The organism is Streptomyces sp. NPDC050617, assembly GCF_040654795.1.
Taxonomy (GTDB): Bacteria; Actinomycetota; Actinomycetes; order Streptomycetales; family Streptomycetaceae; genus Streptomyces.
Genome location: NZ_JBFAIS010000010.1, coordinates 1 through 57,122 on the forward strand (window position 1 = coordinate 1; position 57,122 = coordinate 57,122).

Here is a 57,122-nt window from a genome sequence, read left to right on the forward strand (position 1 = left end):
AGTTCGCTGGGAGGCATACGACGAGATGCACGACGCCTTCCTCCAGCTCGCCGCCTGCATGAACCTCGCCCGCAAAGCATTCTGAAAGGACCCCTTAGCGAAGAGCAGGTCGGTGCCGTGGACCAGGGCGATTCTGGGGTGGGCGGGGAGGGCTCGGAGCAGGGCGGCCGTGGCGCCGAAGGTGAGGTGCTGGAGGTGCAGGACGTCGATTTGGGACGGGTCGATCGCGGTAGTGAGGGCTCTGCGGAGGGCGGTGACGTAGCGGCCGAAGGCGGGGCCGTCCAGGCACTTGCCCGGTACGGACGGCAGGTTCAGGCCGGACGGAAGGCGGGGGCGGGGGCCTGGTGGCGTGAGCATAAAGGCTCGTGCGGGGATGAGCCGCTTGTCGCCGGTGTAGAGGTCGAGGAAGAGTTCGACGCTGCCGCCGGGGCTCCCGGCGGGCAGGTCCAGGGCGGTGGCGACGACCTGGCTCACGGTCGGCCTCCCGGCAGCTCCTCGTACAGGCGGGAAGTCTCGATCCCTTGGCTGGCCCGGTACTTGAGGCCGTGCCGTTGGTAGCTGGCGGGAGTGCCGAAGGTGTGGAGGAAGGTCACCTTCCCGAAGGTCATCAGGGGATAGATGCGTACGGGGCGTGCGGCCCGGATCTCCAGGGTCCAGCGGATGGCGTGGCCCTGGTGGCCGAGCGGTGTGGAGACGTGGACCCAGATGCCGAGGGCGCCGGTCGTGCGATTGCCGTTGAGGAACTGCGCGTACGTCTCGGAACCGGTTCTCTCGTGGGTGACGCCGAGGTACAGGATGCCGGGACGGAGCACGAACCCCGTTGCAGGGATGGGGCCTTCGGTAGTGGTCGTACGGGCTGCTGCGTCGAGGTGGCCTTTGCAGGCGTGCAGGGTCTGGCCGAGTCGCCAGTCGTAGGCGTTGGGGGAGATGCGGGCGGGGTCGTACGGATCAATGGTGATCTCGCCCGAGGCGTGGGCGGCGGCGATGGCCGGGCCGGTGAGGATCACGAGGTCACCGCCGGGAGAGGTGCGAGGTCGCGCCAGTAGGCGGACGGGCGTGGGCCGGCGGCGGCCTGGTACTTGCCTGCATAGAGCGCGACGGGGCCGGCCGCGACGAAGAACATGATCTGGCCGATCTTCATGCCCGTGTAGATGCGCAGCGGGCGGACCGGCGAGAGCATCAGTGTCCACTGTCCGTGGAAGCCGAGGTCGCCGATCGGCGCGGTGATCTCGACGAAGAGCCCGAGCCGCCCGACGGAGGAACGGCCGAACAGTAAGGGGACGAAGGGGACGAAGGTGTCGGAGCCGACTTCTTCGAGGGTGTGCCCGAGGTAGAGCTCGCCCGGCTGGAGGACATGGCCGTGGGGGCCGATCGCGATCTCGTGGGTGGGGTTCGGGGTGTGTGCGTCGATCACGGGCGCGGTGTACGTGAGGAGGGTCGGTCCGAGGCAGACGTTGTAGCTGTTGGGGTTCACCTGGGTCGGGTCGAAGGGCGTGATGCGCAGTCGGCCGTCCGCGACGGCTGAGGTGATCTCGGGGCCGGTCAGGATCATTGCCGTTCTCCTCCGGTGAGGACGTGCTGGACGGCTTGGGCGAGGGGGAAGGCGGCCTGGTGGGTGTGTCCGCCGAGGAAGGTGTCGGCCAGGTAGTCGGTGGTCAGGACGCGGTGCAGGGGTGGGTGGGGAAGGTGTCCGGTGCCGTCACCAACGGGCCTGTTGCGTACGTCATTTCAGCGAGTTGGGTGCCGTCGGCGAGGTGGGCGTGGACGAGGTGGTTGCCGAAGGGCTCGATGGTCAGAAGGTCGCCTCGGGTGAGGGTGTCGCCGAGTGGCGTGGTGCGGAGGGCCGTCTCGTTCAGGAGGACGGCTTCCGCGCCGAGGCCGGTGTGCAGGCGGGAGGCGATCTCTTGGAGCAGGGCCCGGCGGTCGAGCGGGCGGTTGCGGTACGGCGCGGCGATGGGGCCCAGCGGCTCGGCGAGCCTCCGTCGGTAGGTCTCGATCTCCTCGTGCAGGGCGCTCAGTTCGGTGGGCGGCCGGGAGGTCGTGGCGGGAAAGGATGCCGTACGTGCAGCCCACCCCGCGCCGACCGGCTTCGCGAAGGCGTGGCCGGCGGCCAGCTCGGGGCCCTTGAGGACGAGCGTGTCGCCGACGTGCTCGGGGCCGTAGCGCTCGCTGTGACAGTGGCCGGAGAAGATCACGTCGAGGAAGGGGCAGGAGGCGGCGATCTTCAGGTCCTCGGTGAAGCCGGAGTGGCTGAGGAGGATCCAGGAGTCGGCTTTGTGGTGGTGGGCGAGCATGAGTTCGCGCAGGGCCTGGAGAGGGTCGGTTATGCGGTGGCCGGCGCGTTGTGCGTACGGGATGGCGTTGAAGGCTTGGACTCCGATGATCCCCGTGACGGCGGCGCGCCGACCGCAGATCTCGGCGAGGTGGAGGCGGCGGAACAGGGCGTTACCGGTCGTGTCGTCGATGGCGTTCGCGCACACCGTGAGGGGGTGCAGGTCAGGGTCGAAGTGGTGCGCCCAGCCGTGGTTTCCGGGCGCGATCACGTCGTACAGGGTGGTCAGGAGCTGGCGCTCGATCCTGCCGTTGCCCAGCCGGTAGTAACCGCTGCCCTCGAAGAAGTCGCCGCAGTCGACGACGAGCGAGTCCTGGCGGGCGGCGTGCAGGTGGGTGAGCAGGGGCAGTGCGTTGGCGAAGGAGGAGTGGACGTCGGTGGTGGCGACGATGCGCTGGAGTCGGCGGGTCATGGCGTGACCTCGCAGATGTCGGCGCCGAGCGCGCGCAGTTTGGTGGGGAGGTCGGCGTGGCCGCGGCGGAGCTGGTCGAGGCCGCCGAGGGTGGTGACACCGCGTGCGGTGAGGCCGGCGACGAGGAGGGCTGAGCCAGTGCGGATGTCGGTGGCTTCTACGCCTGCGCCGGTCAGGCGTTGCGGGCCGGTGAGGCGGCACTGGGTGGGGGAGATCTCGTGGATGTCCGCGCCGAGGCGGGCGAGCTGGGGGAGCAGGTTGTTGTGGCGGCCCGGGTTGATGGAGTCGGCGAAGAGGTGGGTGCCGGGGAGGCCCAGGGCCAGGGCCATCAGCGGGGGTTCGAAGTCGGCGTCCAGGCCGCCGGGGGAGAGGGACGCGACGGCCCGGAGCGGGCGCTCGGTGGGATGGTAGTTCTCGGCGTGGACGGTGAGCGTGGTGCCGTGGGCGGTGACGGGGATGCCGAGCCAGCGCAGAGCGGCGGTCATCATTGCGATGTCCGTGCTCCTCACGCCCTCGATACGAGCGTTTCCGCCGGTGGACGCGACGGCACAGGCCAGGGTGCCCGCCTCGACCTTGTCGCCGGGCACGGTCCAGGAGTAGGAGTCCTGAGAGGGGTACGAGGGCGGGGTCAGTGTGAGGAGGCGTTCGGCGGCGCGGGTCTCCCAGCAGGCTTCCCGGAGGGCGTCCAGGACGCTGAGGACCTCGGGGGAGAGGTTCGGCCGGCCCAGGCGCAGGGGGGCGGTTCGCGACGACCGCCCGGAGGAGGGCGGCGATGGTGGTGCCCCGGGAGCGGAACGGGAGCGTCAGCGACACCGTGCCCGCAGGGGTGCGTCCGGCCGTGACGGTATAGCCGTGATCGTCGACCGCGGTCCGGTCGCCGAACGCCTCGTACACCTTGAAGTGCTGTTCCATGCCGCGCCCGCCGATCTGGCAGCCACCGGGCCAGGGGAGCGATGCGCGGCCGTGGGCGGCGAGCAGGGCGGGCACGAGGTAGTACGAGGCGCGGATACGGGCAGCGGTCGCGTGCATGTCGGGAGAGGGGTGCGTGCTCTCGCCCGGCGTGGCCACGACCGTGGTCGGCTCGGCCACCGGATGCGCGACCCGGTGGCCGGTGTGCTGGAGGAGCGTGAGCATCGTCCGGACGTCGGCGTTGGCGGGGACGTTGGACAGCTGGACGGGCTGGCGCAGGGCGGCTGCCGCTGCCAACAGGGGAAGGGCGGCGTTCTTGGAGCCGTCGACGGTCACGGTGCCGGTGAGCGGCGGGCCGGGGCGGACGGCGATTACGTCGGAGGCTTCGGAGGTCAGGGCGGGGAGTTGGGCGGTGGTCACGGTCGGCTCCTTGGGAGGGGAACGCGTAAGGGCGTGGAGGCGGTCGGCCGTGCGGGCAGGGAGATCTCGGCCCAGCAGCACTTGCCGGATGTGGTCGTCTCGACGTCGTGCCGGGCCGCGAGGGCAGCCACGAGGAACAGGCCCCGGCCGTGCTCGCTGTCTGAGTCGGGCAGCTCCATGTGGGGCAGGGCGGAGCTGGTGTCGGTGACCTCGATCCGTACGGTTTCGTCGCCGGTCAGGCGGGCGGTCACCGAGATGAGGCCGGGGCCGGCGTGCTGGACGGAGTTCGCGAGCAGTTCGGTCGCCACCAACCCGACGGCGTCGAGGAGGCCGCCCTCGCCTTCGTCGGACGTGCTGGCCTGAAGCTCCCAGCCGCGTATCCCGGCGAGGAGCCGGTGCCGTGCGTCGGTGACGGCGCGAGCCGTGCTGGGTACGGAGAAGCTGAGGTGTCGCTGTTCCACAGGGTTGCCTCCCGGACGGGTACGGCTTCCACGTCACCCGTGGCGGGAGCGGCCGGACCAGGGCCGGTGCTCGTGCGGCATCACTTATGCAGGACCTGCATGCGTACCAAGTGCGACTGAATTAGCCTCGGTTGAGCAGGCAGGATCGGCGACGGCGGAAGGGGCCGTGGCGCAGATGGCCGATGTGTACGACGCGCAGGGCGAGGCGAGACGGATCGGCGAAGAGATCCGCCGGGCCCGCGTGCTCTCGAAACGCACCCAGGCGGGCGTTGCCGCCGCGCTGGGCTACCACCAGTCGAAGCTGAGCCGCCTGGAACAGGGACGCGGAACCGCCGACTCCCAGGTGGTGCGCTCGGTCGCCCAGGAACTGGGCATCCCGCTCGCCGCACTCGGCCTTACCGGACGCCACCGCCACCACCAGCGATCCCGAAACCGAGGACATGCACCGCCGTACCTTCCTGGCCGCGAGCGTCGCCGCTCTCGCGACCCCCGCCCAGCCGATGCTCGGCCACCACACACTTGTACAGGCGCTGTTGCCCGGCCCAACACCGGCCACGGGCATGGACGTCGATGTTGTTGATGTCCTCGCCGATCGCATCTCCGCCGTACGCCGCCTCTTCTCCACCTGCGACTACGCCGAGCTGCAACAGGTCCTGCCCACCCTGATCCTCGACCTCCGGCAGGCCGCGCCCGCCTCCACCGAGGCCACCGGCCTGCTCGCCACCGCGTACCAGACCGCCGTCAGTCTGCTCCTCAAGCTCGGCGACCACGGCCACGCCTGGCTCGCCGTGGGCCGCGCCATGGCCGAGGCCGAACGCTGCGGCGACCCGATCATCCTGGCCTCCAGCGTCCGCGTACACGCCCACCTCCTGGCCCGCGAACGGCACACCAGCCAGGCCGTCACCCTGGTCCGGCACACCGCCGACCAGCTCACCGGCGCGTACGACCAGCGCTCCCCGCGCTACCTGGCGGCCCTCGGCCTGCTCCTCCTGCGCGGCGTCACCGCAGCCAGCAGTGGCGGCGACCGCTCCGCCACCAAGGACTTCCTGACCGAGGCCCACGACGTCGCCCGCTACGTCTCTCTCGACCGCCCCGACGCCTGGGCCAACTTCAGCCCCACCAACGTCTCCCTCCACGCGGTCAGCGCCGCCAACGCCTTCGGCGACGCGGGCATCGCTCTGGAAACCGCCGGCCCCCTCATGCGCCGCCACATTCCGGCCCCCGAGCGCCGCACCGCCCTCTGGATCGAAACGGCCCGCGCCTACAGTCAGCAGGGCCGCCTCGCCGACGGCTACCAGGCCCTGCGCATCGCCGAAAGCTGCGCTTCCCAGGACATCCGCCGCCCCCCCGTACGCGAACTCGTCGCCGACATGGCCGCCCGCGACCGTCACCACGCCCTGCCCGAACTCCACCACTTCAGCCGTCAATTGGGAGCCCCCGCGTGACCGACCACCACCACACCGATGAGCCGAAGAAGCCCTTCCTGTACGTCGTGGTCTGCGCGGCCGGGGTCGCCCCGGACGTCCACCGGCTGATCACCGCCGCACAGCAGAAGGGCTGGGACGTCGGCGTGGTTGCCACGCCCCAAGGACTCGGCTTCCTCGACACCGAGGCGATCGAGGCCCAGACCGGCTACCCGATCCGTTCTGCCTGGCGCTCGCCCAGCGACCCGCGCCCGCTGCCGCCCGCCGACGCCATCGCGGTCGCGCCGGCCACCTTCAACACCATCAACAAGTGGGCCGCGGGAATCTCCGACACCCTTGCCGTCGGCATCCTCTGCGAGGCGTACGGCTTCGGCATCCCGACCGCCGCCCTCCCGTACTTGAACTCGGCGCAGGCCGCCCATCCCGCGTACCGGCAGAGCCTGGACCGGTTGCGCGAGATGGGCGTGCTGATCGGGTCGTACGAACCGCACAAGCCGAAGGCGGGCGGGGGTGCGGAGAACTACCGGTGGGAGGAAGCGCTGGAACTGCTCACGCCCAGGTTGTCTACGAGGATCTGACTACCGATATCGATCTTGTGGGAGCCCGGCTCCCGTGCGTTTCAGTGGACTGGAACCACACATGCCGAAGCCGGGCCTCCCACTGGGAGGCCCGGCTTCGCGCTGTTCCGGTACCACTTGGCCGCTACGGGTGGTGGCGCGCCGGGGCTTTACGCTGCCCTACTCCTGGGCCCTGCGACCGTGTGGGCGGCGGCCTGCGTGGGGCTGCTTGTTCGCCGTTTTCAGCGGGGCGATGTGGCGTTCGAGCTCGGTACGTGGTGCTCGGAGGACGTCGTCTTGCTGTGCGTTCAGTCTTCGCGCGGGGCGTATCTGTCGGCGTTCGCGCCGATAGTGAAGCCCAATCGGTCGTACTCCATCAGGTCCTCGTGGGTCATGAAGGGGACGAGAGCTTCGTGGTGATCGACGGCGTACTTGATCAGGAGGTCGACCATCTCGCGCACGGCTGCTTCCACGTCGACTTCGGGGTCGTCAACGTGGATGCCGACGGCTTTAAACTCTTCGGTGGTGGCGTCACGGAGCAGGGAGTGTTCCTCCTCGGTGAAGAGGCGTCCTTCGAGGTGGCGATAGACGAGGGAGTCGGCGGGGCGGTTGAAATCCGTGTCGAACAGCAGGGCCATGACGTGGGGACGGGGGGAGTGTGCGGTCATACGGGTGTGGTGCTCCGGGTGGTTGGGGAGTCTCAATCGTCTGGAGAATCCCTGACTTCGGAAAACGGGGATCGTCGGCTATATTCCGCCGCCTCCCTGGGGCAACGGCGGCGGCTGGAGTGCTTTGAGGTCTGGGCGCCCGGTGGCGTGACCGAGGTGTACATACCGCCCGAAGGCGGTGTGGCCTGAGGGTTTGCGGATGTAGTGGGCGGGTGGGTGTTGTGGCGTATTCGCCAGACGAGGACGTCGCTGATCGAGGTGGCGATGTCGAGTTCTCGCCGGCGGGTGGCTTCGGCTAGCAGGACGGCCGGGTCGTGTCCGGCCTTTTGGGCTTCGGCGAGGGTGGTGGCCAGGGCGGGCCAACTGGGCTCGGTGAGGATCTGTTCGGCGAGGTCAGGTAGCGCTCGGCGGACGTGGGCGGTCTGCCGCTGCTGTACCGCAACGCCCAGACGGAGGCCGCGCTGGTGGATCACCGCAAGGGGCTGAACGGTAGCGGCTTGGTAGGCGGCGCGCAGGTGCTCGGCCGCTTGGCGGGCGGCTTCGGCCTGCTGGCCGTGGTGGCGGGTGCGGTGCCTGTGCTGGGCGGCGACGACCGCTAGGAGGAGGGCGTCGAGGAGGATCGCGAAGAGCGCTCCGTCCTTGGGCGCGGGTTCGCGCAGGATTGCTTTGATCGCCCGGCGGGTGGCCTTGGCCTGTTGGTGTCGGGCGCGGATGCGGGAGCGGCTTGCCCGCTCGAAGGCCGTTGCCGCCTGGGCCAGTTGGTGCCTGTAGGTGGCGGGGGCGATGAGGGGGAGGGCATCGAGGGCTTCGGCGAGCACGGTGATGTGGGCTTGCCCGACAGCGTCGTCGGCCTCGTCGAGGACGTCAGGGAGCTGACCGGCCGCGTCGGTGACCTGCTGCCAGGCTGAACGTCGACGGTCAGAAGGGCGGCTCGTAGGGGCGGCCCCAGTGGCCATAAGGCGCTCGCTGATCTTGGGGTAGGACAGGTCGGGGGCGAGGGCGGAGCCGGAGAACCAGACCGGTTCCCCGGCGGCGTTGGTGTCGTCGGCGAAGGCGACCTTGTATCCGCGGATGTCGCCGGAGGGGAAGCGCTGGATGTCCACCAGTACACCCGCTCCTTCGAGGACGGCGAAGAACTCCTCGGTGCTGGTGGCGGCCGTCACCGCCGTGCGGACGGTGGTCCGCAGGCGTTCGCGTGCGGTCTTCGTGTGTCCGGTGCGGCGGGCCTTCTCCTGCTCGGGGCGGGTGGGCCGTTTCGCGGCGGTGCGGTCGCCGCGCAGGACCTGACGCAGGCCGTACTCCTTCTCGATGGCGGCGAGTTCGGCAGCGGCGTGCAGGTAGTCGTCCCAGTTCCGGGGTGGCCGGAGGTCGCCTCGGACTTTGGTGGCGACGATGTGGATGTGGTCGTCGGCGTGGCGTACGGCGACCCAGCGGCAGGCGTCAGGGTCGCCCGCTGGCGCGATGCCGGTGGCGTTCAGGACCCGGCGGGCGATGGTGGCCCACTGCTCGTCCGTGAGGTGCGGGTCTTCGGGGGCGGCCCGGATCGAGCAGTGTCACACGTGGCCCTTCGGTGCCTTGTCACCGGCCTGCTTCACGCGCAGGTCGAGGGCGGCGGTGAGCTGGGCCAGGGTGGCGTCGGGGTCACGGCCGGGGTCGGGGGCGAAGCCGTCCCAGGACGCGGCGAGGTGGGGGTCGGTGTGCTCGTTGGCGCGACCGGGCCCGTACAGGTAGTTCAGGACGCCCCTCGTTTTGTGGCCGGGCTTGCCGATCTTGGCTATCAATCAGGCCGCCCGGTGCTGCGTGGCGGCCACATCGGCGGCGGCGTCGATCGCGGTGACCGCCTGTTTCACCAGGGCCACGACCCGCCCTGCTTCGGCGAGCACGGCGGTGTCCACAGGGTGTGGGTCGCCGCCGCTGTTGAGGCGGTGGGCGATCTGGTTCACGTTCGTACCGATGCGCGCCACCTGCATGCGCAGGGAGGCGAGTTCATCGATCAGGTCGTCGGTGGCTGTGCGCTGGCCGGGCAAGGTGAGGTCACCGTCCAGGTGAGCCAGGACGATCGCACCGACAAGGTGGGCGCCGGCCAGGCCGAGCCGACGGGCCTCGGCGCGGATGGCGGTCTTCTCGTCGGAGCTGTAGCGGACGTCGACACGCTCTTTGCGTTGTACGTCTTGGCGGGCGCGGCGGCGGGCGACGCGGTACAGGGCGGCTTCGTCGGCAGCACGTACGACCCCGCCTTCTGTCCCTGGTGCGCCCTCGCTCCAGGGAACCTCCGCCACCCCCGGGGCGGAGGCTGCGTTGGGCCGGCCCTTGGACGGTCCAACGTCATACCTTGCTCCGTCTGGGGCCAGGACGGCGGGCATCTCCGGCGGTGCGGTGGTGAGTTCGAGGTGGGGTTCGTGCACGGTTTCTCCAGGATCGGTGGGGGCGAGATGGAGCGCCCGCCCCAGGGCCCGCCCTCGTGTCGAGTGATGAGGGCGGGGCGCAGCAGAGGGGAAGGGTCAGGCGGCGTTGCCGAGGGGCGCGGCTTCGTCGTGTCCTTCGAGTGGCCCGCCCTTGAAGCCATCCTTCGTGGTGGGCTTGGCCCGACCGTTCCGCTCGGCTCGCAGCTCGCCGCGCACGGTGCGGGCTCGGACCAGGCCGATGCGTAGTTCTTTGCGCAGACGCTCGGCGGTCAGTTGGTCCTCGCTCCAGTCGGCGGTGAGGAGCCGCGCCTCGTCGAGAACTTCGGCATCTGTGCGGGTCCGGTCGGCAGTCGGCTTGGCGGCAGCGGGGACTTGACCGGTCGCCCGGCGCGGGGCGGCTCCAGTCGACGTCGCCACGGCGGCCGACTTGAGCGATCGGGCAGTGGGGGCCGATTCGGTCCCCGTGGCCGGCCCCGTCCCGGGCGCCTCGGCGTCCTCCACAGAGGTCGACTCGGTCGGGTCCGCCGGAATGGGTTTGGGCTGGTCAGGCATCGACTGTGGGGCCTGCTCGTTGGCCGACCGGTCAACTTGCTGGCCAACCGCCTGGGCGGAGGCACCTTCGAGGGAGTCGGCCGACTGGGGGGTGTGGTGCAGCACCTTCGCCACGAGGTCCGACCCGAAGTAGATCGACCCGACCGGAAGCGAGGTTGCCAGCAGGACAAGGGCCCAGTTCGCTGGGTCCCAGTCGGCCAGTCGGCCCCACCGGATCGACTCCGTGTGTAGGGCCGGTACGAGGCCGTGCACGTAGTTCAGCAGGAGGCTGGCGATCGTGTAGGTCGCCAGGACCCGCAGCGCGAACTTCCGATCGGTGCCGGTCAGTACGAGCGTGGCGATCAGTGCGAGGGCCATCAGCCCGTCGACCACGATCGGGTAGAGCAGGGCGGCGGTGGAGTCGGCGCCGATGGCGCGGGCCACGTCGGACAGCGCGTTCCAGGAGACCCGGAAGGCCATGAGGACGACGGCCACCAGGCCGAGGACGAGGGTGATGTGGCCCTTGCGATTCATATGGCCGTTCCCAGCAGGTGCGGGGACTCGGCGAGCATCGCCACTTCGTTTGAGGGTCTCGTCTTCAGCGGCCGAGGCGAGCGGTGCGATGCCAGTACGGATGCCGCGTATGGCTGACGGGGCACTTGGGGCAGGGGAGTGCAAGGGGGCGGCCTCCAAGGCGGGGCGAGGATCTCGTGTGGTGGGAGTGCACGGCGTTCACGGAGGGGGCGTACACGCAGGCCCCCTTCTAAAAGGGGGCCTGCGCGTGATCGCCTGGGCGCGTGTACGGCGTGGACGCAGGCGTGATCGCTCTACCTGCGGTTTCGCGATGAGCGTGTGCGGTGGGAGCGCTTCGTGGCGGTGTGCAGGCACAGAGCCCGCGTGTACGGTCGCGTGATCGTGCCGTGGGGTCCGGCGGAGCTCAGCCGATGGCGGTGAGATGACGGGCGGTCGCGTAGTAGCGCGCCTGCTGTCCGCCGCCCGCTCCACCCGCGATCCCGTCCTCCTTGGTTGCCAGGCCGCTCTCGACGAGGCGGGCAAGGTGACGGCGGACCTTCTCCGCGTCGGCGCGTTCGGGGTCGCCTCCGCCGATGAGGACGATGGCCAGGTCGCGGGCGGTCAGCCCGTTCGGGGCGTTACGGATGAGGACGGCGGGGTCCCTGGCCGGGTCGACCGTGGTGGTGCCGTGCTTGTGGTCGTGCGTGACGTCCAGCGGACCGACCTCGCCGGTGGGCGTCTTCAGGTGGTGCAGGGTGACGGCCGGGTCGCCGGCCCGTCCTCTGATGAACAGAACGCTGCCCGCGCCTGCGGTGATCCAGGTGGAGCCGTAGACCTGGTCCAGGCTCGGGCGTTGGCCGCGCGGCGCGTCGGCAGCGGTCTTGCGCTGGTGATGCAGCTCAAGGACCTCCACGCCGCTGCGCAGGGCGCGATTACGGGCGTTGTTGAAGGAGACGGCGAGGCTGTCGTCGACCATCGTGCTGACCGCGTCCTTGAGGCTGTCGATCACGATCGTGTCGGCCTGGTGAGCGGCGGCGAGGTCGGCGAGGAGATCGGGTTCCTTGTCGAGGGTGGCGGGCAGCGGGCCCTGCCAGACGATGAGCGGGTCGCGCAGGATCGCCTCGTCGGTGGCGAAGACGCGACGGGCCATCGCCTTGGCGATCTGCTTGGGCCGGTCCATGGCCAGGTACAGCACCCTCCTGCTCGGTGCGACCGGCATTTCAAGGGCGGTCTCCTGGAGGCCGAGGCGGGCAAAGATCACCTGGTGGGCCAGGGTGGTCTCGCCGACGCTTGGTGCGCCGACGATCATCAGGCTCTCGCCGGGGGCCCAGAGGGTCTTCTCTCGGGTTCCCCACAGGGGTTCGGCGTCCGCGCCCGACTCTTTGACGAAGCGCCACCCGTCGACGGCGAAGCGGGACAGACGACCCTGGCCCGAGGTGAGTGCTCGCTCGCGTTCGGCACGTACCTCGGTCTCGACCTCGCTGCGAATGGCCTCGGGGTCGGCACCCGGCTCCTGGGCCCTCTGGAGGGTGTGGACGGCAGATGCGATCAAGCGCCGCAGGTCGGCCTTCTTGCGGATGATCTCCGCGTGGTGTTCCGCGCTGCCTGTGCCGTAGAGCACGTCGGCGAGCTGGAAAACGTAGGTGCGGCCACCGACACGCTCAAGGTCGCCCTGCGCTTGGAGCACCTCGGTGAGGGCGATCGGGTCCGTCGGCTTGTCCTCGCGGTGCTGGTCGAGCAGTGCTCGCCAGACGGTTTCGTGCGCGGGCCGGTAGAAGGCTTCGTCCCCGAGGATCGGGCGGACCACGTCGATGACGTCGGCCTTGTGCATGCAGGCGCCGAGCACGGCGCGTTCGGCCTCCACGTTGAAAGGAGGCTCTGCTGCCCCGGTGGTGTCTTCGTCGTGGAATGGCATACGGGCAGGCGGGGTCGTACGCTGGGACATAGAACTCCTCACCCGGCAGGCCATATGGGGCGGCAACCCCGGCCGGGCCGGTCGAATCGTTAGGTATGGCGGTTGTGGGGTTTCTGCTTTGCCCCCGGCGTTCGCAGCGCCGGGGGCTTCTTCATGTCCACCCCCGTTCGTTCGGGAGCAGTGCAAGCCTACCAGCAATAATTCAAATGGGAATGCCTTGCGATGCAGATAGGATTGGTGTTAGCTGTTTGTCATCGGTCACGGCTGTGCGGCCGTGGCCCAGAGCGAGAGGAGGTGGGAACGATGAGTGGCGAAGATGGTGCGACCCGCGCCGGAACCGACCGGCCAGAGCCGGAGAACCACGTGGCTGAGCGCATCCGCATGGAGCGTGAGGCACGCGATTGGAGCACGGCGCGACTCGCCGAGGAGATGACCAAGGCCGGCCACCCGATCAACCAGTCTGCGATCTGGCGGATCGAGAGCGGCAAGCCCCGCCGCAGGGTCAACCTCGACGAGGCGCTCGGCTTCTGCAAGGTCTTCGACCTGCCCCTCGACGACCTGACCAGCCCTCCCGGCCAGCTGATGAACCCGCTGGTGAGACGACTTGTCGGCGAGTACGTCGAGAAGTGGAAGGAATGGCGGGCCCTGGCCAAGGCCAAAGACCGGATCATGGCCGAACTCGACGACTACGCCAAGGCTCATCCCGAGCACAAGGACATGGTCAAGGTCATGCTCACGCACGAGCTTGAGGTCGCCTCCGGAGACGACTTCCGACGCCACCGCGGCTCGACCCACAGGCTTCAGAGCTGGCTCGGTCCCGACCGGATGGCCATCTCGGACGAGACCGACGAGCCCCCTGCCTCATAGCCGCTCCGCACGGTCATCTCGGCGCTGCGAACGCCGACGACCCCTGTTCAGCCCCTTGCAGTCCCACAACCGCCATACCCAAATCGATCGACCGGCACCGCTGCCCGGGTTGCCGCCCGCGCCCGCCGGTCAAGGAGCTTCCTTGCCCCAGAGCACTTCCCTGCCCCTTGCCCAGATCGCCCAGCTCCTCGACGTCTCCGAGGACTCGCTCCGCGCGCTCATAGCCGCGCGGGGTGGCCGCCAGGGTGACGGCACCCTCGTCGGCCTCACGGTCGCCGAGGCCGCCCGCCGCATGGGCGTCGGCCGCACCACGCTGTACAAGTTCATCTCCTCCGGCGAGATCCCCTCCGCGAAAGTCGGGCGGCTGCGCCGTGTCCCGGTCGAGGCGGTGAACGAGTTCCTCCAACGCCGCCTCGGCCGAGAAGACTTCGGCACTGCGGCTTGAGAGGGGCGTACATGAACAAGCCCACCAAGTCCCGCCAGCCCAACGGTGCCTCGTCGATCTTCCAGGGCAAGGATGGCCGTTGGCACGGCTACGTCACCGTCGGCGTCAAGGACGACGGCACTCCCGACCGACGCCACGTCGGCCGCAAGACGCGCCCCGAGATCACCAAGGCCGTACGCGAGCTGGAGAAGCAGCGCGACTCCACCGGCGTCACCAAGGCCGGTCAGACCTGGACGGTCAAGACTTGGCTGACCCACTGGGTGGAGAACATCGCCGCGCCGAGCGTCTCGGAGAACACCATCGACGGCTACCGCGTCGCGGTGTACCACCACCTCATACCCGGCCTCGGCGCCCACCGCCTGGAGAAGCTGGAGCCCGAGCACCTGGAGCGCTTCTACAAGAAGATGCGGGAGAACGGCAGCTCCGCCGGCACCGCCCACCAGGCCCACCGCACCATCCGCACCGCCCTCAACGAGGCCACGCGTCGCCGGCACCTCGCCACCAGCCCGGCCGCGATCGCCAAGGCGCCGAAGGTGGAGGAGGAAGAGGTCGAGCCGTACACCCTGGAGGAGATCCAGCGCCTCCTGCTCGAAGCGGGCAAGCACCGCAACACCGCTCGCTGGGTCATCGCGCTCGCCCTCGGCCTACGCCAGGGCGAAGTCCTCGGTCTTCAGTGGACGGACGTCAACTTCGAGGACGGCGTTCTCGACGTACGACGCGGTCGCCTGCGCCCTCGCTACCAGCACGGCTGCGGCGGCAAGTGCGGCCGGAAGCCCGGCTATTGCCCACAGAAAGCCAACATCCGGCGCGAGACGAAGGACACCAAGACCCGCGCGGGCAAGCGCTCCATCGGCCTCCCCGAGGAACTGGCACGCCTGCTGCGCCAGCACCAGGACCAGCAGGCACGCGAGCGCCTTCTGGCCCGTGACCTCTGGACGGAGAAGGGGTACGTCTTCACCTCACCGACCGGCGAACCCCTCAACCCCAACACCGACTTCCACCGGTGGAAGGACCTCCTGAAGTCGGCCAAGGTCCGCGACGGCCGCCTCCACGACGCCCGCCACACCGCCGTGACGGTCCTGCTCATCCTCGGCGTCTCCGACTCGATCGTCGACCGCATCATGGGCTGGGAATCCGGCAAGTCCGCCCGCATGCGCCGCCGCTACCAGCACGTCACGAGCCCGGTGCTCCAGCAGACGGCGGCGAAGGTCGGGGGCCTGTTGTGGGGGACGCCCACCCCGCTTCAACCGGCCACGGCCGGTGCCTCCGCGCTTGTCCCGAGCCCGACTTCCACGGAGACAACGGTGTACGTCGCTCGTCTCGGCGAGCGGTACATCGCCTTCCGGCACCGCGAGCACGCCGAGGCGGTCGTCTCTCAGTGGAGTGCTGAGCACCCGGACGACCCGGCGGAGACTGAGGAATGGGACCACCAGAAATGGGAGCAGGAGGGCCCTGGCGGCACACGGGCTGTCCGCTCCGCGTTGCCCGACCGCCATACTGTCCACCACGCACACGCCGCATTCCTGCCGGGCGGAGAGCGACTCAATCTCGGTCGGCCCGAGCAATGGTCCGTGATGGCATGGGAGTTTGAGGCCGACCTCTACACGGACCTGCCCGTGCGTTGGCACACCACACGCCGTCCGGGCCAGGAAGTCGAGGCCCAGATACGGGGGGTGGACCGGTGTGCCGTAGCTGTGGTCTTCGCTGAGGCTTGTGCGCAGGCTGTGGACCGAACGAAGAATCCGGGCGAGTACGGCGACGCTGACGGGGAGTGATCCACGTATGGCCCGAACCAGAGGCTGGTTCGGGCCATACGTGCTGTTACGGGACTGGGCCGGGACGCAAGTTGTAGCTTGGGACGATATAGGGCTTCTGGGTTAGAAGTGCTTCGAGGTCGCTCTCAGCCCACAGCGTTATGCGAGGAGTGGCGCCCTTGTTATTGCGTTGTTCGGCCCATCCGATGGCATCGGATGAGAAGCGTCCGCTTGTAGCCACGATCAGGTTGTGAACCACCGGTGGTTCCCACGCCTCCACGGCTGCTATCGCCTCAGCGAGCGCAGATACGTTCACGGACTTCGTGCGCCAGTGTTTGGCCTGAATGATGACGCGTTCGATTCGGCTGTCGCCGGTGGGTTCGCGCACAACACGATCCATAGAGAGGTCACGCCCGCGGTCTGGCGCATTCGTATGAGAGAGCCACTTCACGTTCTCGTGTTCAGGGAAGCTGCGAAGCAGGTCGAAGAGGAGCCGCTCGAACTCTTCGGGGGGCAACCTGTCCCAGGTCAGTGCCGTGGTCGCCTGCCCCGAGGGGCGTTCAGATGCTGCACGGCCGAGGTCAATGTCCGGTACGGGCATCGGCTCCGTCTCGGAGAACGCCGCAGCGACGATGTCCGTGCGCACGCTGGGCCAGTCCACCGCGGCGATGTCGTGCCAGTCGCATCCTTGCCCCCAGGCTAGGTGGCGGTGGAGGTAGCTCCATCGACCGAGGCGTTGAACTGTATCCCCGAGCAGTCGCTCGATCTCGGCGACTGACGAGGTGATCAGCTCCACCGCTGATGCTGTCAGCCGCTCCGAAGAGTCGCGAGGTACGTCGTGGAGAAGCTGTGGGAGAAGGGTATCGACCAGAGCCAGAAGCTCCTGGAGCCGATCGCGGCTGGCCCGCCGGCGGGCGCGGTTGAGCCGGTGTCGGTACTCGGCAAGGTCCCTTTCCGGCTGCTCTGCTTCCTTCTCCACCCAGCGAGAGGACACCCCAGCCTCGAACGCTTGAAACATCGAGCTCCCAAGCTCCTCGATGTCGGGTAGCGGACTAACAATCTTCCAACCATCGATCGGGGGGAGGCCAGTCAGGAGGTCAGCCCAAGCCCTGGAAAGATCTTCGTACTCAGGTGTCGATGCCTGGCTCGAATGCCTGGTCGGCATGTAGCGAGCAGCTCGCTTCCACACGTCTTCCAGCTTGGCCAAGTTGGCTGCGGCCCGGTCCATGATGTTCAGCAGCTCTTCCAAGTCCACAGGTACAGCTTGTCACGGAGCACTCGCGCCCAGAGGTCGAATGCGATGCGTAGGCGAGGCTGACTGCAACCAAAACTGCAACCACGGCACGACGAAGGCCCCGACCGGAAACCGGTCGGGGCCTTCGTCTGCCCTGATGGGCGGGTGCGGAGGATACGAGATTCGAACTCGTGAGGGGTTGCCCCCAACACGCTTTCCAAGCGTGCGCCCTAGGCCACTAGGCGAATCCTCCGCCGCAAACAATACAAGACCGGAGAGGGTGCTCGCGAACATGGTGCGGAGGGGGGTCCGGGGAGGGGGTGAGGGTGGTCCTCGTGGGGGCTGGGATCGGTTAGAGTGGGGGCAGCCCCTCACGTGGCGCTATCTCACCGAACTCCCCCAGGGCCGGAAGGCAGCAAGGGTAAGTGGGCTCTGGCGGGTGCGTGGGGGGTCCTTGCGTTTCCGAGGGGTGCCGGGAGGGGCCTCCGGGGGCCTGGGTTTTGTGAGCGAGGCCACTTGTCAGTGGGGCCCGATATCGTCGTATGCGTGTCGTCCCTCGCGCTCTACCGCCGCTACCGCCCCGAGTCCTTCGCAGAGGTCATCGGGCAGTCGCATGTCACCGATCCCCTGCAGCAAGCGCTGCGCAACAACCGGGTCAACCACGCCTATCTGTTCAGCGGGCCGCGCGGCTGTGGCAAGACGACCAGCGCGCGCATCCTGGCCCGCTGTCTGAACTGTGAGCAGGGGCCCACGCCCGACCCCTGCGGCGAGTGCCAGTCCTGCCAGGACCTGGCGCGCAACGGGCGCGGTTCCATCGACGTCATCGAGATCGACGCCGCCTCGCACGGTGGCGTGGACGACGCCCGTGAGCTGCGGGAGAAGGCGTTCTTCGGGCCCGCGTCGAGCCGGTACAAGATCTACATCATCGACGAGGCGCACATGGTCACCTCGGCGGGGTTCAACGCCCTGCTGAAGGTGGTCGAGGAGCCGCCCGAGCACCTCAAGTTCATCTTCGCGACCACCGAGCCCGAGAAGGTCATCGGCACCATCCGGTCGCGTACGCACCACTACCCCTTCCGTCTCGTCCCGCCGGGCACCCTGCGCGACTATCTCGGCGAGGTCTGCGGGCGCGAGGAGATCCCCGTCGAGGAAGGGGTGCTGCCCCTGGTCGTACGGGCCGGGGCCGGGTCCGTCCGTGACTCGATGTCCGTCATGGACCAGCTTCTCGCCGGCGCCGCCGCCGACGGTGTGACATACGCCATGGCCACCGCCCTTCTCGGGTACACCGACGGCAGCCTCCTGGACGCCGTCGTCGAGGCATTCGCCTCCGGGGACGGCGCGGCGGCCTTCGAGGTCGTCGACCAGGTCGTCGAGGGCGGCAACGACCCGCGGCGCTTCGTCGCGGACCTCCTGGAGCGGCTGCGCGACCTGGTGATCCTCGCCGCCGTCCCGGACGCCGCCGAGAAGGGGCTCATAGACGCCCCGGCCGACGTCGTCGAGCGGATGCAGGCCCAGGCGTCGGTCTTCGGCGGCGCCGAGCTGAGCCGCGCCGCCGACCTGGTCAACACGGGTCTCACGGAGATGCGCGGCGCCACCTCGCCCCGGCTCCAGCTGGAGCTCATCTGCGCCCGCGTGCTGCTCCCCGCCGCCTTCGACGACGAGCGCTCCTTCCAGGCCCGGCTGGACAAGCTGGAGCGCGGCGCGATGGCCGGGGCCTTCATGGGGTCCGGTCCCGCTTCCGCGCCGCCCATGGGGTACGTCCCCGGGCCGGACGCGCACGCCCCCGACGGCGGGCCCGGGGTTGAGGGTGGGCTTTCCGGGCCCGCTGCCGCTCGTGCCGCCGTTACGGGCGGGGGAGCCGTTCCCGAGGCCGGTCCCGCCCCTTCGGTCCCGCCAGGCCCCTCGGCCCCGTCAGGCCCTTCGGCCGCATCCGCGCCGTCCGCTCCTCAGCAAGCACCCCAGCAAGTGCCGCCGCCTCCGGCCGCCCCGCCCGCCCAGCCCGGCGCCTGGCCCACCGGTGCCGCGGCCCCCGCGCCGTCCGCACGCCGCCCCGGCGGCTGGCCCTCGGCGACCGCCCCCGGGCAGGGCGCCCCCCAGGCTCCAGCGCCCGCCGCCGCCCCGGCAGCGGCGCCTCAGCAGCCTCAGCAGCCCCAGGCCGCGCCCCAGCCGGGGCAGGGCGTCGCGCAGGTCCAGCGCATGTGGCCCGAGATCCTGGAAGCGGTCAAGAACCGCCGCCGCTTCACCTGGATTCTGCTCAGCCAGAACGCGCAGATCGCCGGGTTCGACGGCAGCACCCTCCAGATCGGCTTCTCCAACGCCGGGGCCCGCGACAGCTTCGCGGGCGGCGGCAGCGAAGAGGTGCTGAAGCAGGCGCTCGCCGACGCCCTCAACGTGCAATGGAAGATCGACCTGGTCGTCGACCCCTCGGGCGGCACGAACCCGCCCGGCGGCGGGGGAGGCAGTAGCGCCTTCGGCAACGTCGGCTACGTCAACCCCGGCCACGCCCCCGCCGCCGCGCCCCGGCCGGCGGCGGCTCCGGGGCCGGCCCCGGCCGAGAGCGCCCCGGCCCCGGGCTCGTACAGCGGTCCGAACAATGGCTCGTACAGCGGCTCGTACAGCGGCTCGTACAGCGGCTCGTACAGCGGTGGGGGAGACGGCGGAGGCGGCGCCCAGGCGGCGCGCCAAGCCGTGCACACGCCCCCCGCCGCGCCCCAGGCCCAGCAGTCCCCGGCCCCGGCTTCCGCGGAGCCCTCGGGCGGCTATCGGGCCCCGGAGCCGCCGTCGCCTGTCTCCATCGAGGACGACATGCCGGAAGAGGACGATCCGGATCTCGTCGACTCCGCGCTGACCGGCCACGACCTGATCGTCCGGGAGCTGGGCGCGACGGTGATCGAGGAGATTCCCAACGAGTGAGCCGGGGAGGGAGAGGGCGGCACGCACGGTAGTCGAACGGGCTTGCGGGCTTGCGGGCTTGCGGGCGTACGGGGGCCGTTCTCGGGGTGCGCGAGCGCCTTCCCTGCTCGTCACCAGCCGCTTCCCGGCCGTACCCGCCTTCCTGCCCCCAGGGGAGGGCGCGTCGCTCCGGGACCACGTAGGCTCGGGCTACTGAACCGTCGTTGTCGACTAACCAGGAGCAACCCGTGATCCCCGGTGGTGGCCAGCCCAACATGCAGCAGCTGCTCCAGCAGGCTCAGAAGATGCAGCAGGACCTCGCGACGGCCCAGGAAGACCTGGCCAAGACCCCCGTGGAAGGCACGGCGGGCGGCGGCCTGGTCAAGGCCACGGTGACCGGTTCGGGCGAGCTGCAGGCCCTGGTCATCGACCCCAAGGCCGTGGATCCCGAGGACACCGAGACCCTCGCGGACCTGGTGCTGGCCGCCGTGCGCGACGCCAACGCCATGGCGCAGCAGCTTCAGCAGGAGAAGCTCGGCCCGCTGGCCCAGGGCCTCGGCGGCATGCCGGGCCTGCCCTTCTGACCCCTTCCAGTCGCGCGTTCCCGCTGACTGGCAGAACCTGACAACCGGACAAGGAGAAGGCGTCCCGTGTACGAAGGCGTGGTCCAGGACCTCATCGACGAATTGGGCAGGCTGCCCGGCGTCGGTCCCAAGAGCGCGCAGCGGATCGCCTTCCACATCCTCCAGTCGGAGCCGGCGGACGTCCGCCGGCTCGCGCACGCGCTGACCGAGGTGAAGGCGAAGGTCCGGTTCTGCGGCGTCTGCGGCAATGTCGCGCAGGAGGAGCAGTGCCGGGTCTGTCTGGACCCGCGCCGCGACCTGTCCGTCATCTGCGTCGTCGAGGAGCCCAAGGACGTCGTCGCCATCGAGCGGACGCGTGAGTTCCGCGGCCGGTACCACGTGCTCGGCGGGGCCATCTCGCCCATCGAGGGCGTGGGCCCGGACGATCTGCGCATCCGGGAGCTGCTCGCCCGGCTCGCGGACGGCGTCGTGGGCGAGCTGATCCTCGCCACGGACCCCAACCTGGAGGGCGAGGCCACGGCCACGTACCTCGCCCGCATGATCAAGCCCATGGGGCTGAAGGTCACCCGGCTCGCCAGCGGTCTGCCGGTCGGGGGTGACCTCGAGTACGCGGACGAGGTCACCCTCGGCCGGGCCTTCGAGGGAAGGCGGCTGCTGGATGTCTGACCCCACGACCGGGTATAGGCGTCGGACGGGGGCCGATGCAGAACACCGATCCGCCGCCTACGAGGCCATGCCGGAGCGTGTCTTCGAAGGGAGTCGACTTCTCGATGTCTGACGCAACGCTTCACGACGCCAAACGCGATCCCGACGACTTCTCGGTCCAGATCGCCGACTCGGTCGAGAGCTTCATCGTCGCGGTCACCGAGGTGGCCAAGGGCGACGAGCCCGACAGCGCGGTTCCCTTCCTGCTGCTGGAGGTCTCGCAGCTGCTGCTGACCGGCGGCAGGCTCGGAGCGCACGAGGACTTCGTACCGGACGAGCGGTACGAGCCGGACGTCGGCCCCGAGCCGGACGTGGACGACCTGCGCGAGCGGTTCGCCGCCCTGCTGGACCCGATAGACGTCTACTCGGAGGTCTTCGACCCGTACGTGCCGCGCACCGCGCCCGTCGCGTGCCGGATCTCCGACGACCTCGCCGATGTCGTCACCGACCTCCGGCACGGCCTCGCGCACTACCGCGACGGGCGGGTCAGCGAGGCCCTGTGGTGGTGGCAGTTCTCCTACCTCTCCAACTGGGGCCCGACCGCCAGCGCCGCGCTGCGCGCGCTCCAGTCGCTCGTGGCGCACGTACGCCTGGACTCCCCGCTGGACGAGCTCGACGGCCTCGACACGGACGCCGCGGCGGGCGAGGAGCAGCTGGCCGAGGAGGCCGGGAAGGTGATGGAGGCCGAGATCGCCGGGCCGCTGGGGCTGCGGTCCGTCTGAGAACGCTGGGCCGCTGGGGCTGCGATCCGGCTGAGATCGCCGGGCCGCTGGGGCGGCGATCCGGCTGAGGTTGCCGACCGTGGTCCGGCTGAGATCGCCGGGTCGCGGTCCGGCTGAGCTCCTCTCTCACAGCCGTGGAGGCCGGCACCTCGTCATGAGGTGCCGGCCTCCACGGCTAGGACGTGCGTTCGTCCGTCGCGGCGGATGTGAACTTGTGAGCTGGGTTACGTTCTCGTGTGCTCGTGCCGGATGCGGGCAGGGTTCGTCGCGGAGCGGGCTCGATGGGGAGCCTCGCCGATCATGATCATCCTGTGAGCGGTATGTCTCATAGTGTGATATCGGCGGGGCGGATTCCGCCTGCTCGATAGACTGAGCCGACCGCATCACCCCCTGAGGGGGTCTGGGGGTCACCCCCAGGAGACACAGAGCGAGGAGCGCACGTGGGCCTTGTCGTGCAGAAGTACGGAGGCTCCTCCGTAGCCGATGCCGAGGGCATCAAGCGGGTCGCCAAGCGAATCGTCGAAGCCAAGAAGAACGGCCACCAGGTGGTCGTCGTGGTTTCCGCGATGGGCGACACGACGGACGAGTTGATCGATCTGGCGGGGCAGGTCTCGCCCATCCCGGCCGGGCGCGAGTTCGACATGCTGCTGACCGCCGGAGAGCGGATCTCCATGGCGCTGCTGGCGATGGCGATCAAAAACCTCGGTCACGAGGCGCAGTCGTTCACCGGCAGCCAGGCCGGGGTCATCACCGACTCGGTCCACAACAAGGCGCGCATCATCGATGTCACGCCGGGCCGTATCCAGCAGTCCGTGGACGCGGGGAACATCGCGATCGTCGCCGGGTTCCAGGGGGTGTCCCAGGACAAGAAGGACATCACCACCCTCGGCCGCGGCGGGTCCGACACCACCGCCGTGGCGCTGGCCGCCGCGCTCGATGCCGAGGTCTGCGAGATCTACACGGACGTCGACGGCGTCTTCACCGCCGACCCGCGGGTCGTGAAGAAGGCCCGGAAGATCGACTGGATCTCGTTCGAGGACATGCTGGAGCTGGCGAGCTCCGGCTCCAAGGTGCTGCTGCACCGCTGTGTCGAGTACGCACGCCGTTACAACATTCCGATCCACGTCCGGTCGTCCTTCTCGGGGCTGCGGGGCACGTGGGTCAGCAACGAACCGCAAGGGGACCAGCCGATGGAGCAGGCGATCATCTCGGGTGTCGCCCACGACACGTCCGAGGCGAAGGTCACGGTCGTCGGGGTGCCGGACAAGCCGGGCGAGGCCGCGACGATCTTCCGCGCTATCGCGGACGCGCAGATCAACATCGACATGGTGGTGCAGAACGTCTCCGCGGCGTCCACCGGCCTGACCGATATCTCCTTCACCCTCCCGAAGACCGAGGGCCGCCGGGCGATCGAGGCGCTGGAGCGCACCCGCCCGTCCGTCGGCTTCGACTCGCTGCGCTACGACGACCAGATCGCCAAGATCTCGCTGGTCGGCGCGGGTATGAAGACCAACCCGGGCGTCACCGCGACGTTCTTCGAGGCGCTGTCGAACGCCGGCGTGAACATCGAGCTCATCTCGACATCCGAGATCCGCATCTCGGTCGTCACCCGCGCCGACGATGTGAACGAGGCCGTACGGGCCGTGCACAGCGCGTTCGGCCTGGACTCCGAGTCGGACGAGGCAGTGGTCTACGGAGGCACCGGCCGATGAGCACCGGGCCCTCGGGCCGTAAGCCGAACCTGGCCGTCGTCGGCGCCACCGGCGCCGTCGGCACGGTCATGCTCGGCATCCTGTCCGAACGGGCGGACGTCTGGGGCGAGATCCGGCTCGTCGCGTCCGCCCGCTCGGCCGGGCGGAAGCTGATCGTCCGGGGCGAGGAGACCGAGGTCGTCGCGCTCGACGAAGAGGTCTTCGACGGCATCGACGTCGCGATGTTCGACGTGCCGGACGAGGTGGCCGCGCGGTGGGCGCCCATCGCCGCCGCCAAGGGCGTGGTCGTGGTCGACAACTCGGGCGCCTTCCGGATGGACGCGGATGTGCCGCTGGTCGTACCCGAGGTCAATCCGCACGGCGTACGGGTCCGTCCGCGCGGCATCATCTCCAACCCGAACTGCACGACGCTCTCGATGATCGTCGCGATCGGCGCGCTGCACGCCGAGTTCGGGCTGAGCGAACTGATCGTCTCCTCCTACCAGGCCGTCTCCGGCGCGGGCAAGGAGGGCGTCGACACGCTCCGCTCCCAGCTCGCGGCCGTGGCCGGTACGGAGCTGGGCACCGCCCCCGGGGACGTACGGCGCGCGGTGGGCGACACCGGCCCGTTCCCGGCCCCGATGGCGCTGAACGTGGTGCCGTTCGCCGGGTCGCTGCGGGAGGACGGCTGGACCTCCGAGGAGCTGAAGGTCCGCGACGAGTCCCGCAAGATCCTCGGGCTGCCGGAGCTGCCGGTCACCGCCACGTGCGTACGGGTCCCGGTGATCACCACGCACTCGCTGACCGTGCACGCGCGGTTCGAGAAGGAGGTGACGGTCGGGCGGGCCCACGACATCCTGCGGAGCGCGCCGGGCGTGGTGCTGTGCGACAACCCGGCCGAGGGCGAGTTCCCCACCCCGGCCGACGCGGTGGGCACGGACCCGACCTGGGTGGGGCGCGTACGGCGGTCGATGGACGACCCGAGGGCGCTGGAACTCTTCGTGTGCGGCGACAACCTGCGCAAGGGGGCGGCGCTCAATACCGCTCAGATCGCGGAAGTCGTGGCGGCGGAGCTGACCAGTTCGTAATAATGCGAGGGGGTCTGTGAAGGCCTTGTGATGAACTTGTGGTCACACGCCACTTGAACTGGGCCGACGCGAACTGTTCGACTAAACGCTCCCCGCTCTGCAACCGGCAGCAGGGCGGGGAGCGTCTTTGTGGCCGCTCCCGATGAGCGGCTCGAAAAATGGGGCATTGGGGAAAACTGGTGCGCACTAGGGCATTTAACTCATCGTCAAATGCGGTGCCTTACGCGTACAACCCTGAGGGGGGTAAGCGTGTCCAACTTGCGTGGCAGACGTCATCAGCATCGCAACCGCCCCGGGCCGCGGCAGCGCTTCGGCGCGCCCGCGTTCCCGCACGTCAGGCGGTATGCCGGTGATCGCGCCATGGCCTGCCGCCCGCCCTGCTCAGATACCGCCCCAACGCGGGGACACTGACGAGGCGATGGCAGCGGGCACCACAGTCGACCATCTCACCGAGACCTACCGCGCCCACTACAGGTCGTTGCTCGGTCTGGCCGCCCTGCTCCTGGACGACACGGCGTCGTGCGAGGACGTCGTGCAGGAGGCGTTCATCCGCGTGCACTCCGCGCGCAACCGGGTCCGTGATCCGGAGAAGACCCTCGCCTATCTGCGGCAGACCGTCGTCAACCTCTCCCGCTCCGCGCTGCGCCGGCGCATCCTCGGCCTCAAGCTGCTCTCGAAGCCGATGCCGGACATGGCGAGCGCGGAGGAGGGCGCGTACGACCTGCTGGAGCGCGATCAGCTGATCACGGCCATGCGCGGACTGCAGCGCCGCCAGCGCGAGGTGCTCGTACTCCGCTACTTCGCCGACATGACCGAGGCGCAAGTGGCCCAGACCCTCGGCATCTCGCTCGGCTCGGTCAAGGCGTACGGCTCGCGGGGCATCGCGGCACTCCGCGTCGCCATGGAGGCCCCCGCATGAACGAAAAGAACCACGGCCCGGAGGATCCCGAGGGTCCGCAAGGGCCCCGGAGCGGCGATCCCGGATCTTCCTCCGACACGTTTCCCGGCGGGCCTCCTGAAGGCTCCTCCGGCGGTTCCCGCGGGGACTCCTCCGGTGGTTCCTCCGGGAACTCCTCCGGCGGTTCCCGCGGGGACTTCCCCGGCGGTTCCCGCGGGGGCTTCCCCGGGGATTCGCTCGACGGTTCGCTCGACGAGGAGGCGTTGCGCAGCCTGCTGCGCGACGCCGTCTCCGACCTGGAGCCCGACCCCGATTCGCTGGAGCACATCCGGCGGGCCGTGCCCGCGCGCCGTTCCCGCCGCAGGCAGGCCCTCGTCGGCGCCGCGGCCGCGGTGATCCTCGGCGGCACGGCCGTACCGGCGCTCTACCACGCCGCCACGACCGGCGGCGCCGCCGACGACCACTCCGCGAACACCGCCAGCAGCCAGCGCGCCCACCAGACCGCCCGCGAGCAGCACACCGGCGGCGGCAGCGGCACCGGCGGGGGTACGGGCCAGGAGAGCTCCTCCGAGGAGGAGCAGAAGGACAGCGGGACGCCGGGCGACAAGAAGAGCGACGAGCACACCGGCAGCCCTTCCGGGGCCACCGGCACGCCGGCCCCGGACAATACGAACACGATGGCGGCGACGTCGCCGACCTGCGACCGCGAACAGCTCGGCCAGGGCACCGCGAAGGTCGGCCAGCCCGACAAGGACGGCCGCGTCTACGGCAGCTTCCGGGTCGTGAACACCTCCGCCGCCGCCTGTACGGTCGACGGCGGGGGAGTCGTCTCGGCCGCCGCCCAGGGCTCCGCGCAGAGCTCCCACATCTCCGTCGTCGACCACACCAAGGGCGACGCCGCCTCCGGGCTGCCCGACCCGGCCACCGCGCCCCGCGAGGTCATCCTCAAGCCCGGGCAGGCGTACGCGGTGGAGTTCGCCTGGATCCCCGCCTCGGGCGGCACGGGCGGCTGCCCGACCGGCGGAGGCGGCACACCGACCCCCGGCGACGGTGGCGGCGGCTCGCCCTCCCCGGGCACCAGCACCAGCGCCGGCACCTCCTCCAAAGCGGCGTCCACCGCCTCCACGGAGCTGCTCGGGGTCGGCAGCTCCAAGCCGACCGGGGAGGACCCCGGCAGCCCGCAGCCCACGGGCAGCGTGCAGCTCACCCACGTACCGGAGGTCGGCGAGCCCGAGGCGGCCAGCGCGACGATCCCGGGGGCCTGCGCGGGGACGATCTACCGCACGGGGGCTCTCGCCGGGGACGCCTAGACCCGCCTGGGCGGGCGGGCTGACTGGGCGACGGGTCGGCTGAGTAACGAGCCGCCTGGGCAGGACGCCCCCGGCCCGTCGCGCCCCGGCCGCCGCTGCGAGGGGGCGGGAGAGGCCCCGTTGCGGAGGGCCCGTACCGTGGGGGTGTGTATCGGTTCCTGCTGACTCCCCGCTGGTGGGGGATCAACCTCTTCGCCGTACTGGCCATTCCCTTCTGCCTGTTCATGGGCAGCTGGCAGCTCGGCCGCTTCGAATCGCGCGTCGACACCCACCGCGAGCAGCAGGTACAGGCGGACGACGCCAAGGCCGCGAAGGCCGAGCCGCTGGCCGATCTGCTCCCCGTCAGCACCAAGACCTCCGGGCGGCAGGCCAGCGCCACCGGGCGGTACGACACCGCGCACCAACTGCTCGTACCGGACCGCGAGCTGGACGACCGCACCGGCTTCTACGTCCTCACCCTGCTGCGGACCGACGGCGGCAAGGCGCTGCCCGTCGTACGGGGCTGGCTGCCCGGCGACGCGGGCTCCAAGGCCGACGTGGCCAAGGTGCCCGCACCGCCGGCCGGCGAGGTCACCGTCACCGGGGCGCTCCAGTCCTCGGAGGGCCCCAGCACCCGCGGCGTGCACAGCGACACCGGGCTGCCCGCGGGACAGCTCGGGATGATCAGCGCGGCATCGCTGGTCAACATCGTGCCGTACGGGGTGTACGACGCCTGGATCACCACGGACAAGGGCGGGGCCGGCCTGACGCCGGTCCCGGCCGCCGCCCCTCCCAACAGCGGCCTCGACCTCAAGGCGTTCCAGAACCTCGGTTACACCGGTGAGTGGTTCGTCTTCGCGGGCTTCGTCGTCTTCATGTGGTTCCGGCTGCTGCGCCGTGAGATCGAGGCGGAGCGGGATCTCGCGCTCGGCATCACCCCCGAGGAGCCCGGTCCGGGCGGCCCTCGGGGTCCGGGCGGTCCCGCGGCGCCGAAGGATCCCGCGGGTCCGGGCGATCCCGCGCAGTCGAGCGGCCCAGATGGCGCTGAGCGAACTCGATCTCCAGCCGGAGCTGCTTGATCCGCTCCTCGACCACCAGCGAGCCGTGCCCCGCGTCGTAGCGGTACACCTCGTGCGGGTGGTCGCGCCGCTCCAGGCGCTGCACGTAGTTCTCCACCTGGCGGATGGGGCAGCGCGGGTCGTTGACCCCCGCGGAGATGTAGACCGGGGCCCGTACGGCGTCCACGTAGGTCAGCGGGGAGGACGCCGCATAGCGCTCGGGCACCTCCTCGGGGGAGCCGCCCAGCAGCGTGCGGTCCATCGACTTCAGGGCCTCCATCTCGTCGTGGTACGCCGTCACGTAGTCGGCGACCGGGACCGCCGCGAGGCCCACCGCCCACGCCTCGGGCTGGGTGCCGAGACCGAGGAGCGTCAGATAGCCGCCCCACGAGCCGCCCGCCAGCACCAGCCGCTCGGGGTCGGCGAGCCCGGAGCCGACCGCCCACTCGCGGACCGCGGCGATGTCCTCCAGCTCGATCAGGCCGACGCGGTGCTTGAGCGCGTCCGTCCACTCCCGGCCGTAGCCGGTCGAGCCCCGGTAGTTGACCCGGATCACCGCGAAGCCGTGGTCGACCCAGGCGGCGGGGCCCGAGGCGAAGGCGTCGCTGTCGTGCCAGGTCGGCCCGCCGTGGATCTCGAAGACGGTGGGGAACGGGCCCTCGCCCGCCGGCCGCTGCACCAGCGCGTGCACCGTGCCACCGGGGCCCTCCACCCACGCGTCCGTGACGGGCACCGAGTCCGGGGCCTTGCTGAGCCCGTCCGGCAGGGCCGGGGGGTCGAGGACGACGCGGCCGCTCGTGGACCGTACGACCGGGGGCTGCGCCGCCGAGGACCACAGGAACTCGACCGTGCCGTCGGGCCGGGCGGTGGCGCCGGAGACCGTGCCGGAGGGGATCTCGACCCGCACGAGCTCGCCGGTGGCCAGCTCGTAGCGCCACAGCTCGCTGCGGGCCTGGTAGCTGTGGGAGACCAGGAGGGCGCCCGCGCTCGATTCGGTGCCCGCGTCCGAGGGGGCGGCGTCTTGGGGCTCCGGATACCACTCGGCGCCGATGTCGCCGGGGAGGTCGATGGCCAGCGCGGTCTCCTCGCCCGTCACCGCGTCCCAGATCATCGGCTCCCAGCGGCCGCGGCGCTGGTGCCCGACCAGCATCCGGGTGTCGCCCGCGCGGGGCGCGAACCCCATGACGGTCAGGCCCAGCTCCTCGGCGCCGTTCTTCGTGTCGTCCAGCTCGGAGACGACCGTTCCGTCCAGGCGCGTGACGCGGATCGCCGAGTGCATCGCGTCGCCGTGCTCGGTGTGCTCGATGGCGATCAGGGCGCCGTCGTGGCTGAGGTCGCCGACGCCGGCCGACTCGCGGTGCCGGTAGATCTCCACCGGCTCCGCGCCGGGCCGCACCACGTGGATGGAGGAGCCCTCGTCGTCCGTGGAACGGCCGACGACCGCCGTGCCGTCGCGGCCGAGCGCCAGGCCGCCCGAGTAGGAGGGGGCGAGCCCCGGGGTCGCCGGCTCGTCCTCGCGGCGGCCGTCCTCCCAGCCGAAGAAGGGCTGGCGCTTCCAGACGCCGAACTCGTCGCCGTCGGTGTCCGAGAACCACCAGATCCACTCGCCGTCGGGCGACAGCACCCCGTCCGTCGTGCCGTTCGGCCGGTCCGTCGCCTGGCGCTGGGCGCCCGTGGCCCGGTCCCAGGCGTACAGCTCGAAGGTGCCCGTCGCGTTCGACACGAACAGCGAGCGGTCCGGGGCGTCCTCCGCCCAGTCCGGCAGGCCGACGCGCGGTGCTCTGAATCGCTTTTCCCAGTCCGGCATGGACGACGGCGTCGCGGCTGGTCCGTTGCTCTGTGTCATGCCCCCATTCTGCGCCGGGCCGGTGACAACCCGCTGGCGAGGGCTCAAGCCTGTGGATAACCTCACCGGCATGCACAGACCCATGGCCCCCGACGACTGGCGCGAGGCGAATCGCGCGATGTGGGACGAGCGCGTGCCCATCCACGTCGGCAGCGACTACTACGACCTCGAAGCCTTCCGCCGCGACCCGGACTCCCTGCGCGGGTTCGAGGCCGAGGAGGTGGGTGATGTGACCGGCCGCACGCTCCTGCACCTCCAGTGCCACATAGGGCTCGACACCCTCTCGTGGGCCCGCCGGGGCGCCCGGCAGGTCGTGGGCCTGGACTTCTCCGAGCCCGCCGTCGAGGCCGCCCGCGACATCGCCGCCAGCCTCGGCCTCGGCCCGGACCGGGCCTCCTTCGTGGCCGCCGACGTGTACGACGCCGCCGAGGCCGTGCCGGACTCCGCGTACGACATCGTCTACACGGGCGTGGGCGCCCTGTGCTGGCTGCCCGACATCGTCCGCTGGGCCGAGACCGCGGCGTCCCTCGTCGCGCCCGGCGGGTTCCTCTACCTCGCCGAGTTCCACCCGATGACGGACGCGCTGGACGACGAGACCGGCGGGCGGGTCGCCTACGACTACTTCAGCCGCCAGCCGTGGGTGGACGAGAGCCCCGGCACGTACGCGGACCTCGAAGCGGCCACCGTCAGCAACCGCAGCGTCGAATGGCAGCACACGCTCGGCGACGTGGTCTCCGCCCTGGCGGCGGCCGGGCTGCGCATCGACTTCCTGCACGAGCACGACATCACGCTCTTCCAGCGCTTCGGGTCGCTGGAGCACCGGGACGGCTACTACCGCCTGCCGGCGGACCGGCCGCGCATCCCGCTGATGTACTCGCTGCGGGCTTCGCGGCCGTGAGCGGTGACCGATGGGCGGTGGGCGGGGCCGTTGTCAGTGGCCGGGTTCACACTGAGGCCATGTACGAGACACCCGAGGAACTGACGGCTCTCCAGCGGCTCCTGGACGACAGCTTCGCGGCTTCCGGCCGGTACCTCCGCTCTGTCCTCCGCGAGGAACGCCGGCTGGACGCCGCCGGCGTCGTGGACAGGCTGCGCGGCATCTCGACGATGGCCCTGGCCACGGTCACGGCCAGCGGCGAACCCCGTGTCGCCCCGGTCGACGCCATCTTCTACCGCGCCCGCTTCGTCTTCGGCACCGGCCCGAACTCCTACCGCCTCCGCCACATCCGCGCCCGCCCCTCCGTCAGCGCCACCGTCTTCGACGGCGAACGCCTCCAGATCACGGCCCACGGCAAGGCGACCCCCCTCGCCCTCGCCGAAGAGCCGGGCCTCGAAGCCTTCTTGACCGAGTTGTACGGGAAGGAGGCGTGGGACAGCTGGATGCGCGACATCCCGTGGTTCCGCATCGACGCGGACAAAATGATCACGTTCCGGAACCCGGAGGGCACCCGATGACGCCGGACTACTTGCCGCAGCCCATCGCTTCGGAGCCGACGGGGAGGTAGGACTTGGCGAAGCGCTGGATCTTGGCCCGGAGACTGTCGGAGCTTTTCACCAGAGAGCCGAATACGTGAATCTCCAGGACGTAGCTCGACTTCTTCCCGCGGTACGTACAACGGTTCACGACGTACGCCCCGTTGTTCGCCAGCATGCCGTCGTCGCCGATATCGGCCTTGTGCAGGTTCTTCAACTGCCGAAGCGGTTGCCAGGCGTAGGTCGTGGCGTCGATGGCGCCGGGAGCGCGTGCGTCTTCGATGTAGAGGACGAGTTCCTTGTCGACGCTCACCCGACACGTCTCGCTCCAGTCGTCCTCCAGCCCCTGCCGCACGTCTATCCGCTCGCCGGCGGGGAGCAGCGGCCTGAGCAACTGGGGGGCGACCTTCTTGCCGCACAGCGATTCCGGGACGGCGTAACCCTCGGATTCCCCACACCCACCCGCCCCCGCGAGCACTACGATCATCGCCAAGGTGTACGTGATCCATTTCGCCCTGCCCTCGATATTCATGTCCATCCACCGGCCCTTCGGGTGCTCAGCTGCCGCAGCCCATCGCTTCGGCTCCTACCGGGAGGTAGGACGCGGCGAAGCGGGCGAGCTTGGTTCGGAGGGGGGCATTCTGGGCGGGCTTGGTGTTTTCGAGGGAGATGTCGAGGATGTAGAAGCTCTTCTTTCCTTGGTGCGGGCAGGAGTTGACGGAGAGAACCGCACTGTCCGCGCTCACACTGTCGTCGCCGAAGCGAGCCTTCTCGGGGTTCGCGAACCTGCCGGGGTGGCTCTTCGCGAACGCGGCGGCATTGACGGCGGCTTGCTGCTTGATTTCGTCGATGTGCAATGTCGGTGTTCCGTCGACTGACAACTCACAAACCGATTCGTTCGCACCGAGGTTCTTGCTGTTCGCCTTCAGCGATTCGCCGGACGGCAGCAACTCGCCGAGCAGCTTGGCGTCGACCTTCTTGCCGCACACCGTGTCCGGGACGGCGTAGCTCTGGGAACCGCCGCAGGCGACTGCGCCTGAGAGCAGTGCGGCAGATATCGCAACCTGAGTGATCCGCTTACACTCCAGTCCTCGGATCACTGCTCGCCCGCCAGCCCCTTGGCGCGGCTGTTCCCGTCATACGCGGCACCGCCGATGTCGTGCTTCAGGACGTAGTCACTGTTCGCGTTCGGGTGGTGCGGGTTGGCCTTGACCCATTCCACCTCCAGCGCCCTCAGCTGTTCCTCGCGCACGCTGAACGTCTCGTTGTTCTTGTCGCTGAGCTCTCCGTCGATCCGCTTCTGCTCTTCCAACTGCCAGGCGTAGGCGACAGCGTCGACGCCTCGCTGGGTGGCGTCGCCGAGAACGGGGATGAAGTTCGCGGCCCCGCCGATGAGGTGGTAACCCCATTTCGCATCCCAGGACGGGTCTTCCTTGTCCGTTTTCAGCGCCAGGTAGCGGGCCTCTTCCAGGAAGCCGGTCGTGTGACCGGCGCGTAGCAGTGTCTCCCGAGGGTCGCTGGGGTGGCCTTCGTGAATCTGGTGGACCATTTCCCGGTTGAGCCCCTCGTTGAGGATGCCGTACGCATTCTGGTCACGAGAGACCTGTTTGGCGACATCCAGGAGCTGCTTACGGTCCAGCGGGGTCGACTCGGCGTCGAGGCTGCTCGCCGCACGGTGCACCGTGTCGCCGTGGTTGGCGAGGACCTTCGCCATGTCGTCGCGTATCTCCGGCGGGAAGTCGTCACCCGTTTCCGACAGGTAGCGCAGCGAACGGTCCAGTACCTGCTGGTGTTCGACCGTGTGTTCCACGAACGGCGCCTTCGTATCGTCGGCGGTCATGCCCGTGGCGGCGGAGAAGAGAGCCGCGCCGGCGGCGTCGCGGGCGGCCAGGGGGCCGTCGTCCTTCATGCCGTCGGGGAAGTAGAGCCGGTCCTTGAGGAGGTATTCGGCGTTGTCCTGGGGATCGGTGGTGTTGAAGAACGTGGTGGACGCGGCGGGGTTGTGGCTGAGGGCCTTGAGGAAGCCCGTCATCGGGTCGCGGCCGAAATCGTTGTCGGCGCCGAAGTTGAGGTGGTTGTTCTGGACCAGGGGGCCGTTCCAGAAGTTCCGGGGGAGCTTCATGTCCTTGTCGGTCTTGGCCAGGGCGTTGCCGTAGTCGTTGAGGAAACTCTTCTCGTAGACGCCCGTGCGCATCAGGTTGCTCATGACCTGGAAGCCGTACGCCTTCTGGTGGTTGGGCAGGTCCAGCACCTCGGGGCCGAGGTGGATGATGTCCTGCTTCCACTGCCGCATCTGGGGGCTGTCGCTGTGCGTCGCCTGGGCCAGTACGAGGCCGAGGTTCTTCTGCGTCTCGCCCAGTTCCCTGATGCGGGCGTCGCTCGGGCGTGGGGACTGGCGCGGGTCGGTGAGGCCCGCGTAGAAGTCGAGCGTTCCCTCGGCGCCGAGCCGGGTGGCGAAGCGCTCGGAGAAGACGGGGTTGTCCTGGTTGTCGGCGAGCAGCCCGTTGAAGCGGGCGAGTTCGGCGTCCGACATCTTGGGGCCCTTGGAGGCCAGTTGAACGGCGGCTTCGGCGTCCTGGAGGGACCGTTCGCGGTCTTGCTTCTTGAAGTCCGCCAGGGAGGCGTAGCTGTCGCTGCCGAAGTCGTACGGGTGCTTGGCGACGATGGCGTGCAGGGCGCGTGCCACCGTCTCGTCGGCCTCGGTCGCGTTGTTCAGGGCCCGGGTGATCTGGTCGCGGACGGAGTCCATGGTCTCCATGCTCGGGCCGGGGTCGGTGTTCCCCTTTCCGCGCCGGTCCGGGTGCACGGAGCGGGCTACGACGCCGTCCGGCCAGATGGTGACGCCTTTCGGCGGGTGGTCGACGATGTGGCGCAGGTCGTTCTTGGCGGCCTGGAAGGCGGCGTGCCCGTCCCGGAGGATGTTGCGGATGCTCGTCGCCTGGGTGACGGCGTCGCGGAACTCCTTGGTGGTCTTGTCGACGAACGGCCTGGTGACGGAGGCGTTGGCGCCCTGCCAGCGGGCCTTGTCCGACTGTGCCTTCATGCCGTTGCCCGCCTCGTCGGCGAGTTGGTCCAGCTTGGTGATCATGGCGGACCAATCGCCGACCGCGTCGTTCAGTTTCCCCAAGCGGGCGTGCAGTACGTCCTCGAATTTCAGCGTCATCCCCGGATCCCCTCCCTTTCCGCTGAATCAGCCGCTGAATCAGCTGTAGTACTCGGCGATACGGGACGGTGTCATCGCCTTCTTCTGCGCGTCCCGCATGGTGGTGGCGATCTTCTGGTCCTCCGCGCCGTAGGCCTTGGAGGAGTAGTCCAGGTGGTTGGAGATGTGCGCGCACGCCTCCAGCAACGTCTTGACCTGGGTGTCCCAGGTGGACGAGAGCTTGGTGAGGGCCGCGCCGGCCGTGAAGTGGCTTCCGGTAAGTTCGGTGCCCGCGTCTTCGCTGGCGGTTTTCGCGTGACTGCCGGCGGCCGTCAGGCCGCCGTGCAGGCGGTGCGCGGAGTGGCCGACCACCCCGAGGTCGTCCTGCGCGACGATCAGGTCCTCCTGGCCGCCGCCGTCGCCGGTCGTCGTCCCGTTCAGTCTCGTTCGGGCCGCGGAACTCTGCTGTGCGGCGCGGACCTTGGCCTGGGCCCACTCGGTGTCGAATACCATGCCTGCCCCCCCGGCGGGAATTGTTGATCTTCGTTGGGGGCTCACGCTACCCAGGCCGCCATGGCGATGCCAGGACTCGCTGAAACGGTTGCCGAATCCTGACGCGGGCGTATTGCGGCTAATTCGTTCGACGCGGCGGCGGGCCGTTCGGCAGGCTCTCGTCATGAGAGCGGATGTCTGGCCGTTGTACGGCCTGCGGATCACCACGCCACGTCTCGAACTGCGGCTGCCGGACCTGGAAAGCCTGGCGGAGCTGTCGCGGGTCGCCGCGGGCGGGGTGCACGACGCGGCGGAAATGCCGTTCACCGTGCCGTGGACGGATACGGGGCCCGAGGAGCGGGGGCGGGCGACCTTTCAGCATGTGCTGAGCACCGTCGCCCAGTGGCAGCCGGACAAGTGGACCCTGAGCCTCGCGGTGCGGTGCGGCGGGACGGTGGTCGGGCGGCAGGATCTCGGGGGCAGTGGGTTCGCCGTGACGCGTGAGGCCGAGACCAGGTCGTGGCTGGGGGGCCGTTCACCAGGGGCGGGGGATCGGGACGGAGATGCGGGCGGCGGTGCTGCACCTGGCCTTCGAGGGACTCGGGGCGCGCAGTGTGACGTCCGCCGCGATGACGGACAACCCGTGCTCCCTCGGCGTCTCCCGGCGGCTCGGCTACCGCGACGACGGGCTCCTCGTGGCGTCCGTACGCGGCGAGGCCCGTACCCTGCGACGGCTTCGGCTGGACCGGGCCGGCTGGGAGGCGCGCCGTACGGTCCCGGTCGGGGTGGAGGGGCTGGAGCCGGCTCGGGCGCTCTTCGGAGTGTGAGGGGGCGAGGGCGGGGCCGGGCTTACGCGTGGGATTCCTCCTGCTCGGTTGGCCCAACCGAAGCGGGGGCGGCCTGCTCGGTCGGCGGGGCCGAAGCGGGAGCAGCCTGTTCGGCTTGCGGGGCCGGGCCGGGAGCGGCGTCGTCAGCTCCGGGCCCGGTCCCCGTCGTGTTCTCGTCGTCCGCCCGCCCTCGTAGCAGGAGCGGCGTCGTCAGCAGTAGGACGCCCGCCAGGGCTATTGCCGTGCGTGGGCCCGTGAAGCCCGCCAGTAGGCCCCAAAGGCCCGTCATCACCGCTGTCGTGGCCTTTGTCGTGACTGACCACGCGGACAGCGTGCGCGCGATGCGGTCGTTCGGGGTGTGGTGCAGGCGGTAGGCGGACAGGAGGGTGTTGTAGAGGCTGGCGAAGACGATCAGGCCGAACTCCACGACCATGACCAGTACGAGGCCGGCGACGCCGGGGCCGATGAAGGCCAGGCCGAGCGGCCAGCAGGCCCGCAGCGCCCCCGCCGTGCGCAGCACCTTGTGCTGCCCGAACCGTGTGACCAGCGGCTGCGCCAGTCGGGAGCCGAGCAGGCCGCCCAGGCAGGGCACCGCGAAGGCGAGCCCGTACTGCCAGGGCGCGAAGCCCAGGCGGCCGAGCATGAGGACGGCCAGCAGCGGGGTGGACGCCATGATCAGGCTGTTGACCAGGGCGTTGTTGATGAGCAGTGGGCGCAGTGCCGGGTTGGTGAGGATGTAGCGCCAGCCGTCCAGTACCGAGCCGGGGCCGCGCCCCTGCCGTTCCTCGGTCCGTACCGGGCGGGGTTCCGCGCCGCCGATCGCCCGGATGCCCACCGCCGAGAGCAGATAGCTGACGGCGTCCGCGGTCACCGTCAGCACCGGGCCGAACACCCCGATCGCGGCCATCCCGAGCGGCGGTCCGAGCACGGCGGCGGTCCAGGTCGTGGCCTCGAAGCGGGAGTTCGCGACGATCAGGTCCCGCGGCTGTACGAGCGCCTTGAGGCACGCCCCCGCCGCCGCGTTGAAGGTGATGCCGGACGCCGCCACGGTCACCGCCACGACCAGGAGCTGGGTGAAGCCGAGCCACCCGAGTGCGAACGCGACCGGGATGCTCGCCATCGCCGCGAACCGGAGCAGGTCCATCGCGATCATCACCGGCCGTTTGCGGCGGAACTCCACCCACGGCCCGAGCGGCACCGCCACCACCGCGCCCACCGCCGTACCGGCCGCCGCCAGCACCGATACCTCCGCCGTCCCGGAGTGCAGCACCAGGATCGCGATCAGCGGAATCGCGTCGAACGCCAGCCAGGTGCCGAAGGCGCTCACCGCGTACGCCCCCCACAGCCAGCCGAATGGGCGGCCCAATGGGCGGTCGGCTGCCCGGCCTGGCGATCTTCTGACCGGCGTCTTTCGCATCCCCGCGCCTCCCCCTTGTTCGCGTACCGCGGCCCCTACGACCGGCACATCAAAGCCAGCCGCCCGGCCGCGGGGCAAACAACCGACGCGCCCCCGCACCGACAACCGCACGTTGTCGGGCTACGATTCCGGGCGTGGATCTGGACGCCGTGCGCACCTTCGTAGCCGTCACGGACGCGGGGACGTTCCATGAAGCCTCCGACGGCCTTTCGATCACCCAGCAGGCCGTCTCCAAGCGCGTCGCCGCCCTGGAGAAGAGCCTCGGCGTGCGGCTGTTCACGCGGACCGCGCGCGGGGCGCGGCTCACCGTCGACGGGCAGGCGTTCCTGCCCCACGCCCGCGAGCTGCTCCGGGCCGAGGAGCGGGCGGCCGCGTCCGTACGGCCCGGAAGCCGCGCGCTGCGCGTCGACGTGATCGGCCGGCGGCTCGCGCCGGGCGGGCTGCTGAGCCGTTTCCACCGCGCGCACCCCGGCACCGACCTCGACGCCGTCACGCTCTTCGACGCCGACGCCGCCATCTCCGCCGTCCGCACCGGCGCGATCGACGCGGCGTTCCGCGCGGTCACCGCGCCCGCGCGGCAGCTGCCCGACGGCATCGAGGCCGTACGCGTCCACGACGAGCCGTTACAGCTCCTGACCGGCCCGGACCACGAGTTCGCCGACGTCGGCGCCATCACCCCCGCGCGGCTCGCCGGGCACAGGATCTGGATGCCCGGAGTCGTCGCGGGCACCGAGTGGGCCGCCTACTACGAGGATTTCGCCGCCGCGTTCGGGTTCACCATCGAGGCGAGCGGACCCGACTTCGGAACCGAACCGCTCCTCGACACGATCGCCGGATCAGCGGAGCTCGCGACCTTCGTCGGTGCGGAGACCCGCCTCGTCTGGCCCCCCGAGGACGACCTGCGCCGCGTCGACGTGCACGACCCGACGCCGGTCTACCCGCACTCCCTGATCTGGCGCGCCGACAACCCCCACCCGGCCCTCGCCCGGCTCCGCGCACACTTGGCGAACGCCCCTGACCGGCCCGGCGGCGCCGGGACATGGGTGCCCGAATGGGCACGATGAGCCGATGTCGATGCCGATGCCGGCGCTAACTCCGACTCCGACGTTCTACGACTGCTCCCAGGGAATCGCCCGCCACGGCCCCGCCGGGTCCTCCATGAGCATCCGGTGCGGCTTCAGCACACTCGCGTACCAGGCGCCGAACTCGTCGCCGTCGAACCGCAGCAGCCGCCCGAGCGCGTACCCCGCCGAGAACTCCGCCCACGACGCGTAGTGTTCGCGGCTCAGCGCCCCCGCCCGTACGATCGCCGCCTGCGCGACGTCCGCGCCGCACAGCCGCGCGCTGAACCCCCAGCGGGCGAAGTTGACCCCGCGCCCGTAGTCGTACGCGACCGCGCTGGTCACGACGGTGTCGGGCGGCAGCAGGCCGTCGGCCCTGAAACGCGCCTCGTAGGCGAGGATGCGACCGATGACGCGCTGGATCGCGGCGTCGGCGCTCGGCGGGGCCGCCAGTTGGTCGAGCGCTTCGGTGCAGGCGCGGCGCCAGTCGTCGTGGGTGGGTGGTACGCGCCAGGCGCGGGTGAGCCGTTGACGTACCCGAAGAGCGAATTCCGGTTCCGCCGGGCTGTTCTCGGCGGCGAGGAGCGTGTCCATGTGCTCCTGCCAGTCCCGCGCGGTGGTCGTGCCCCACAGGTCGCGGAGGAGGTGGCGGTCCTGCTCGTAGTCGTCGTAGACGTCGTCGAGGTCGTTCCACATCACGCCGTTGGTCACCGCCAGCAGCGCCCCGCAGCCGAGCCCGTGCGCCAGCGGGCCGCTCAGGGGGCCGGTGGCCTTGGTGAGCAGCCGCATCGGCCGCTCGTTCCTCGGAACGCCCCGGGCGGCCTTCTTGGACACGCGCTTCCAGCGCAGGAGGTCGCGCGGACGGGCCGTCAGATACATCTCGACGGGCGTGCCAGGGTTGACCAGGAGGGCGAGGCGCGGGTCGGCCCAACTGCGGGCGAGGGTGTCCAGGGTGGTGCGGACGGCGACGATGCCGGGGCGGCGCGGCAGCCGCTCGCCGACCGTACGGACGATCAGGCAGCCGCTGGAGATGCTGCGCCAAGGGGCGTCGCCGCCCGCGTCGACCTGGTCCTTGGCGACATACCCGACCAGATCGGCCCCCGCGAGTACCCGCAGACACCCCTTGTTGTCCCCGCGCCCCACGGCCTCCATCAGCTGCCGCTCGACCTCGGTGACCGGCTGCCATGAGCGGGTGACCGTCTTCGCGCGCGCCCTTGAAGTGCTCACCGGCCAACTCTACTGAGGGGGGTCGCGGGGCTGCCGGGGGGTTGCCGGGGGCGGGGGCTGTTGGGGGGCGTTGGGAGGCGTCGGGTCGCTGGGGGCGGGCAGGGCCTGAAGGGGCGTCAGGTGTGGGCTGGTCAGGCCGTATGGATGAGTCGCGCCAGTGCGTCGTACGCCTCCTGGATGAGCGTATTTCCGTGTTCCGGTGCGCAGTTGGCGAGGGCGACCAGGGCGACGTCGTGGCGCGGGCTGAACCCCGCGAAGGACGTGCAGCCGAGGGTGCCGCCGGAGTGGTGGTAGAGCGCGGAGCCGTCGGGCAGGGGGCGGACGTTCCAGACGAGGGCGAGGCCGTCCCTTCCGCGCGGCATGGTGAGCCGGGGGCGGGTTACGTCCTGAAGTGCGGTCCGTAGCGGGGCCGGCAACGGGCCCGGCAACGGGGCCGATGGTGGGCCCGGTGGCTTCGTACTCGTACCGGCCCCGCCGCCCTCCGCGCCGTGCGTCAGCGCCTCCGCGTACGCGAGCAGGTCGCGCGCGTCGGCGCGGGCCGCCCCGGCCGCGGGCATGCCGGGGATGGCGAAGGGGGGACGGGGCCTGCGGCGCCGGTAGCCGGTGGCCTCGGGGTCCCCGCCGCCCGCGCGCGGCACGCAACTCGTACCGCTCAAACCGAGCGGTGACAGAACGCGGGAGGCCAGCAGCTCCTCGTACGAGAGGCCGCCGCCGGCCGCGCCGCACAGGGCGTGGCCCAGCAGCCCCACGCCGAAGTTGGAGTACCGCAGCCGGCTGCCGGGCCGGAAGCGCAGCCGGGTGCGGGACAGGGCGTGCAGCACGTCCGCGCCGGTGAACGCCGCGTAGGGGTTGGCGAACAGCCGGCGGCCGGCCGTCGCCAGCAGGCCGGGGGGCAGCCGGGGGAGCCCGGAGGTGTGGGTGGCCAGGTGGGTCAGGGTGATGGCCTCGGCGCCGGCCGGGTAGCGGGTGCCCGGCGGCAGATGGCGTACGGCGCTGTCGTGGTGGCCGACCTCGCCGCGGGCCGCCAGCTCGGCGAGGAGCAGCGCGGTGAACGTCTTGGTGAGCGAACCGATCTCGAAGCGGGTACGGGCGTCGGCCGGGTCCCCTCCCTCGTACTCGGTGCTGCCTCGGGCGATGAAGGTCCGCTGTCCGCGGTGGTAGAGGCCGGCTACGACGGCGCTCGCGCCGGGGGCGGCGGACAGCAGGGCACTGGGCGGCTGCGGGCCGGGCGGCGTGGCGCCGGGCGGCGTGGCGCCGGGCGGCGTGGCGTCGGGCAGCGTGGCGTCGGGAGGGGGTGTGCTGGGCAGTGGTGTGCCGGGTAGTCCGTCGGCGTCCATGGGCGTCATGACGCGGTCCGTGCGGGGGTCGTCCGGAGAGTCCGTGGCGGGCGCGCCCTGGAAGTCCGTACCGGCCACGCCCCGTAAACCCCCGCCGTGCCCGCCCCCGAGCAGAGCGTCACGAGGCGGGCTGTCCCGGTTCGTTCAGCGCCCGGTTGAGGGCGAGGGTTCCGGCGACGACGGCGACGATGGTGGTGTGCTGGTGGTCCTCGAAGCGTTGGGCCGGGTCGTCGTCGACGGGGTTGTCGTCGCGGGGCACCATGCCGTCGGCGTGCTGGACCTCCGCCAGCCGCTGCCAGTCCTCGGCCTCGGTGCGGGGCTCGGGCAGGCAGTTGCCGACGATCAGCAGCTCGGCCATCAGGTCCCACTGGCTGACCTCGGCCCAGATGTCCGTCCACATCGGCAGCCAGTGGCCGAGATAGCCGACGACGTCTCCGGGGAGCCCGCCGGGAACGCGTCCCCAGTCGGTGAGGTGGAAGACGGTGTGGGTGACGGCGTAGCCGGTCAGCCAGTCGATGTGCCAGGGCTCCGGCATCCTGCCGAGCCAGGTCTCGCGGGTCAGCGACGCCCAGTCGTGGGCCCCGGCGCCGTGGTCGTGGCCGGTGATGCGCGCGGCGTTGGCGACGGCGAGCCGGCGGTTGGGAATGTGCTCGGAGGCGTGTGTCGCCCGCAGGGTGACCGTATGGGCGAGAAGCCCTTCCAGCAGGGTGTGGCGGTAGCCGGCGCGGGCGAAGTGGGCGTAGGTCTCCAGCGGGTCGGTCTGGAGGGGGTGCCGCAGGAGGCGCTCGTACAGCAGTGTTCCGTCGCCCAGCTGTTCCCAGCCGAAGTCCAGCAGCTCGCGCGCGAGGGTGAGTTCCGTCGTCCCGGCCGCGCCGTCGCGGAGGACGAGGGAAGCGGCGAGCGCCGTCTCGGCGAGCGCCTTGTACGTCTCTCCCTCCTCGCCGAGGTCGGCGCGCGGCAGCTTGGAGAGCGCCCCGTACTCGCGGTTGGCGTGGAGCCAGGCCAGGGCCCGGCTGCTGATGTCGTGCGCGGTCCGTGTCGGGACGGGGCTCATGCGGGCTCCAGGCCGAGGAGTCGGCGGGCGATCGCGGCGTCCAGGGCGAGGCGTCCGCCGTCGCCGCCGGCCAGTTGGATGTAGGTCGTCAGCGGCGCCGGGTCGAGCGGCAGCGCGACGCCGTCGGCTTGCAGCCAGGCCAGCCAGCGGGCGATGCGCGCGGCGGTGGGGAAGTCGCGCCGCAGGGTGGCCCGGCCCGCGCCGCGGGCGAGGCCGAGGGCGCCGGCTCGGGCGGCGTCGTGGACGGGCCCGTCCAGGCCGGGGAGGGCGAGCGAGGCGAGCCGCCCCATGCGTACGGACCAGGGCGCCCAGCCTTCTCGTACGCCGCTGTCCGGGCCGCTGTCTGGGCCGCTGTCCGGGCCGCCGTCCGCGGTGGGCGGTAGGTGGCGGGGCGCGGAGTCGTCGTACCGGGGAGGGCCCTGGGGGTGCGGCGGCTGGAGGGGCGGGGCGCCCGTGGCGTCCGGTGGGTCGTCGGCGGCCAGCAGGGTGAGCAGCCCCCAGTCGGCCCACGCCATGACCCAGGGCTGTTCCTCTCCCGCGGGCGGCGCGGCGGGCGGCGGCTGTACGGGCGGCAGCGCGTCGAGCGCGAGGCGTACCGCCTCGGCCTCGCCCGGAGGCCGGGGCCGTCCGGTGAGCGCGTAGGGCGCGAGAACGTCGGCGCCGAGCAGGCGCACCGCGCCGAGGGCGACCGCCGGGTCGTCCGCCTCCTCCACATGGGCCGCCGCCACAGACGTGCCCTCGACGCCGCGGAGGACGTCGAGGGCACGGCCGGCCAAATGGCCGACGGATTCGCTGTGGGCGGTCCGTGACCGCTCGGAGATCACTTGCGCTTCGGCCCCTTGGGCGAGAGGGCCAGCCCTGCCAGCAGCAGGCCGGAACCGCCGCCGATGCCTTCCGGCGAGGGGACGGGAGCGTCGCTGAGCGGCGCTTCGGGCTGGGTCATCAGGTGGCCGAGGGTTTCCTCGTCGAGTGCGAGGCCAGTCGGCTTGAGAGTCTGGACAAGCATCTTTCGTTCCTCCGCAGAGATTCATCACCACAGCCGGTGATGCCCCGATACGCTGTCCAATTTAACCCCATATGCCCCATCGCGCTCGTCGGCGGAGCCGCAGCGCCGCAGGGGGCCCGCAGGACGTCAGGCGAACGGCACGTTCACGCACGCGAGGCGGGCCCCGGCCATGCCGGCGTGGCCGGGCTCGGTCGAGGTCTTGTGCTCGTGGACGACCACGGACCGCGCCTCCCCGTACCGGAAGTGCCAGCTCTGAGCCGCGCGCGAGCGCCCGTCGCCGTCCTCGTCGGTGGTGAGGTCGAGCCACACCTCGTTGCGCGGGTTGGCGTACGCGGGATCGGTGGAGGGCTGCTTGGGGTCGCGTACGTCCTGGTAGTGCGGCCCGGAGTCCTCCGGCTTGGCGCCGCACGGCTTGGAGTGCGCGTGCGCGCCGAACGTGCGGTTCGCCTGCACCCCCTCCAGGCGCAGGGCGACGGTGGTCCCCCCGCCCTCGTGCCGCCGCTCGGTGACCACCACGCGGGCGGCCTCGGGCACGGAGACCGGGTCGTAGGTGACGGCCGTGTACGGGGGGTGAGCGGCGGAGCCGAAGTGCTCGTCGACGGTCACGGTGGTGCTGTGCACTCCCGCGGTCGGGCTCAGGGCCACGGCCGCGGTCAGCATGGTCGCAACGAAGGGCATGTCCACTCCCTGACGGGTTCCACTCCCTGGCGGGAGGGATCGGATGCGGATGGGAATCCTGGGACAGTTCTTGCCGCCTCGGATGATTGCGGGAAGTGGGACTGCCCACTACCGAGTATCTGGACAACCCGGCGCCTCGCCGTCCGCAGACGCGTGCCGCTCCCACGACTGGCCCGAATGCCACTGCCGCATGCCTGCTGCACGACTGCCGTCGCGGGGCTACTGCCGCACAGCAGTAGCCCCGCGACCTCCGCACGGCAGTCCCGCGCCGTCGGGCAGGGAGCAGCAGGCGCGTTCAGTCGGCGCGAGGCTTCCAGCGGCTGCTGGTGCGTTCGGCTTCCCTGCCGGCGATCCAAGTGAGTGCCGCCGCCGCGATCAGCGCCATGACGAAGAGGGAGAGGCACAGCTCCGCGGAGAGTGTGGCCCCGTAGGGACCGCCGGTGACGGCCTGGCCCAGGACGGCATACACGGCCAGGCCGAGGACGCCGGCCGCGGCGACGGGGGCCCCGAGGGTCCATGCCGCCGTTGTCCTGAACACGCGGCTGTTTCCGGTGAGTACGGCCAGGGGAGCCAGGGACCGGGCGAACCGCAGGTACTCGGAGAAGGCGGCGAAGATCATGGCCGTGGACAGCACGACGGTCCCCGCCGCTCCGAGAAACGGCAGCCAGCGGGACTGGTAGCCAAGGGTGAAGGACTTGTCGCCCTCCAGCATGGGCTTGACGTTCGCGTCGGTGCTCAGAGCCAGGCGAGCGGCCTTCTTCACCGCGGGAATGTCCAACGGCCGGTCGGCCCGGGTGAAGACCACGTACCAGGCGTCTTCCTGGTCGAGCCGTGTCGTCTCGCCGGCTCGGACTGTCGCGGCGGTGTTGCCGAAGTAGGTGTACGTCGCCGTTTTGAGGCGTTGGTCGAGGTCTCCGAAGGGGACCGTGGCCTGTTCGCCGGCCGGGGGGCACGGCAGCGAAAGGGCGCGCAGGTCTGGGCAGGGTGCTTGGACGATCCGTGCCGCGCCGTCGCCGTTCGTCTCCCGGCCGGAATGTCCGAGCGCGACCAGGTGACTGCCTTCCGGCAAGGCGGCGCGGAATTGCGGGCCGGGGCGTGCTCGGTCCGCTGCCTGGACCAGCGCCATGGATTGCGGCTTGTCGGAGCGGAGCAGGTCGGGATCGCCGCTTCGGGTGGACAGGAGGGAGCTGATGAGCTGTGTCTGCCCGACCACCCCGATGGCGATGACCAGGGCGGCTACCAGCCTGACGATGACGCCGGGATGAGCGGCCAGGGTCCGTGAAGCGATCAGGCGCGCGGAGTCGCCTCGCTTGCGCGCAGCCGCGGCCAGGCGGGGGGCGAGACGCGAGATTCCCCATCCGATGACCGAGGGAGCCGTGGCCCAGACTCCTGCGACAGCGACGAGATAACCGAGCGCGGAACCGCTGCCCCCCAGCGAACCCATGACCAGAGCCAGGACGGCGAAGATGGGACAGGCGCTCAGCGCCAGCCTGCGGATACGCCCGCCGACGCCGGCCCGGACTCGGGTCGACCCTGTTTCCTGGCGAGGGTGGACCAGCACCACCAACAGGAGCATCACCGCGAGCGCGGCGACGGTCGCGGCCGCGAGAGTGCCCAGCGCCTGGCGGAGGTCGGTCGCCGCGAGGGTGAAGTCGATCCATGGAAGACGCACGTTCCAGATCAGGAACGGCAGGATGGCGACGATTCCGACTACGGCCCCGAGCAGGACGGGCGCCGCTGCTGCCCCGATGCTCACGCTCGCTAGCGCTGTTCGGTTCGCGCCCAGAGCACGAAGGACCGCGGTGCGGTGGTCCTGCCCTTGGGCTCCCATGCGCGCTGCGGCTACTGCCAGTGCGATTGCGGGGAAGAATACCAATGCTGCCAGCAGCATGAGGAGTTGCAGTTGCTGTTCCGGCTCGATCAGCCGTAGGTCCCCGAAAGTCGGGCCCGGAGAGCCGAACCCTGTGATTTTGTCCAGGTAACTGCTGCCGAGCATGGCTTTGCCGGGCCGGGTGTAGGCGAGGCGCTCGCCTGGCGTGGCCAGGCCCGCTTCACCGATTCGCGCCGACATCTTCCCGTACCGGTTGCGGAAATCCTCCGAGGGAGGGCCGTCCGCCAATGCGGGGGAAAGGGCGGATTCTCCGGGGCCGGGCCACCGTTGGAGTCCCGGTGGCAGTGGCGCGTCCTTGGTGAGGGGTTCCACCACCACGACCGAGAACTGCCGGCCTTGGTAGTTCTCCCAGTACCGGTTCCACAGGGCTTTGGGCTGCTGCCCCTTGGCCGCCATGACGGGATTGCGTGCTTCGCCGCGCGATTCCCGTCCGTCGAAGGTGGCGGTGGCCATCACCAGGGAGGCCCCGGCGAGCACCATCACCGCTGTCGCCACCAAGAGGGCGAGGTACCGGCCTCGGCCGCCTTCGCCGCTGCGCGACGCCGCTCTGCCCATGCGCAGCATGTGCCGCAGCAGCGGACGTGACGCGATCACCGGCTCTCCCTCTCCGCCGACTCCACCAGGTGCCCGTGCTGCAAGTGCAAGGTCCTGTCGGCTCGGGCGGCCACGGTTCGGTCGTGGGTGACCACCAGCAGTCCGCAGCCGCGCCGCTGCGGCGTCGCGAACAGAACGTCGGCGACGTGATTTCTGGAATCCTCGTCCAGAGCTCCGGTGGGTTCATCCGCGAGAAGCAGCGACGGGCTCTCCATCAGCGCTCGCGCCACGGCGGCGCGCTGCCTTTCACCGCCGGACATCTCTGCTGTCGCGACACCGTCGACCGGCACTCCGAGTTCTTCCAGCAACCGGCGTGCTTGTTGGTAGGAAGGTTCCTTCCGCTTACCGGCCAGCAGGGCGGGCAGCGCGACGTTCTCGATCGGCATGAGTTCGGGAAGAAGCTCGCCGAACTGGAAGACCATGCCGATGTGCTGCTGCCGGATTCGGGTTATCTGCGTCGGCTTCAGGTCGACCAGGTCGGTTCCGCATATGCGTAATTGGCCGGCCTGCGGCTTGATCAGCCCCAAAGCCAACGACAGGAGGGAACTCTTGCCGGAGCCGGACGGCCCCATTACGGCGACCGACTCCCCTGCGCGTACGGTCAGATCCAGGCCGCTGAGCAGCTTGCGGTCCGCGATCTGATAGTCCAGCCCGCGAATGCTGAGCGGGATGGCATCGGGCTCCATTGATATCCTTTCACTGCCGCGTCGAGCCCAGCCGTACTCGAATTCCGCGACGTGGGGTTCGGCACTGTCGCTGCGATCTGCTGCCGGAACGACGGGGCGACGCGCCGTGGCGCGCCGCCCCCACCTATCGTCGGTATGTCCGCCGAGCCGACTTGCTTCAGCCGTGCGCGTGGTTATCGGTCCACCAGTCGCTGCACGAGTCCGGCTCTGCCTGGAGAGAGACACAGGCGCGCATGTCCCAGATGCGCCCGCCTTCGTTGCTCCAGACCTTGGTGCCCTGACCGCTCTTGTTCCAGAGGGTGTAGACATCGTTGTCGGGGTAGTTGCGGTTGTATCTGGTGTAGACGGAGTGACTGTCGCCCTTGGTGTCCTCTACCGCAGCCTTCGTCGAGTACGAACGCCATGAATGTACCGCGCCCGAATCGTAGAGATCCATGTCGGCGAATGCGGTTGTCGTGCCGACGACTCCGAAGGCGATTGCTGCACCGGCAGTGGTAACAGCTAACCTCTTGATGATTCGTCCCATAACTTGATCCTCTTTTCGCAGTCTGTTGCCCGGAGGCATGCGTTGCTGCGGGCAGCAGCAAATGCTGCCAAGCCACCCACGGTGGATCATTGTGCGGCAAATGGTAGCCCCATCTGCCGGATAGGAACCTAGAGGAATATTGGATCAGTTGCCAATGGAAATCAGGACATGTGGCGACCCTGGCCGATTCTCGACCGTGGCAAGGGCGGCTCTATCGGGAGGGTCTGGAAGGAGTGGCCGGTCCTTGTCCATCGGTTCCGCCCGGGTGGCTGTTTCGTGGACGGTCGGGCCCCGCCGAGCGACCATGGCTGATTCCGCGTCGCCCCTCCCGCCCCGCCGCTCGCACCACCTACCGCTCAGCAACCCACCTCAGCCGCGCCTCCTGTGCTCAGAACGTGTTCAGATGCTGCCCATCCGGGGTCTCGGGGCTCCAGGTGGGGGTGGGGCGGTGTTTGACTTCGGGGGCATCGGCGAGAGGGACGGATTCCACCATGGCTGACCAGCCTTCTGTGAGCGTCGGTGGTGTCACCTACCGGGTGACCCCCGAGTACCTGGCCAACGCTTCCAGCAACACGATGTCCACGGCGGCGGAGATCGCCGGGCAGTTGGCGGAGCTGAAGACGTATGTGACGAGCCTGGAGGCGAGCTGGCAGGGGCTCGCGCACAACCAGTTCCAGACTCTGATGACCGAGTACGACATCTACGCGCGGATGCTCCACGACGCCCTGGAGGGAATCTCCAAGGGCCTCCAGGGCAACTACGTGAACTACAAGGACTCCGAGCAGCAGAACCTCACGAACCTCGCCGCGCTGGGCGAGGACGTGCCCAAGGCGCCGGCCGGTACCAACTTCAACTGAGCCGGGCTCACTACCACTTGCTCGATTCGCCCGGGTGCCGGGCGCATTTCTAGGAGTGTTCATGGCCGATATCGACGGCACGCCGATCTACGTCGGCGAGGGGCTCGCCGCGGCGGGCGGTGTGCTCAACTCCAGGGCCGCGGAGATCTCCGGTGAGCTCCAGGCGCTGAAGTCCCAGCTCGCGCCGCTGGTGGACGCCTGGCGGGAGAGCCAGGCCGCGACGTACTACCAGGACATGCAGAATGAGTGGGACCTCGCGGCCGACGGGCTGTTCGGGCCGGAGGGCGTGCTCGGGCGGATCGCCAACGCCATGCACGTGAACTGGAACAACTACAGCGACGCCGAGTGGTCGAACATGTCCACCTGGCGGCACTGACCCCACCGCAGCCCGCGGGCTCGCGGCTGTGAGGTCCGACACCGAAGGAAACATCCGTGCCCGATGAACGCTGCCGGGTCACCGTGGTCGGCGAACGCAGGCGGGTCGACCTCGCGCTTCCCGCGCAGGCCCCGATCGCCGAGTACGCCTCCCGGCTCGCCACGCTGTGCGGCCAGACCGAGCCCGAGGCCATGCCCCCGGTCTGGTCGCTCGCCGAGTCGGGCGGCATCCCCATGGCCCCCGGCGAATCGCTGGCGGCCGCGGGCATCGTGGACGGCGCCACGCTCTACCTGCGCGACCAGCGGGAGGCGGAGCTCGGCGAGCTGACCGTCACCGACCTCGACGAGCAGGTCGCCGGGGCGCAGGACGCCGACGGTCTGTGGAACGGGCGCCGGCGCGCCCAGTTCGTCCTGGTCTCCGGGCTCGCGGTCATGGTGGGCTCCGCCGGCTGGATCGGCGCGCACCGGCTCGCGAGCCTGTCCGCCGTGCTCTTCGGACTCGCCGCGGTCTGCTCGGCGCTGGTCGCCTGGTACGCCCAGCGCAAGAACTGGCCGCTGCCGCACACCGTGCGGCAGCTCCTCGCGCTGGCCGCCTGCCCGCTGCTGGCCTGCGTCGGCCTCGTCGTCCCCGCCCACAGCGCGGTGATCACACCGGTCCTGGTCTCGCTCTGCGCCGTCTTCGGCGCGCTCGCCGGGCTCGTCGCGCTGCCCGCGCCCTCCACGGTGGTGCTCCAGCTGCTCACCGTGGCCGCCGCGTTGTTCGTGGTGCCGCTGACCACCCTGCACGCGGGCCTGACCGGTTCCGCCGCCGTGGTGGCGGCCGTGCTGTTCATGCTCGCCGGGCTGCTGCCCCGGATCACCAGCCAGATCGCCGTGCTCGTGCCCTCCGGGCCCGACACCGGCGCCGCCGCCCTGGACCCCGGCGACATCGCCGCCGTCGTCCGCCGCGGCAACGGGCTGCTCACCCTGCTCTCCGTGGTGACCGGCGTCTTCCTCGCGGCCTCCCTGCTCGTCCTGAGCGCCTCCCGCGGCGCCTGCGGCCTCGCGCTCGTCGGCGTCGTCAGCGTGGGACTGCTGCTCCAGGCCGGTTCGGTGCGCGTACTGACCGGCGTCATCCCGCAGCTGGCCGCCGGGGTCGTCGGGCTGCTCGCCCTGGCCGTCCGGGTGCCCGAGTACGTACTCGACACGACCGTCGCGGGGCCGATCGCCGCCTTCGCCGTGGGCATCGTCCTCGTCGTCTGCGGCGTCTTCCTCGCCTTCGGCGCGGCCCTGCGCCCCATCGAGCCCGAGCGCCCCACCTGGCCCGGCGGCCTCGCCACCTTCCTCTCCGTGGCCGGCCTGCCGCTGGCCGCCGGCGTCTTCGGCCTCTTCGGCTGGCTGGCCAACCTGGGAAGCGGCCTGTGAGCGGGCGGCCGACGGCACGGGCGTACGCGGCCGACGGCTACGGGCCGCCCGCACACCGGGAGCGCACCCCATGAGGGCCGCCGCGCAGCGCGTCGCACCCGGCAGCTGGGGCGGCCACCGCACCATCGGCGCGGCGGTCCGCAGCGCCAAGCCCGGCGCCGTGATCACCGTGCAGGCCGGTACGTACACCGAGAGCCTGGTGCTGGACAAGGACGTCAGCCTCGTCGCGAAGGGCGTCGTGCGCCTCGTTGCGGCCCGCGGGCCCGCCGTCACCGTGCACGCGGGCGCGGCCGAGCTGCGCGGCTTCGCCATCGCCTCCACCGCGCCCAGGGACGCCGCCGTGCTGCTGCGCGGCGGCGAACCGGTGCTGCGGGACTGCGAGATCACCGGCGGCCGGGTGGACGTCGCGGGCGCGGCGGCGGCGCTGCTGAGCGGCTGCTCGGTGCGGCAGGCCGAAGGGGTGGCGGTGTGGCTGGCCGGCACCAGCCGCACCACGCTGGAGAACCTGACGGTCGGCAGCTGCACCGGGGACGGCGTGATCGTCGAGGACGAGGCGCGGGCCGAGGTGAGTGACGCGCTGGTGGACGGCGCCACCGGGCGCGGCGTCCTGCTGACCGGCGGGGCGCACGCGACGCTGACCCGCTGCGAGATCCGCGGCAGCGGCGCCGCCGCCGTCCTCGTGGAGGGTCACGCGACCGCGGCGCTGCGCGAGTGCCGGCTGCACGAGGCGGCCGGTCAGGGCGTGTGGACCCGCGAGACGGCGGGCCGCCTCGCGGGCGCCGCGGACGGCGGCCCGGGGCAGGGCGCGGGCGCCCCGCCGCCCTCCGAAGGGCGGGCCTCCACCACCGCCTCCGCCTCCGGCGCCCGCTCCGGCCGCGGCGGCTCCCAGGGCGTGCGGCTGCGGGACTGCGAGATCTTCCGTACGGGCGGCGCGGGCGTGCTGGTGGACGGCGGCAGCGCCGTCCTGCTCGACGGCTGCCACGTGCACCACACCACCGGCGCCGCGGTGCTGGTCACCGCCGAGGCCGCGGTCGAACTCGTCTCCGTACGGGCCGTGGACTGCGAGGACACCGCGCTGGTCGTGAGCGGGGAGGGGCGGGCCGCCGCGCAGGACTCGACCTTCGCCCGTACCGCCGCCAACGGCGTGTACGCGGTCGGCGAGGCGGAGGTCGCGCTGACCGGCTGCACCGTACGGGACACCGCCTACACGGCCGTGCACCTCGGCGGCGCCGCCCGCGCCACGGCCCGCGACTGCACCGTCAGCGGCACCCCCGAATACGGCATGCGCGTCACCGAACGGTCCGAACTCCTCGCCGACGGCTGCGAGGTGACCGACGCGGGGATGACCGGGATCAGCGTGGAGGGCGGCGACGCCGCAGTGCGCGGCTGCCGCGTGAACGGCGGCCGGGAGGGCGTACGCCTGCGCACCACCCACCGGCCGCTGCTGGCGGACTGCGAGATCACCGCCGCCGGGGAGACCGGCGTCCGCGTCGGCCGGGACACCGGCGGCCGGCTGGAGAACGTGACCGTCACCGGCAGCGGCGGCGCCGGGCTGCTGCTGGAGGAGGGCAGCACCGCCCTCGTGGAGGGCGGCGCGGTGCGCGAGGCACAGGGCAGCGGCGTCGTGGTGCGCGCCGGGGCCCGGCCCCGGCTGCTGGGCGTGACCGTCGCGGACGCGGCGAAGAACGCGCTGTTCGTCGAGGAGGGCGGCGAGGGCCGCTACGAGGACTGCCGCCTCACCAAGAGCCGCTTCCCCGCCGTCTACGCCGCCGCCCGCTCCCGGCTCGTCCTGCGCCGCTGCACCGTGGACGGCACCGAGACCGATCTGCTGCGGGACGACGAGGCCGTGGTCCACGCGGAGGACTGCCGCGTCGAGGACGTGGACGAGCCGCTGCTGCCCACCCTCGCGGCGCCGGGGTCCGAGAACGGCACGGCCGGCGAGGACGGCGAGGGCCGCAGGGCCGTGCCCGCCGTCGCCGGGGCCGGCGGCCGGGCCGGAGCCAAGGACGACGGCACGGGCCGTACGGACAAGAGCGAGGACGAGCAGAGCGCCGAGGAGGCCGCGGCGAAGCTCGCCGAACTCCACGTCGAGCTGGACCGCCTGGTCGGCCTCGACGGCGTCAAACGCGAAGTCGTCACGATGACGAAGCTCATGCAGATGGTCAAGGTCCGCCAGGACGCCGGGCTCGCCCCGCCGCCGCTGAGCCGGCACCTGGTCTTCGCGGGCAACCCCGGCACCGGCAAGACCACCGTGGCCCGCCTCTACGGCGGCTTCCTCGCCGCTCTCGGACTGCTCAGCCGGGGCCACCTCGTCGAGGCGGACCGGGGCGACCTGGTCGGCGAGTACGTCGGGCACACCGCGCCCAAGACGACCGCCGTCTTCCGGCGCGCCCTGGGCGGGGTGCTGTTCATCGACGAGGCGTACTCCCTCGTGCCGCAGGGCCAGATGACGGACTTCGGCTCGGAGGCCATCTCCACGCTGGTGAAGCTGATGGAGGACCACCGGGACGAGGTGGTCGTCATCGTCGCCGGGTACCCGGTCGAGATGAGCCGTCTGATGGAGTCCAACGCGGGCCTGTCCTCGCGCTTCACCCGCACCCTGGTCTTCGACGACTACACCACGCCGGAGCTCGTACGCATCGTCGAGCACCAGGCGGACAGCCACGAGTACGCGTTCACGCCGGAGACCACCGCGGCGCTGCACGAGTACTTCGACGCCCTGCCGCGCGGCGAGCAGTTCGGCAACGGGCGCAGCGCGCGGCAGGTCTTCCAGCGGATGACCGAGCGGCACGCGCAGCGGGTCGCCGAACTCGACCTGAGCGCCCTCGACCTGGCGTCGGCGGACGCGGAGCTGCTCACCACGCTCCTGCCCGCCGACCTCCCGCCGGGAGGCGTCACGTGAGAGACGGCTTGACGAGACAGCAGCAGCACCGCCCCTCGCGCCCGGCCCGGACGGCGCGCGGGGGCGGCACAGGACACCGGACCGGGTGAAAGGCAGGTGACCCGCGGATGGCCGAGCAGCCGACCCCGCAGGAGTGGCACGCCGACCTACAGGCGCTGAAGGACGCGATCGCGGTGGTGAAGCGCGAGAAGTCGTCGATCTCCACCAACATGTCGTCGATCGACACCAAGATGGGCAAGATCAGCACGCACTGGTCCAGCCCCTCCTTCCACTCGTACGACGCGATGAAGACGTGGTTCCAGAAGGGGCAGCACGACCTGGAGTCGATGCTGAGCGACATCATCAAGCGGATGGAGACCTCGTACACGAACTACCACAACGCCGAGAGCGCCAACGTCAAGAACCTCGACGGCGGCGGGTCCGGTGGCTGAGCCGACGACGCGCCGCCGCCCCGCCCCGCGTGTGCGGGGCGGGGCGGCGGCCTGCGGCGTCGGGTCACTTCGCGGGCGGCGCCGGGAAGTTCGACTTCCGGTCGGTGTGCCCGTAGACCTGCCCGGCGTGGTTGAGCAGCGCGATGTACTCGCCCAGCTTCTCCAGTGCGGTGCCGACCTGGAGCAGCGCGCGCTCCTGGGCCGGGTTGATGTCCTGGGCGAACTTCTCGGCGGACTCGGCGAACGGGTTCGGGTGGGAATGCTTCCCGGCGCTCGGGTCGTACCCGGACGCGAGGGAGGTGTGCATCTCGCCCTTCGTCTCCGTGACCACGGCGCCCTGCCCGAAGACGGTGCCCTTGACGGCCATGACCTTCTTGCGGACCTCCTCGTACTTCTCGACTCCGCCCTTGGCCTCGGTGAGCATCGACGTCTCCGCGGTGCGCAACGTGGAGGGGTCGATCTTGAAGTCGCCGGAGGCGGTGTAGTTCTGCGGCGTCTCCTCCGAGCCGCCGTCCGACCCGATGTCCTTCGGGTCGTCGTTGAAGGAGGGCGGCTTCGTCCAGGCGACCTTGTCGGTCGGCACCAGGCCGTCGAGGTGCTTGTCGTGGTCGGGGCTCGGCTTGTCGTCGCCGTCCCCCTCGGGCAGCGGGGTCGTGTCGTACTTCGAGGTTATGGGGTCGGTCACGGGGTCTCCCTGGTCTCTCTCGCGCCGGCCTCACAGCCGGGCGGCCGGGCGACGGTTCTGCGGAGTATCGCCAGGTTTACCACTTATGCAGGCAATTGTCAGCGCGGGGGTCTGTCCTCCGCACCGATAGCAACCCCCGGGCACCCGAGCGGAGTTGCCGAGAAAGGCGAGTCATGGGCGACAGCGGCAAGGCCGATTACGACACCTCCGTCATCAGCGTCTCCCCGAGCGGCCTGAAGACCACCGGCAAGGAGCTGGCGACCCTCAGCGCCGACGTCGTCAAGAGCCTCAACACCATCCACACCGCACTGGACGGGCTGAAGGTCAACTGGCAGGGCAAGGCCGCCTCGGACGCCGACGAGGTGAACACGGAGTGGCTGCGGGTCATGAACGAGCTGTTCGGCACCAAGGAGGACCCGCACAAGGGGGTCCTGCCCGCCCTCGCGGACGGCGTCGGCATGGCCGCCTTCAACTTCAGCACGGCCGAGGACGGCGTCGCCGAAGCCTTCACCAAATTCCGGAACAAGCTGAACGAGAAGCCTCCCGTCGGCCCGGACGGCAAACCGGAGGGCCCGAAGGACACCCCGCCCGAGGCCGAGACCGACACCAACAAGACGGCGGTCACCATGACCTTCGGGTGAGCCCGCCGCACCACCCGCTCCCGCAGCCCCCGACAGCCCGCTAGGCAGCCAACGTGAGTCGAATCCCCTTCCACCGCCCCGTCCGTATGACGCCCCCGCCGACGCCGGAGGGCCGGACGAACCTGGCCAGCCCCCCGCAGCGGCCCCAGCCCCAGGGCGCGGCGGGCTGGCTGATGCTCCTGCTGCCGCTGCTGTCCAGCATGAGCATGGCGGCCTACATGGTCGCCTACGGCAAGGCGTGGATGATCCTGCTCGGCATCGCCTTCGTGGTGGTGTCCGTCGGCGTCACCATCGGCGTACGGATGCAGCTGCGGGGCAGCCGCCGCCGTAACCAGTACCGGCAGCGGGAGCGGTACCTGGAGTACCTCGCCGGGATGCGCAAGCAGGCCCTGCGCTCGCGGGTCGCCCAGCGGGCCGCCGACGTCTGGCGGCACCCGCACCCGGACCGGCTGTGGGCGATCGCCGCCCGCCGCCGCCGGGTGTGGGAGCGCCGCCCCACCGACAGCGACTTCCTGCACCTGCGGGTCGGCACCGGCACCGTGCCGCTCGCCGCCGAAATGCGCATGCCGGACCAGAGCGACCCGACCATCGAGGTCGACGCCGAGTGCAAGCACGCAGCCGCCGAGCTCGTCCGCACGTACGGCACGGTCGAGGGGCAGGCCGCCTGGCTGGACCTCGCCAAGTCCGGCGTGGTCAGCCTGCTGGGCCCGCGCGCCCGCACCCGCGAGCTTGCCCAGTCGATGCTGCTCCAGCTCTCCGTCCTGCACGCCCCGGACGACGTGCGGATCGCGGTCGTCACCGGCGGCGACTCCGCCTGGGACTGGGCCAAGTGGCTGCCGCACGCCCAGCACCCCGACGCGGTGGCCCAGCGCCGCGAGCAGGAGCTCGTACCGCTGCTCGCCGACGACCTCGCCGGGCTCCACGAACACCTCCAGGAGACCCTCGACCAGGCCCTGGCCGCCCGCGCCGAACGCAGCAGCCGCATCGTCCCGCAGCGGGACGTCACCCCCCGCCGCCAGTTGGTGATCTTCCTCGACGGGTACGAGCCGGGGGCGCCCTGGGCCCGCTCGGCGCTCCTGGAGGACCTGATCACCGAGGCCGGCCCCGACCTGGGCATCCACGTCGTGTGCCTGGTCGAGGAGGAGGGCTCGGAGCCCGGCCGGGTGGACGTACGGGCCCGAACGGACGCCCGCGGCACGCTCACCCTGGAAGGCCGCGCGCCCGGCCTGCACGCCACCATCGAGAAGGGCGCCATCGACGAGACCGCGCCCGGCGTCCTGGAGGCCGCCGCCCGCTCACTGTCCCCGCTGCGCCTCTCCGGCGAGCGCGACCAGGTCCTCTCCGAACACGTCTCCCTCTCCGGCATGCTCGGCGTCCCCGACATGGCCGTCTTCGACCCGGCCACCCGCCGCCGCGCCCCCGACGCGAAGGAACTCCTCAGCGTCCCCATCGGCGTGACCGGCACCGGCGAGCCGCTGACCATGGACCTCAAGGAGTCCGCGCAGGGCGGCATCGGCCCGCACGGACTCGTCGTCGGCGCCACCGGCTCCGGCAAGAGCGAACTGCTGCGCACCCTCGTCACCGGGCTCGCCATGGTGCACGCCCCCGAGCACCTCGCCTTCGTGCTCGTCGACTTCAAGGGCGGCGCCACCTTCGCGGGCGTCACCGAACTGCCGCACGTCTCCGGCCTGATCACCAACCTCGCCGACGACCTCGCCATGGTCGACCGCATGTACCAGGCGCTCTCCGGCGAACAGCAGCGCCGCCAGCGGATGCTGCGCGAGGCCGGGAACGTCGACTCGGTCCGCGAGTACCAGCTCCGCCAGGCGGCCGGCGGCACCGACGTCAACGGCAAGCCGCTGGAACCGCTGCCCTACCTGCTGATCATCGTCGACGAGTTCGGCGAACTGCTCTCCCAGCGCCCCGACTTCATCGACCTGTTCGTACAGATCGGCCGCGTCGGCCGGTCGCTCGGCATGCACCTGCTGCTGGCCACCCAGCGGCTGGAGGAAGGCCGGCTGCGCGGCCTGGAGTCCCACCTCTCCTACCGGATCTGCCTGCGCACCTTCAGCGCCGCCGAGTCCCGCGCCGTCATCGGCACCTCCGACGCCTACACCCTCCCCGCCATCCCCGGCTCCGCCTACCTCAAGGTGGACGAGACGGTCTACGAGCGGTTCCGCGTCGCCTACATCTCCGCGCCCTACCGCGAGTACGACCCGGACGGCGCGGGAGCCGCGGCCCTCGAACCCGTGCCGTACGCCGTGCACGGCGACCTCGCGCCGCTCTCCCCCGACGAGAGCGAGAAGCCCGGCTGGGACTGGGAGCTCGACGCGGGCCCCACCGAACTCCAGGTCGCCGTCGAGCGGCTGCTCAACAAGGACACCCCCGGACACCAGGTGTGGCTGCCGCCGCTGCCCCCGGCGTTCACCCTCGAACCGCTGCTCGGCGACCCGGAGACCGACCCGGAACTGGGCCTGCGCTGCGTCCAGTGGCCGTTCGGAGGCGGGCTGAAGTTCCCCGTCGGCGTGCTCGACGTCCCCTCCCGCCAGGAACAGCGGCCGCTCGTACTCGACCTCGCCGGACGCCAGGGCCACCTGGCGCTCGTCGGCGCGCCGCAGAGCGGCAAATCCACCTTCCTGCGCACCGCGATGCTCAGCGCCATGCTCACCCACACCCCCGAGGAAGTGCAGTTCTACGCCATCGACATGGGCGGCGGCTCGCTGCACGGACTGAGCGACGCGCCGCACGTCGCGGGCGTCGCCGGCCGCCGCGACGAGGAGCGGGTGCGCCGGGTGC

The 57,122-nt window shown here is 70.8% G+C and carries 48 protein-coding genes, 1 tRNA gene, 1 other RNA gene and 6 pseudogenes (1 of these 56 running past the window's edge); 26 read left to right on the top strand and 30 right to left on the bottom strand.

Going from position 1 to position 57,122, the window contains the following annotated elements:
• Positions 1-69 precede the first annotated feature (69 nt).
• The 6 genes and pseudogenes from AB0I49_RS15555 to AB0I49_RS15580 form a co-directional block, all read right to left on the bottom strand.
• Positions 70-474: pseudogene (locus tag AB0I49_RS15555) on the bottom strand (glycosyltransferase); the annotation flags it as partial.
• The gene (locus AB0I49_RS15560; RefSeq protein ID WP_363227484.1) at positions 471-1,007 is read right to left on the bottom strand and encodes a deoxycytidine triphosphate deaminase; all 537 of its coding nucleotides are present in this window, start codon (positions 1,005-1,007) and stop codon (positions 471-473) included. The gene AB0I49_RS15560 and the pseudogene AB0I49_RS15555, both read right to left, overlap by 4 nt.
• Complete coding sequence (locus AB0I49_RS15565) at positions 1,004-1,552, bottom strand: dCTP deaminase (RefSeq protein WP_363227485.1); 549 nt, start codon at positions 1,550-1,552, stop codon at positions 1,004-1,006. The genes AB0I49_RS15560 and AB0I49_RS15565 overlap by 4 nt, the downstream gene beginning before the upstream one ends.
• Positions 1,549-2,744 (bottom strand): annotated as a pseudogene (locus AB0I49_RS15570) (metallophosphoesterase). The gene AB0I49_RS15565 and the pseudogene AB0I49_RS15570 overlap by 4 nt, the downstream one beginning before the upstream one ends.
• Positions 2,741-4,073, bottom strand: a pseudogene (locus tag AB0I49_RS15575) (UDP-N-acetylglucosamine 1-carboxyvinyltransferase). The pseudogenes AB0I49_RS15570 and AB0I49_RS15575 overlap by 4 nt, the downstream one beginning before the upstream one ends.
• Positions 4,070-4,534 (bottom strand): ATP-binding protein, encoded by a 465-nt coding sequence (locus tag AB0I49_RS15580; protein ID WP_363227486.1) that lies wholly within the window; start codon positions 4,532-4,534, stop codon positions 4,070-4,072. Before AB0I49_RS15580 ends, AB0I49_RS15575 begins: the two are co-directional and overlap by 4 nt.
• 175 nt (positions 4,535-4,709) lie before the next feature.
• Here AB0I49_RS15580 and AB0I49_RS15585 point away from each other — a divergent pair.
• A pseudogene (locus tag AB0I49_RS15585) lies at positions 4,710-5,979 on the top strand (helix-turn-helix transcriptional regulator).
• Positions 5,976-6,536 (top strand): flavoprotein, encoded by a 561-nt coding sequence (locus AB0I49_RS15590; protein ID WP_363227487.1) that lies wholly within the window; start codon positions 5,976-5,978, stop codon positions 6,534-6,536. Before AB0I49_RS15585 ends, AB0I49_RS15590 begins: the two are co-directional and overlap by 4 nt.
• Positions 6,537-6,823: 287 nt before the next feature.
• Here AB0I49_RS15590 and AB0I49_RS15595 read toward each other — a convergent pair whose 3' ends face one another.
• The 6 genes from AB0I49_RS15595 to AB0I49_RS15620 all read right to left on the bottom strand — a co-directional run bounded on the left by AB0I49_RS15595 (position 6,824) and on the right by AB0I49_RS15620 (position 12,577).
• Complete coding sequence (locus AB0I49_RS15595; protein WP_363227488.1) at positions 6,824-7,183, bottom strand: hypothetical protein; 360 nt, start codon at positions 7,181-7,183, stop codon at positions 6,824-6,826.
• A gap of 32 nt (positions 7,184-7,215) precedes the next feature.
• Complete coding sequence (locus tag AB0I49_RS15600; protein WP_363227673.1) at positions 7,216-8,727, bottom strand: relaxase/mobilization nuclease domain-containing protein; 1,512 nt, start codon at positions 8,725-8,727, stop codon at positions 7,216-7,218.
• Positions 8,728-8,736: 9 nt separating this feature from the next.
• Complete coding sequence (locus tag AB0I49_RS15605; protein WP_363227489.1) at positions 8,737-8,964, bottom strand: hypothetical protein; 228 nt, start codon at positions 8,962-8,964, stop codon at positions 8,737-8,739.
• Positions 8,965-9,462, bottom strand: a complete 498-nt coding sequence (locus tag AB0I49_RS15610; protein ID WP_363227490.1) for a MobC family plasmid mobilization relaxosome protein — start codon at positions 9,460-9,462, stop codon at positions 8,965-8,967. It lies immediately after the preceding gene.
• A gap of 222 nt (positions 9,463-9,684) precedes the next feature.
• The gene (locus AB0I49_RS15615; RefSeq protein WP_363227491.1) at positions 9,685-10,653 is read right to left on the bottom strand and encodes a DUF2637 domain-containing protein; all 969 of its coding nucleotides are present in this window, start codon (positions 10,651-10,653) and stop codon (positions 9,685-9,687) included.
• A 403-nt stretch (positions 10,654-11,056) separates the two neighbouring features.
• Positions 11,057-12,577 (bottom strand): DnaB-like helicase N-terminal domain-containing protein, encoded by a 1,521-nt coding sequence (locus tag AB0I49_RS15620; RefSeq protein ID WP_363227492.1) that lies wholly within the window; start codon positions 12,575-12,577, stop codon positions 11,057-11,059.
• 273 nt (positions 12,578-12,850) lie between these two features.
• Between AB0I49_RS15620 and AB0I49_RS15625 the strand changes: the two genes are divergently transcribed.
• The 3 genes from AB0I49_RS15625 (at position 12,851) to AB0I49_RS15635 (ending at position 15,634) form a co-directional block, all read left to right on the top strand.
• Positions 12,851-13,414, top strand: coding sequence for a helix-turn-helix transcriptional regulator (locus tag AB0I49_RS15625; RefSeq protein WP_363227493.1), 564 nt, complete (start codon positions 12,851-12,853; stop codon positions 13,412-13,414).
• Between the two features lie 142 nt (positions 13,415-13,556).
• Positions 13,557-13,859 (top strand): excisionase family DNA-binding protein, encoded by a 303-nt coding sequence (locus AB0I49_RS15630; protein ID WP_363227494.1) that lies wholly within the window; start codon positions 13,557-13,559, stop codon positions 13,857-13,859.
• 11 nt (positions 13,860-13,870) lie between these two features.
• Positions 13,871-15,634, top strand: a complete 1,764-nt coding sequence (locus AB0I49_RS15635; protein ID WP_363227495.1) for a site-specific integrase — start codon at positions 13,871-13,873, stop codon at positions 15,632-15,634.
• A gap of 46 nt (positions 15,635-15,680) precedes the next feature.
• Here the strand turns inward: AB0I49_RS15635 and AB0I49_RS15640 are convergent, their stop codons facing one another.
• Both AB0I49_RS15640 and AB0I49_RS15645 read right to left on the bottom strand, forming a co-directional pair.
• The gene (locus AB0I49_RS15640; protein WP_363227496.1) at positions 15,681-16,868 is read right to left on the bottom strand and encodes a restriction endonuclease; all 1,188 of its coding nucleotides are present in this window, start codon (positions 16,866-16,868) and stop codon (positions 15,681-15,683) included.
• Between the two features lie 147 nt (positions 16,869-17,015).
• Positions 17,016-17,100 (bottom strand) — tRNA-Ser (locus AB0I49_RS15645).
• Positions 17,101-17,212: 112 nt separating this feature from the next.
• On the opposite strand from AB0I49_RS15645, the gene ffs reads away from it, so the two are divergent.
• The 10 genes and pseudogenes from ffs to AB0I49_RS15695 all read left to right on the top strand — a co-directional run.
• An RNA gene (gene ffs, locus AB0I49_RS15650) (signal recognition particle sRNA small type) lies at positions 17,213-17,303 on the top strand.
• 90 nt (positions 17,304-17,393) lie between these two features.
• On the top strand, positions 17,394-19,760 hold the full coding sequence (locus AB0I49_RS15655) for a DNA polymerase III subunit gamma and tau (RefSeq protein WP_363227497.1): 2,367 nt from the start codon (positions 17,394-17,396) through the stop codon (positions 19,758-19,760).
• Between the two features lie 227 nt (positions 19,761-19,987).
• On the top strand, positions 19,988-20,323 hold the full coding sequence (locus AB0I49_RS15660; RefSeq protein WP_363227498.1) for a YbaB/EbfC family nucleoid-associated protein: 336 nt from the start codon (positions 19,988-19,990) through the stop codon (positions 20,321-20,323).
• 66 nt (positions 20,324-20,389) lie between these two features.
• Positions 20,390-20,989: a recombination mediator RecR gene (gene recR, locus AB0I49_RS15665; protein WP_030892412.1), complete on the top strand. Its 600-nt coding sequence runs from the start codon at positions 20,390-20,392 to the stop codon at positions 20,987-20,989.
• Between the two features lie 104 nt (positions 20,990-21,093).
• On the top strand, positions 21,094-21,750 hold the full coding sequence (locus AB0I49_RS15670; protein ID WP_363227499.1) for a DUF5063 domain-containing protein: 657 nt from the start codon (positions 21,094-21,096) through the stop codon (positions 21,748-21,750).
• A gap of 440 nt (positions 21,751-22,190) precedes the next feature.
• Entirely contained in the window at positions 22,191-23,462 is a 1,272-nt protein-coding gene (locus AB0I49_RS15675; RefSeq protein WP_363130149.1) for an aspartate kinase, read from the top strand.
• Positions 23,459-24,529, top strand: coding sequence for an aspartate-semialdehyde dehydrogenase (locus AB0I49_RS15680; protein ID WP_363227500.1), 1,071 nt, complete (start codon positions 23,459-23,461; stop codon positions 24,527-24,529). Before AB0I49_RS15675 ends, AB0I49_RS15680 begins: the two co-directional genes overlap by 4 nt.
• 343 nt (positions 24,530-24,872) lie before the next feature.
• Positions 24,873-25,448, top strand: coding sequence for a SigE family RNA polymerase sigma factor (locus AB0I49_RS15685; RefSeq protein ID WP_363227501.1), 576 nt, complete (start codon positions 24,873-24,875; stop codon positions 25,446-25,448).
• A complete protein-coding gene (locus AB0I49_RS15690) occupies positions 25,445-26,737 on the top strand; it encodes a hypothetical protein (RefSeq protein WP_363227502.1) in 1,293 nt (430 codons plus the stop codon). The genes AB0I49_RS15685 and AB0I49_RS15690 overlap by 4 nt, the downstream gene beginning before the upstream one ends.
• 146 nt (positions 26,738-26,883) lie before the next feature.
• Positions 26,884-27,663: pseudogene (locus tag AB0I49_RS15695) on the top strand (SURF1 family protein); the annotation flags it as partial.
• On the opposite strand, the gene AB0I49_RS15700 reads toward AB0I49_RS15695, so the two are convergent.
• Positions 27,650-29,581, bottom strand: coding sequence for a prolyl oligopeptidase family serine peptidase (locus tag AB0I49_RS15700; RefSeq protein WP_363227674.1), 1,932 nt, complete (start codon positions 29,579-29,581; stop codon positions 27,650-27,652). The pseudogene AB0I49_RS15695 and the gene AB0I49_RS15700 sit on opposite strands and share 14 nt — an antisense overlap.
• Positions 29,582-29,690: 109 nt before the next feature.
• Here AB0I49_RS15700 and AB0I49_RS15705 point away from each other — a divergent pair, with 109 nt between their 5' ends.
• Together AB0I49_RS15705 and AB0I49_RS15710 are read left to right on the top strand one after the other, a co-directional pair.
• Entirely contained in the window at positions 29,691-30,518 is an 828-nt protein-coding gene (locus AB0I49_RS15705; protein WP_363227503.1) for a class I SAM-dependent methyltransferase, read from the top strand.
• A gap of 59 nt (positions 30,519-30,577) precedes the next feature.
• The gene (locus tag AB0I49_RS15710; protein WP_363227504.1) at positions 30,578-31,075 is read left to right on the top strand and encodes a pyridoxamine 5'-phosphate oxidase family protein; all 498 of its coding nucleotides are present in this window, start codon (positions 30,578-30,580) and stop codon (positions 31,073-31,075) included.
• 7 nt (positions 31,076-31,082) lie between these two features.
• Here AB0I49_RS15710 and AB0I49_RS15715 read toward each other — a convergent pair whose 3' ends face one another.
• The 4 genes from AB0I49_RS15715 to AB0I49_RS15730 are packed head-to-tail and all read right to left on the bottom strand — an operon-like array spanning position 31,083 to position 34,748.
• Positions 31,083-31,631, bottom strand: coding sequence for a hypothetical protein (locus AB0I49_RS15715; protein ID WP_363227505.1), 549 nt, complete (start codon positions 31,629-31,631; stop codon positions 31,083-31,085).
• 19 nt (positions 31,632-31,650) lie between these two features.
• Positions 31,651-32,193, bottom strand: a complete 543-nt coding sequence (locus tag AB0I49_RS15720) for a hypothetical protein (protein WP_363227506.1) — start codon at positions 32,191-32,193, stop codon at positions 31,651-31,653.
• Positions 32,190-34,256 (bottom strand): hypothetical protein, encoded by a 2,067-nt coding sequence (locus AB0I49_RS15725; RefSeq protein WP_363227507.1) that lies wholly within the window; start codon positions 34,254-34,256, stop codon positions 32,190-32,192. Before AB0I49_RS15725 ends, AB0I49_RS15720 begins: the two co-directional genes overlap by 4 nt.
• 39 nt (positions 34,257-34,295) lie before the next feature.
• Entirely contained in the window at positions 34,296-34,748 is a 453-nt protein-coding gene (locus AB0I49_RS15730) for a hypothetical protein (protein WP_363227508.1), read from the bottom strand.
• Positions 34,749-34,911: 163 nt separating this feature from the next.
• Between AB0I49_RS15730 and AB0I49_RS15735 the strand changes: the two are divergent.
• Positions 34,912-35,554 (top strand): annotated as a pseudogene (locus AB0I49_RS15735) (GNAT family protein).
• Positions 35,555-35,576: 22 nt separating this feature from the next.
• Here AB0I49_RS15735 and AB0I49_RS15740 read toward each other — a convergent pair.
• Positions 35,577-36,971: an MFS transporter gene (locus AB0I49_RS15740; protein WP_363227509.1), complete on the bottom strand. Its 1,395-nt coding sequence runs from the start codon at positions 36,969-36,971 to the stop codon at positions 35,577-35,579.
• A 134-nt stretch (positions 36,972-37,105) separates the two neighbouring features.
• Here AB0I49_RS15740 and AB0I49_RS15745 point away from each other — a divergent pair, with 134 nt between their 5' ends.
• Positions 37,106-38,035 (top strand): LysR family transcriptional regulator, encoded by a 930-nt coding sequence (locus AB0I49_RS15745; protein WP_363227510.1) that lies wholly within the window; start codon positions 37,106-37,108, stop codon positions 38,033-38,035.
• A gap of 45 nt (positions 38,036-38,080) precedes the next feature.
• Here the strand turns inward: AB0I49_RS15745 and AB0I49_RS15750 are convergent, their stop codons facing one another.
• The 9 genes from AB0I49_RS15750 to AB0I49_RS15790 form a co-directional block, all read right to left on the bottom strand.
• A complete protein-coding gene (locus tag AB0I49_RS15750; protein WP_363227511.1) occupies positions 38,081-39,259 on the bottom strand; it encodes a DUF1266 domain-containing protein in 1,179 nt (392 codons plus the stop codon).
• A 131-nt stretch (positions 39,260-39,390) separates the two neighbouring features.
• Entirely contained in the window at positions 39,391-40,674 is a 1,284-nt protein-coding gene (locus AB0I49_RS15755; protein ID WP_363227512.1) for a serine hydrolase domain-containing protein, read from the bottom strand.
• 40 nt (positions 40,675-40,714) lie between these two features.
• Entirely contained in the window at positions 40,715-41,650 is a 936-nt protein-coding gene (locus AB0I49_RS15760) for a hypothetical protein (protein WP_363227513.1), read from the bottom strand.
• Positions 41,647-42,474 carry a hypothetical protein gene (locus AB0I49_RS15765; protein ID WP_363227514.1) on the bottom strand — a complete coding sequence of 276 codons (828 nt, stop codon included), beginning with the start codon at positions 42,472-42,474 and terminating at the stop codon, positions 41,647-41,649. Before AB0I49_RS15765 ends, AB0I49_RS15760 begins: the two co-directional genes overlap by 4 nt.
• The gene (locus AB0I49_RS15770; RefSeq protein ID WP_363227515.1) at positions 42,471-42,656 is read right to left on the bottom strand and encodes a hypothetical protein; all 186 of its coding nucleotides are present in this window, start codon (positions 42,654-42,656) and stop codon (positions 42,471-42,473) included. The genes AB0I49_RS15765 and AB0I49_RS15770 overlap by 4 nt, the downstream gene beginning before the upstream one ends.
• Positions 42,657-42,782: 126 nt before the next feature.
• A complete protein-coding gene (locus AB0I49_RS15775; RefSeq protein ID WP_363227516.1) occupies positions 42,783-43,334 on the bottom strand; it encodes a superoxide dismutase family protein in 552 nt (183 codons plus the stop codon).
• A 295-nt stretch (positions 43,335-43,629) separates the two neighbouring features.
• Entirely contained in the window at positions 43,630-45,819 is a 2,190-nt protein-coding gene (locus AB0I49_RS15780) for a hypothetical protein (RefSeq protein WP_363227517.1), read from the bottom strand.
• Positions 45,816-46,505 carry an ATP-binding cassette domain-containing protein gene (locus AB0I49_RS15785; RefSeq protein ID WP_363227518.1) on the bottom strand — a complete coding sequence of 230 codons (690 nt, stop codon included), beginning with the start codon at positions 46,503-46,505 and terminating at the stop codon, positions 45,816-45,818. Before AB0I49_RS15785 ends, AB0I49_RS15780 begins: the two co-directional genes overlap by 4 nt.
• A gap of 157 nt (positions 46,506-46,662) precedes the next feature.
• Positions 46,663-47,031, bottom strand: a complete 369-nt coding sequence (locus AB0I49_RS15790) for a hypothetical protein (RefSeq protein ID WP_363227519.1) — start codon at positions 47,029-47,031, stop codon at positions 46,663-46,665.
• A 491-nt stretch (positions 47,032-47,522) separates the two neighbouring features.
• Here AB0I49_RS15790 and AB0I49_RS15795 point away from each other — a divergent pair, with 491 nt between their 5' ends.
• The 5 genes from AB0I49_RS15795 to AB0I49_RS15815 all read left to right on the top strand — a co-directional run bounded on the left by AB0I49_RS15795 (position 47,523) and on the right by AB0I49_RS15815 (position 53,000).
• Positions 47,523-47,888, top strand: a complete 366-nt coding sequence (locus tag AB0I49_RS15795) for a WXG100 family type VII secretion target (protein WP_048831888.1) — start codon at positions 47,523-47,525, stop codon at positions 47,886-47,888.
• Positions 47,889-47,949: 61 nt separating this feature from the next.
• A complete protein-coding gene (locus AB0I49_RS15800) occupies positions 47,950-48,264 on the top strand; it encodes a WXG100 family type VII secretion target (protein ID WP_363227520.1) in 315 nt (104 codons plus the stop codon).
• Positions 48,265-48,320: 56 nt separating this feature from the next.
• Positions 48,321-49,667, top strand: coding sequence for an EsaB/YukD family protein (locus tag AB0I49_RS15805; protein ID WP_363227521.1), 1,347 nt, complete (start codon positions 48,321-48,323; stop codon positions 49,665-49,667).
• Positions 49,668-49,737: 70 nt separating this feature from the next.
• Positions 49,738-52,569: a right-handed parallel beta-helix repeat-containing protein gene (locus AB0I49_RS15810; RefSeq protein WP_363227522.1), complete on the top strand. Its 2,832-nt coding sequence runs from the start codon at positions 49,738-49,740 to the stop codon at positions 52,567-52,569.
• Positions 52,570-52,676: 107 nt separating this feature from the next.
• Positions 52,677-53,000: a hypothetical protein gene (locus AB0I49_RS15815; RefSeq protein WP_363227523.1), complete on the top strand. Its 324-nt coding sequence runs from the start codon at positions 52,677-52,679 to the stop codon at positions 52,998-53,000.
• Positions 53,001-53,064: 64 nt separating this feature from the next.
• Here the strand turns inward: AB0I49_RS15815 and AB0I49_RS15820 are convergent, their stop codons facing one another.
• Positions 53,065-53,685 (bottom strand): hypothetical protein, encoded by a 621-nt coding sequence (locus AB0I49_RS15820; RefSeq protein WP_363227524.1) that lies wholly within the window; start codon positions 53,683-53,685, stop codon positions 53,065-53,067.
• A gap of 173 nt (positions 53,686-53,858) precedes the next feature.
• Here AB0I49_RS15820 and AB0I49_RS15825 point away from each other — a divergent pair, with 173 nt between their 5' ends.
• Entirely contained in the window at positions 53,859-54,326 is a 468-nt protein-coding gene (locus AB0I49_RS15825) for a hypothetical protein (RefSeq protein ID WP_363227525.1), read from the top strand.
• Between the two features lie 53 nt (positions 54,327-54,379).
• Positions 54,380-57,122: the 5' portion of a type VII secretion protein EccCa gene (gene eccCa / locus AB0I49_RS15830; RefSeq protein ID WP_363227526.1), read on the top strand. The gene runs 1,478 nt beyond the window's last position; only the first 2,743 of its 4,221 coding nucleotides appear in the window; the start codon lies at positions 54,380-54,382; its stop codon lies beyond the right edge, outside the window.

Coding starts and splice junctions, on each gene's coding strand:
- AB0I49_RS15565 (WP_363227485.1), bottom strand. CDS start 1,552: ATGATCCTGACCGGCCCCGAGATCACCTCAGCCGTCGCGGACGGCCGA.
- AB0I49_RS15595 (WP_363227488.1), bottom strand. CDS start 7,183: ATGACCGCACACTCCCCCCGTCCCCACGTCATGGCCCTGCTGTTCGAC.
- AB0I49_RS15615 (WP_363227491.1), bottom strand. CDS start 10,653: ATGAATCGCAAGGGCCACATCACCCTCGTCCTCGGCCTGGTGGCCGTC.
- AB0I49_RS15620 (WP_363227492.1), bottom strand. CDS start 12,577: ATGTCCCAGCGTACGACCCCGCCTGCCCGTATGCCATTCCACGACGAA.
- AB0I49_RS15625 (WP_363227493.1), top strand. CDS start 12,851: ATGAGTGGCGAAGATGGTGCGACCCGCGCCGGAACCGACCGGCCAGAG.
- AB0I49_RS15635 (WP_363227495.1), top strand. CDS start 13,871: ATGAACAAGCCCACCAAGTCCCGCCAGCCCAACGGTGCCTCGTCGATC.
- AB0I49_RS15670 (WP_363227499.1), top strand. CDS start 21,094: ATGTCTGACGCAACGCTTCACGACGCCAAACGCGATCCCGACGACTTC.
- AB0I49_RS15680 (WP_363227500.1), top strand. CDS start 23,459: ATGAGCACCGGGCCCTCGGGCCGTAAGCCGAACCTGGCCGTCGTCGGC.
- AB0I49_RS15685 (WP_363227501.1), top strand. CDS start 24,873: ATGCCGGTGATCGCGCCATGGCCTGCCGCCCGCCCTGCTCAGATACCG.
- AB0I49_RS15690 (WP_363227502.1), top strand. CDS start 25,445: ATGAACGAAAAGAACCACGGCCCGGAGGATCCCGAGGGTCCGCAAGGG.
- AB0I49_RS15700 (WP_363227674.1), bottom strand. CDS start 29,581: ATGCCGGACTGGGAAAAGCGATTCAGAGCACCGCGCGTCGGCCTGCCG.
- AB0I49_RS15705 (WP_363227503.1), top strand. CDS start 29,691: ATGCACAGACCCATGGCCCCCGACGACTGGCGCGAGGCGAATCGCGCG.
- AB0I49_RS15710 (WP_363227504.1), top strand. CDS start 30,578: ATGTACGAGACACCCGAGGAACTGACGGCTCTCCAGCGGCTCCTGGAC.
- AB0I49_RS15715 (WP_363227505.1), bottom strand. CDS start 31,631: ATGGACATGAATATCGAGGGCAGGGCGAAATGGATCACGTACACCTTG.
- AB0I49_RS15725 (WP_363227507.1), bottom strand. CDS start 34,256: ATGACGCTGAAATTCGAGGACGTACTGCACGCCCGCTTGGGGAAACTG.
- AB0I49_RS15730 (WP_363227508.1), bottom strand. CDS start 34,748: ATGGTATTCGACACCGAGTGGGCCCAGGCCAAGGTCCGCGCCGCACAG.
- AB0I49_RS15740 (WP_363227509.1), bottom strand. CDS start 36,971: ATGCGAAAGACGCCGGTCAGAAGATCGCCAGGCCGGGCAGCCGACCGC.
- AB0I49_RS15760 (WP_363227513.1), bottom strand. CDS start 41,650: ATGAGCCCCGTCCCGACACGGACCGCGCACGACATCAGCAGCCGGGCC.
- AB0I49_RS15770 (WP_363227515.1), bottom strand. CDS start 42,656: ATGCTTGTCCAGACTCTCAAGCCGACTGGCCTCGCACTCGACGAGGAA.
- AB0I49_RS15775 (WP_363227516.1), bottom strand. CDS start 43,334: ATGCCCTTCGTTGCGACCATGCTGACCGCGGCCGTGGCCCTGAGCCCG.
- AB0I49_RS15785 (WP_363227518.1), bottom strand. CDS start 46,505: ATGGAGCCCGATGCCATCCCGCTCAGCATTCGCGGGCTGGACTATCAG.
- AB0I49_RS15790 (WP_363227519.1), bottom strand. CDS start 47,031: ATGGGACGAATCATCAAGAGGTTAGCTGTTACCACTGCCGGTGCAGCA.
- AB0I49_RS15795 (WP_048831888.1), top strand. CDS start 47,523: ATGGCTGACCAGCCTTCTGTGAGCGTCGGTGGTGTCACCTACCGGGTG.
- AB0I49_RS15800 (WP_363227520.1), top strand. CDS start 47,950: ATGGCCGATATCGACGGCACGCCGATCTACGTCGGCGAGGGGCTCGCC.
- AB0I49_RS15810 (WP_363227522.1), top strand. CDS start 49,738: ATGAGGGCCGCCGCGCAGCGCGTCGCACCCGGCAGCTGGGGCGGCCAC.
- AB0I49_RS15815 (WP_363227523.1), top strand. CDS start 52,677: ATGGCCGAGCAGCCGACCCCGCAGGAGTGGCACGCCGACCTACAGGCG.
- AB0I49_RS15825 (WP_363227525.1), top strand. CDS start 53,859: ATGGGCGACAGCGGCAAGGCCGATTACGACACCTCCGTCATCAGCGTC.